This is a genomic window from Nocardia rhamnosiphila NBRC 108938 (assembly GCF_000720425.1).
In the GTDB taxonomy this organism is placed as follows: domain Bacteria; phylum Actinomycetota; class Actinomycetes; order Mycobacteriales; family Mycobacteriaceae; genus Nocardia; species Nocardia rhamnosiphila.
In genome coordinates this window covers 227,062-284,732 of sequence record NZ_JOAJ01000001.1, presented here as the reverse complement: position 1 = coordinate 284,732, position 57,671 = coordinate 227,062, and the positions used below count along the sequence as shown (strand labels likewise).

At 64.8% G+C, this 57,671-nt stretch carries 42 protein-coding genes, 1 tRNA gene and 2 pseudogenes (2 of these 45 only partly in view); 19 read left to right on the top strand and 26 right to left on the bottom strand.

The genetic code is table 11. The annotated features are described in order from the left end of the window. Nucleotides 1-420 carry the start of a flavin-containing monooxygenase gene (locus tag IG75_RS0101390; protein ID WP_030519277.1) on the bottom strand. Its footprint begins 1,113 nt before the window's first position, so only the first 420 of its 1,533 coding nucleotides appear in the window; its start codon is at nucleotides 418-420; the stop codon falls past the left edge of the window. A 332-nt stretch (nucleotides 421-752) separates the two neighbouring features. Here IG75_RS0101390 and IG75_RS0101385 point away from each other — a divergent pair, with 332 nt between their 5' ends. From IG75_RS0101385 to IG75_RS0101360, 6 genes are all read left to right on the top strand, one after another. Next, nucleotides 753-1,850, top strand: a complete 1,098-nt coding sequence (locus IG75_RS0101385; RefSeq protein ID WP_030519276.1) for an alcohol dehydrogenase catalytic domain-containing protein — start codon at nucleotides 753-755, stop codon at nucleotides 1,848-1,850. 182 nt (nucleotides 1,851-2,032) lie between these two features. Next, a complete protein-coding gene (locus IG75_RS0101380) occupies nucleotides 2,033-3,070 on the top strand; it encodes a dihydrodipicolinate reductase (RefSeq protein ID WP_081876565.1) in 1,038 nt (345 codons plus the stop codon). Further along, nucleotides 3,067-4,614, top strand: a complete 1,548-nt coding sequence (locus tag IG75_RS0101375) for an AMP-binding protein (RefSeq protein ID WP_030519274.1) — start codon at nucleotides 3,067-3,069, stop codon at nucleotides 4,612-4,614. Before IG75_RS0101380 ends, IG75_RS0101375 begins: the two co-directional genes overlap by 4 nt. A 43-nt stretch (nucleotides 4,615-4,657) precedes the next feature. Continuing rightward, nucleotides 4,658-6,094 carry a gamma-aminobutyraldehyde dehydrogenase gene (locus IG75_RS0101370; RefSeq protein WP_030519273.1) on the top strand — a complete coding sequence of 479 codons (1,437 nt, stop codon included), beginning with the start codon at nucleotides 4,658-4,660 and terminating at the stop codon, nucleotides 6,092-6,094. A gap of 36 nt (nucleotides 6,095-6,130) precedes the next feature. Continuing rightward, on the top strand, nucleotides 6,131-6,994 hold the full coding sequence (locus tag IG75_RS0101365) for a phytanoyl-CoA dioxygenase family protein (protein ID WP_030519272.1): 864 nt from the start codon (nucleotides 6,131-6,133) through the stop codon (nucleotides 6,992-6,994). A gap of 86 nt (nucleotides 6,995-7,080) precedes the next feature. Further along, the gene (locus IG75_RS0101360; RefSeq protein WP_373863729.1) at nucleotides 7,081-8,319 is read left to right on the top strand and encodes a PucR family transcriptional regulator; all 1,239 of its coding nucleotides are present in this window, start codon (nucleotides 7,081-7,083) and stop codon (nucleotides 8,317-8,319) included. Between the two features lie 16 nt (nucleotides 8,320-8,335). On the opposite strand, the gene IG75_RS0101355 is transcribed toward IG75_RS0101360, so the two are convergent. The 5 genes from IG75_RS0101355 to IG75_RS0101335 all read right to left on the bottom strand — a co-directional run bounded on the left by IG75_RS0101355 (nucleotide 8,336) and on the right by IG75_RS0101335 (nucleotide 16,738). Further along, a complete protein-coding gene (locus IG75_RS0101355) occupies nucleotides 8,336-9,700 on the bottom strand; it encodes an NAD(P)/FAD-dependent oxidoreductase (protein ID WP_030519270.1) in 1,365 nt (454 codons plus the stop codon). A 1,498-nt stretch (nucleotides 9,701-11,198) separates the two neighbouring features. Continuing rightward, complete coding sequence (locus IG75_RS0101350; RefSeq protein ID WP_036512043.1) at nucleotides 11,199-13,265, bottom strand: M3 family metallopeptidase; 2,067 nt, start codon at nucleotides 13,263-13,265, stop codon at nucleotides 11,199-11,201. Between the two features lie 168 nt (nucleotides 13,266-13,433). Continuing rightward, entirely contained in the window at nucleotides 13,434-14,672 is a 1,239-nt protein-coding gene (locus tag IG75_RS0101345) for an MFS transporter (protein WP_156058564.1), read from the bottom strand. A 9-nt stretch (nucleotides 14,673-14,681) separates the two neighbouring features. Next, nucleotides 14,682-15,131, bottom strand: a complete 450-nt coding sequence (locus IG75_RS38850) for a hypothetical protein (protein ID WP_156058562.1) — start codon at nucleotides 15,129-15,131, stop codon at nucleotides 14,682-14,684. A 680-nt stretch (nucleotides 15,132-15,811) separates the two neighbouring features. Further along, entirely contained in the window at nucleotides 15,812-16,738 is a 927-nt protein-coding gene (locus tag IG75_RS0101335; protein ID WP_030519267.1) for a DUF6615 family protein, read from the bottom strand. A 99-nt stretch (nucleotides 16,739-16,837) separates the two neighbouring features. Here IG75_RS0101335 and IG75_RS38845 point away from each other — a divergent pair, with 99 nt between their 5' ends. The 3 genes from IG75_RS38845 to IG75_RS37135 all read left to right on the top strand — a co-directional run bounded on the left by IG75_RS38845 (nucleotide 16,838) and on the right by IG75_RS37135 (nucleotide 19,589). After that, the gene (locus tag IG75_RS38845) at nucleotides 16,838-17,149 is read left to right on the top strand and encodes a hypothetical protein (RefSeq protein WP_156058560.1); all 312 of its coding nucleotides are present in this window, start codon (nucleotides 16,838-16,840) and stop codon (nucleotides 17,147-17,149) included. Between the two features lie 468 nt (nucleotides 17,150-17,617). Next, a complete protein-coding gene (locus IG75_RS0101320; RefSeq protein WP_030519266.1) occupies nucleotides 17,618-17,857 on the top strand; it encodes an ATP dependent DNA ligase in 240 nt (79 codons plus the stop codon). A gap of 49 nt (nucleotides 17,858-17,906) precedes the next feature. Next, nucleotides 17,907-19,589: a serine/threonine-protein kinase gene (locus IG75_RS37135; protein WP_081876563.1), complete on the top strand. Its 1,683-nt coding sequence runs from the start codon at nucleotides 17,907-17,909 to the stop codon at nucleotides 19,587-19,589. Between the two features lie 147 nt (nucleotides 19,590-19,736). On the opposite strand, the pseudogene IG75_RS35920 reads toward IG75_RS37135, so the two are convergent. From IG75_RS35920 to IG75_RS39505, 5 genes and pseudogenes are all read right to left on the bottom strand, one after another. Continuing rightward, nucleotides 19,737-20,904 (bottom strand): annotated as a pseudogene (locus IG75_RS35920) (IS3 family transposase). Nucleotides 20,905-21,492: 588 nt separating this feature from the next. Beyond that, on the bottom strand, nucleotides 21,493-22,515 hold the full coding sequence (locus tag IG75_RS0101295; RefSeq protein WP_051714083.1) for a tyrosine-type recombinase/integrase: 1,023 nt from the start codon (nucleotides 22,513-22,515) through the stop codon (nucleotides 21,493-21,495). Further along, on the bottom strand, nucleotides 22,512-22,973 hold the full coding sequence (locus IG75_RS37980) for an AbrB/MazE/SpoVT family DNA-binding domain-containing protein (RefSeq protein ID WP_156058559.1): 462 nt from the start codon (nucleotides 22,971-22,973) through the stop codon (nucleotides 22,512-22,514). The genes IG75_RS0101295 and IG75_RS37980 overlap by 4 nt, the downstream gene beginning before the upstream one ends. Before the next feature lie 1,691 nt (nucleotides 22,974-24,664). Further along, nucleotides 24,665-26,281 (bottom strand): pentapeptide repeat-containing protein, encoded by a 1,617-nt coding sequence (locus tag IG75_RS37125; RefSeq protein WP_162183760.1) that lies wholly within the window; start codon nucleotides 26,279-26,281, stop codon nucleotides 24,665-24,667. After that, nucleotides 26,281-27,018: an RNA polymerase sigma factor gene (locus tag IG75_RS39505; RefSeq protein WP_162183759.1), complete on the bottom strand. Its 738-nt coding sequence runs from the start codon at nucleotides 27,016-27,018 to the stop codon at nucleotides 26,281-26,283. The genes IG75_RS37125 and IG75_RS39505 overlap by 1 nt, the downstream gene beginning before the upstream one ends. Before the next feature lie 920 nt (nucleotides 27,019-27,938). Here IG75_RS39505 and IG75_RS0101270 point away from each other — a divergent pair. The 3 genes from IG75_RS0101270 (at nucleotide 27,939) to IG75_RS0101260 (ending at nucleotide 31,203) form a co-directional block, all read left to right on the top strand. Further along, nucleotides 27,939-29,309 (top strand): hypothetical protein, encoded by a 1,371-nt coding sequence (locus IG75_RS0101270; RefSeq protein ID WP_030519259.1) that lies wholly within the window; start codon nucleotides 27,939-27,941, stop codon nucleotides 29,307-29,309. 52 nt (nucleotides 29,310-29,361) lie between these two features. Next, nucleotides 29,362-29,943: a hypothetical protein gene (locus IG75_RS0101265; RefSeq protein WP_156058557.1), complete on the top strand. Its 582-nt coding sequence runs from the start codon at nucleotides 29,362-29,364 to the stop codon at nucleotides 29,941-29,943. Between the two features lie 237 nt (nucleotides 29,944-30,180). Then, nucleotides 30,181-31,203 carry a helix-turn-helix domain-containing protein gene (locus IG75_RS0101260; protein ID WP_156058555.1) on the top strand — a complete coding sequence of 341 codons (1,023 nt, stop codon included), beginning with the start codon at nucleotides 30,181-30,183 and terminating at the stop codon, nucleotides 31,201-31,203. Nucleotides 31,204-31,953: 750 nt separating this feature from the next. Here the strand turns inward: IG75_RS0101260 and IG75_RS38840 are convergent. Together IG75_RS38840 and IG75_RS35910 are read right to left on the bottom strand one after the other, a co-directional pair. Continuing rightward, nucleotides 31,954-32,235, bottom strand: coding sequence for a hypothetical protein (locus IG75_RS38840; protein ID WP_156058553.1), 282 nt, complete (start codon nucleotides 32,233-32,235; stop codon nucleotides 31,954-31,956). 223 nt (nucleotides 32,236-32,458) lie between these two features. Further along, nucleotides 32,459-33,007, bottom strand: coding sequence for an IS3 family transposase (locus tag IG75_RS35910; protein WP_051714078.1), 549 nt, complete (start codon nucleotides 33,005-33,007; stop codon nucleotides 32,459-32,461). 162 nt (nucleotides 33,008-33,169) lie between these two features. Between IG75_RS35910 and IG75_RS0101250 the strand changes: the two genes are divergently transcribed. Both IG75_RS0101250 and IG75_RS0101245 read left to right on the top strand, forming a co-directional pair. Then, the gene (locus IG75_RS0101250; protein WP_051714076.1) at nucleotides 33,170-34,129 is read left to right on the top strand and encodes an MFS transporter; all 960 of its coding nucleotides are present in this window, start codon (nucleotides 33,170-33,172) and stop codon (nucleotides 34,127-34,129) included. A gap of 540 nt (nucleotides 34,130-34,669) precedes the next feature. Then, complete coding sequence (locus IG75_RS0101245; protein WP_051714073.1) at nucleotides 34,670-35,905, top strand: IS110 family RNA-guided transposase; 1,236 nt, start codon at nucleotides 34,670-34,672, stop codon at nucleotides 35,903-35,905. Between the two features lie 21 nt (nucleotides 35,906-35,926). On the opposite strand, the gene IG75_RS0101240 is transcribed toward IG75_RS0101245, so the two are convergent. The 5 genes and pseudogenes from IG75_RS0101240 to IG75_RS0101215 form a co-directional block, all read right to left on the bottom strand. Continuing rightward, nucleotides 35,927-37,092, bottom strand: a protein-coding gene (locus tag IG75_RS0101240) for an IS3 family transposase (RefSeq protein WP_373863730.1) whose coding sequence is annotated in 2 segments (ribosomal slippage) — nucleotides 35,927-36,823 and nucleotides 36,826-37,092 — 1,164 coding nt in all. Because the reading frame shifts where the segments join, the coding sequence is not laid out codon by codon here. Nucleotides 37,093-37,140: 48 nt separating this feature from the next. Further along, the gene (locus IG75_RS0101230; RefSeq protein WP_051714072.1) at nucleotides 37,141-38,421 is read right to left on the bottom strand and encodes a Wadjet anti-phage system protein JetD domain-containing protein; all 1,281 of its coding nucleotides are present in this window, start codon (nucleotides 38,419-38,421) and stop codon (nucleotides 37,141-37,143) included. Beyond that, nucleotides 38,418-41,765, bottom strand: a complete 3,348-nt coding sequence (locus IG75_RS0101225) for an ATP-binding protein (protein ID WP_245713139.1) — start codon at nucleotides 41,763-41,765, stop codon at nucleotides 38,418-38,420. The genes IG75_RS0101230 and IG75_RS0101225 overlap by 4 nt, the downstream gene beginning before the upstream one ends. 2 nt (nucleotides 41,766-41,767) lie before the next feature. Further along, nucleotides 41,768-42,391: pseudogene (locus tag IG75_RS35905) on the bottom strand (DUF4194 domain-containing protein). Nucleotides 42,392-42,455: 64 nt separating this feature from the next. Beyond that, the gene (locus tag IG75_RS0101215; protein WP_036512408.1) at nucleotides 42,456-43,943 is read right to left on the bottom strand and encodes a DUF3375 domain-containing protein; all 1,488 of its coding nucleotides are present in this window, start codon (nucleotides 43,941-43,943) and stop codon (nucleotides 42,456-42,458) included. A 1,419-nt stretch (nucleotides 43,944-45,362) separates the two neighbouring features. Between IG75_RS0101215 and IG75_RS0101210 the strand changes: the two genes are divergently transcribed. Both IG75_RS0101210 and IG75_RS0101205 read left to right on the top strand, forming a co-directional pair. Next, a complete protein-coding gene (locus tag IG75_RS0101210; RefSeq protein WP_030519249.1) occupies nucleotides 45,363-47,246 on the top strand; it encodes a DUF2075 domain-containing protein in 1,884 nt (627 codons plus the stop codon). A gap of 408 nt (nucleotides 47,247-47,654) precedes the next feature. Beyond that, entirely contained in the window at nucleotides 47,655-48,998 is a 1,344-nt protein-coding gene (locus tag IG75_RS0101205) for an IS630 family transposase (RefSeq protein ID WP_210436750.1), read from the top strand. Nucleotides 48,999-49,182: 184 nt separating this feature from the next. Here the strand turns inward: IG75_RS0101205 and IG75_RS0101200 are convergent. Beyond that, nucleotides 49,183-49,267, bottom strand: a tRNA-Leu gene (locus tag IG75_RS0101200). 165 nt (nucleotides 49,268-49,432) lie between these two features. On the opposite strand from IG75_RS0101200, the gene IG75_RS0101195 reads away from it, so the two are divergent. Both IG75_RS0101195 and IG75_RS0101190 read left to right on the top strand, forming a co-directional pair. Continuing rightward, nucleotides 49,433-50,257: an SDR family oxidoreductase gene (locus IG75_RS0101195; protein ID WP_030519247.1), complete on the top strand. Its 825-nt coding sequence runs from the start codon at nucleotides 49,433-49,435 to the stop codon at nucleotides 50,255-50,257. Between the two features lie 108 nt (nucleotides 50,258-50,365). After that, nucleotides 50,366-51,292, top strand: coding sequence for a D-isomer specific 2-hydroxyacid dehydrogenase family protein (locus IG75_RS0101190; protein ID WP_030519246.1), 927 nt, complete (start codon nucleotides 50,366-50,368; stop codon nucleotides 51,290-51,292). Between the two features lie 33 nt (nucleotides 51,293-51,325). On the opposite strand, the gene IG75_RS0101185 is transcribed toward IG75_RS0101190, so the two are convergent. Next, nucleotides 51,326-52,294, bottom strand: coding sequence for an Acg family FMN-binding oxidoreductase (locus tag IG75_RS0101185; protein ID WP_030519245.1), 969 nt, complete (start codon nucleotides 52,292-52,294; stop codon nucleotides 51,326-51,328). A 473-nt stretch (nucleotides 52,295-52,767) separates the two neighbouring features. On the opposite strand from IG75_RS0101185, the gene IG75_RS0101180 reads away from it, so the two are divergent. After that, on the top strand, nucleotides 52,768-53,874 hold the full coding sequence (locus IG75_RS0101180; protein ID WP_247904476.1) for a DoxX family protein: 1,107 nt from the start codon (nucleotides 52,768-52,770) through the stop codon (nucleotides 53,872-53,874). Between the two features lie 52 nt (nucleotides 53,875-53,926). Here IG75_RS0101180 and IG75_RS0101175 read toward each other — a convergent pair whose 3' ends face one another. The 6 genes from IG75_RS0101175 to IG75_RS0101150 form a co-directional block, all read right to left on the bottom strand. Further along, nucleotides 53,927-55,243, bottom strand: coding sequence for a cryptochrome/photolyase family protein (locus IG75_RS0101175; protein WP_030519243.1), 1,317 nt, complete (start codon nucleotides 55,241-55,243; stop codon nucleotides 53,927-53,929). Beyond that, nucleotides 55,240-55,611, bottom strand: a complete 372-nt coding sequence (locus IG75_RS0101170; protein WP_030519242.1) for a VOC family protein — start codon at nucleotides 55,609-55,611, stop codon at nucleotides 55,240-55,242. Before IG75_RS0101170 ends, IG75_RS0101175 begins: the two co-directional genes overlap by 4 nt. A gap of 117 nt (nucleotides 55,612-55,728) precedes the next feature. After that, nucleotides 55,729-56,232, bottom strand: a complete 504-nt coding sequence (locus tag IG75_RS0101165; protein ID WP_030519241.1) for a hypothetical protein — start codon at nucleotides 56,230-56,232, stop codon at nucleotides 55,729-55,731. After that, nucleotides 56,226-56,873 carry a hypothetical protein gene (locus tag IG75_RS0101160; RefSeq protein ID WP_030519240.1) on the bottom strand — a complete coding sequence of 216 codons (648 nt, stop codon included), beginning with the start codon at nucleotides 56,871-56,873 and terminating at the stop codon, nucleotides 56,226-56,228. Before IG75_RS0101160 ends, IG75_RS0101165 begins: the two co-directional genes overlap by 7 nt. Continuing rightward, entirely contained in the window at nucleotides 56,866-57,489 is a 624-nt protein-coding gene (locus IG75_RS0101155; RefSeq protein WP_030519239.1) for a hypothetical protein, read from the bottom strand. Before IG75_RS0101155 ends, IG75_RS0101160 begins: the two co-directional genes overlap by 8 nt. Continuing rightward, a protein-coding gene (locus IG75_RS0101150; RefSeq protein WP_030519238.1) for an ABC transporter ATP-binding protein crosses the window boundary here: on the bottom strand, nucleotides 57,486-57,671 show its end. 570 nt of this gene lie beyond the right edge of the window; 186 of the gene's 756 nt are visible here — the last part of the coding sequence; its start codon lies off the right edge, out of view; the stop codon is at nucleotides 57,486-57,488. The genes IG75_RS0101155 and IG75_RS0101150 overlap by 4 nt, the downstream gene beginning before the upstream one ends.

Below are 57,671 nucleotides of genomic sequence, written 5' to 3'. Positions count from 1 at the left end.
GACGACCTCGCGGCGCACGGTGCCGTCGGCCTCCGTCACGTCGACGTTGAGCAGCCACTGGGCGTCATCGCTGGACCATGCGGCCGAGACCACCTTGTGCCGGTAACGCATGCGATCGGCGAGGCCGTACTCCTCGACGGTCTCCTCGAGGTAGTCGAGGATCAGCGGCGCGTCGGCGATCGCGTTCTCGTCCTTCCAGCTCTTGAACTCGTACGCGAAGGTGTGCAGGTCGGAGTCGGAGCGAATGCCGGGATACTTGAACAGGTCCCATGTGCCTCCGATGGAATCGCGACCTTCGAGGAGAGCCACCTTCTTGTTGGGGAACGCCTGGGTGATGTACGTCGCGGCGCCGATACCCGAGATTCCACCGCCGATGATGACGACGTCGAAGTACTCCGGGCCGGGTGCTGTGTTGCTCATCCTTCGCTTCCTTCCTGCGCCGAGCGTGTCCTGATGTATTCAGGCTGCCGGTCCGGATGTGGCGCACACCACAGCGAATCTCAGCGTCTTGTGAGGGGCGGTGGTGGAAATCTCACCCCTCCCGGCTCGCACCGCGCAGCGACGTGTGCGCGGAGTGCAATCTGCACCGCTTCTCCGGGCAAATGGTTGGAACATGCTGTGGCCGATGCGCCCACCGAACCGTCACAGTGAGATCCACGCCACATCGTTTCAGCAGTCGAGCCGCCGACCGCCCTACGGAACGTTTTGTGCGCGGTTCCGCCGATCACAGTGCCCAGCAAGGGAGTCGAGTCATGCGCGCCGCATTGTTCACCCACCAGGACGCGTCCGTCGAGATCGCGGACATCGAACTCGCAGCGCCCCGGCGCAACGAGGTCCGCGTCGAGATCGCGGCGGCGGGGGTGTGTCACTCGGAACTGCACCTAGTCCGAGGTGAGTGGGAGGTCCCCGCGCCCCTGGTGCCGGGTCACGAGGGCTCGGGTGTGATCACCGAAGTCGGCCCGGGTGTCACGCACCTCGCAGTGGGCGACCACGTCGTGCTGTCGTGGAACCCCTACTGCGGGGAGTGCCGCGCATGCCTCGCCGGACGGGAGACCCGCTGCCATCAGGTTGCGACGGTCATCAACGCGACCGGCAGCCTGCTCGACGGAACCAGCCGGCTCAGCCGTGGTGGACAGCGCGTCAACCATTACCTCGGAGTGTCCTCATGGGCCGAGGAGGTCGTCGTCCCCGCGACCGGCGCGATCAAGGTCCGCGACGACGCGCCACTCGACGCCATCGCGCTGGTGGGGTGCGCCGCCGCCACCGGCGTCGGTGCTGTCGTCAACACGGCCGAGGTGACGGCCGGATCCACCGTCGCGGTGATCGGCTGCGGCGGAGTCGGACTCAACATCGTCCAGGGCGCCCGCCTGCAGGGTGCGGAGCGGATCGTCGCCGTCGATCTCTCCCCCGAACGAGCCGCGCTCGCGAAGACCTTCGGCGCCACTGACGCGATCGGTCTCGACGGTGCGAACGCGGTCGACGCGTTGCGCGACCTGATGCCCGACGGGGTGGACTTCGCCTTCGACGCGATCGGGCACGTGACCACCACCGAGGCCGCGATCCGCGCGCTCGGTCTGGGCGGTGCGGCGGTGGTCGTCGGACTCCCGGCCGCGGGCGCCACGGCCTCCTTCGAGCCGCTCGCGCTCGCCGAGATGGACGCGCGGATCCTCGGTTCCAATTACGGCAGCATCCGGCCGCAGTTCGACATCCCGAAGCTCGTCGACCTGTACATGACCGGTGAACTTCTCCTCGACGAGCTGATCACCGCCCGCAGGCCGCTCGACGAGGCGGCGCAGGCCCTGTCGGATCTCGCCGGCGGTGCCCAGCTGCGCCAGCTGCTGATCCCCTGACCGCGGCCGTGCGGCAAACCATCCCATGAAGGAAGACATGACCATCAGGACCGACGAATCATCGTCCTGCTCGTCGGCTCCCTCGCCCTCGGACCCGTGATGGGACGACTCCGACCGACAGCGGGAACGCAGGAGTAGCCGCCGTCGACCCCGGCAACCATTCTCACTGAAGGACAAGACCTTTGACTCACACGATCGTCATGGTCGGCCTCGGCGCCACCGGGCTCGCCATGGCCGCATCCCTCCTGCGGCGCACCGACGTGCAGATCGTCGGCGCGGCCGACCGGAACACCGCCGTCGTCGGCGCCGACCTCGGTACCCTCGCCGGACTCGGCGCGAGCGGGGTCACCGTCATCGACGAACCCTCCCGTCTTCCCGCGGCCGACCTGGCCATCGTGGCCACGACCTCGGACCTGGGCCTGGTCGTGGACACCCTCGTGCCGTTGCTCGAACGGTCGTACAACGTGATGAGCATCTGCGAAGAATTGTCCTACCCGTGGTCCAGCCACCCGGATATCGCGCGCCGCCTGGACGAGACCGCGAAGGCCAACGGCGTCACCGTCCTCGGTACGGGCGCGAACCCCGGCGTCCTGATGGACACACTCCCGCTCCTGCTGACGACACTGACCCAGCGCGTCGAGCGGATCGTCATCCGCCGCCGAACGAACATGTCGCGCTACGGCGCGATCCTGTCCAAGTTCGGCCTCGGGCTCACGCCGGCGCGGTTCGACGGTGCGCAGGCGTCCGGAGCGGTCATCGGCCATTACGGCTTCGAGCAGGCCATCACCGCGCTCGCCGCCGGTCTCGGGTGGTCGCTCGACGCAATCGTCGTCGACCGGGTCTCCCCCAGCATGGTCAGCGACACCGTCCGGACCGGAGACCACGTCGTCATTCAGCCGGGTGAGATCGCCGCTGTCACCCACGCCGCGCGCGGCACGGTGGGCGGTCGAACGGTGATCGACCTCGAGATCATGTTCGGCTTCTTCGACGGCAGCGACCCGGTGAGCACGGGCGACGACTACCGCATCGAGGGGGCGGACCAGGTGATCGAGCTGTCCTCACCCGTCGGGTTCGAATCGTTCGTGAGCACGATCGCGGCAGCGGTGAACGTCGCGACCGCGGTCGTCGACGCCCCCCGCGGATTCCTCTCCATGGGCGACCTCCCGGTCGCGCGGATCGCGTCGAAGGGCACCCACCTGGCCGAGGCGGGGCCGCTGTGACACACGCGTTCTCCGCGCTGACTCCGGTGCGATTCCTCGACCGCGCAGCATCCGTCCACGGCGAGCGGACCGCTGTCGTCGACGGCCCGCGCACGCTCACCTACCGCGGGCTGCACGACCGCTGTCGCAGCCTCGCCGGCGCTCTCGTCGACCGCGGCGTCCAGCCGGGTGATCGGGTCGCGGTGCTCTCGCACAACACCCTCGAAATGCTCGAAGCCCACTACGGGGTCCCCTATGCCGCAGGCGTCCTGGTGCCGCTCAACGCCCGGCTCAGCGCGACGGAGATCGCCTTCATCCTCGATCACAGTGGGGCGCGGGTACTGATCGCGACCGACCCGTTGACCTCCCTCGCGCTCGAGGCTGTCGCGCTGGCCGGGAGTCCGATGACGGTGGTCGCCGGCGGTGAGGAGTACGAGGCGATCGTGTCCTCCGGTGCGCCGGTGGACGTCTCGTCGCACGACGAGCTCGCACCGATCGCCATCAACTACACCTCCGGGACCACCGGGAAGCCCAAGGGCGTGGTGTACACCCACCGCGGCGCCTACCTGCAGTCCGTGGCGATGGCCTTCCACTCGGGCATGGACCTCAACTCGGTCTACCTGTGGACTCTGCCCATGTTCCACTGCAACGGATGGTGCTTCACGTGGGCGGTGACCGCGGCGGGAGCGACCCACGTCTGCCTGCCCAGGGTCGAGGCGGACGCGATCTGGGAGGTGATCGACGACGCCGGGGTCACTCATATGTGTGCTGCCCCGACCGTTATCTCGACCATCACCTCAGCTCCTTCGGTGACGATCTCGCCCCGGAAGGTCTGGGTCGCCACCGGCGGCGCCCCACCGGCACCCGCACTCCTGGCGCGGGCCCGCACCCGCGGCCTGGATGTCACCCACCTGTACGGCATGACCGAGACCTACGGGCCCGCGGTGATCAACGAGTGGGACCGCGTGTGGGACGCGGCGCCGGAGGCCGAGCGCGATCGGCTCAACGCGCGCCAGGGCGTCGGCAACATCATCACCGGCGGTGTCCGCGTGGTGGACGAGGCCGGCGGTGACGTGCCCGCCGACGCGACGACGATCGGCGAGATCGTGCTGCGGGGGAACAACGTCACCGCCGAGTACTACCGCGACCCCGCGGCCACCGCGGCGGCGGTGCCCGACGGATGGTTCCGGAGCGGGGATCTCGCCGTTCGACATTCCGACGGGTACATCGAGATCCGCGATCGCGCGAAGGACCTCATCATCTCCGGCGGGGAGAACATCAGCTCCATCGAGATCGAGCGCGCGATCCTCGAGCACCCCGCGGTCCTCGAGGCCGCGGTGGTCGGTGTTCCCCACGAGCACTGGGGCGAGCGCCCCGCGGCGTTCGTCTCCCTCCGCCCGGGCGCGGAGCTCAGCAGCGGCGACCTGCGCGCCCACCTGCTCGATCGCCTCGCGAAGTTCAAGGTCCCCGACCGGATCGAGTTCGCGACGCTCCCCAAGACCGCCACGGGAAAGATCCAGAAGTTCCAGCTCGGGCAACAGCTGATCGCTCACCCGCCGGGCTGAGTTCCAGAACCACCTCCACCGCATCCGACAACAGGAGATCACCATGCTCGACCCCAGCGCCTACAGCGCGAAGAACCTCATCGACGGCGAACTCGTCGCCGCCGAATCCGGACGGCTGCTCGATGTCCTGGAACCCGCGACCGGCGAGGTCCTGGCCCGGGTTCCCGCCAGCGGAAGGGCGGACGTCGACGCGGCCGTGACCGCCGCCGCGCGAGCGTTCCGCTCGTTCCGGCGCACCACCCCGGGCGAGCGTGCGGAGATGCTCCTGACCCTGGCGTCCAAGATCGAGGAACACGCCGAGCACATCGCGTTGCTGGAGTCCCGCAACGTCGGCAAACCCCTCCCGGTCGCCCGCGACGAGGTGCCCTTCGCGGTGGACAACCTGCGATTCTTCGCGGGTGCGGCGCGGACGATGGAGGGACGCGCGGGCGGCGAGTACCTGCGCGGCTACGAGTCCTATGTGCGGCGCGAGCCGATCGGCGTCGTCGCCGGCATCGCGCCGTGGAACTACCCGCTGCTCATGGCGACCTGGAAGTTCGGTCCGGCCCTCGCGGCCGGGAACTGCAGCATCCTCAAGCCCTCCCGCCAGACCCCACTGACCGCCCTCTACATCGCCGCGCTCGCACAGGACGTCTTCCCAGCCGGTGTGTTCAACGTGTTGTCGGGGTCGGCGTCGGACATCGGCGACCACTTGGTCGCGGATCCCCGTATCGGCCTGGTCTCACTGACCGGCGACACCAGCACCGGACGGCACATCGCCGAGGTGGCCGCGGCCCACGTCGCGCAGACGCATCTCGAGCTGGGTGGTAAGGCGCCGGTCATCGTCCTCGACGATGCCGATCTCGACGCGGTCGTCGCGGGCATCGCCACCGCCGGGTTCGCCAACAGCGGCCAGGACTGCACCGCGGCGTGCCGGGTGATCGCCACCCCGGGGATCTACGATCGGCTGCTCGAGGCGCTGGTCCCCGCGGTCCAGGCGATCCGAGTCGGCGATCCGAATGCCGGCGGCGACATCGACATGGGTCCGCTCATCTCGGCCGCACACCGGCAGTCCATCCTCGACGTCCTCGCCGAGACCGATGGCACCATCGTGACCGGCGGCAAGGCCGTGCCCGGCGACGGCTTCTTCCTCGAGCCCACGGTGGTGGCAAACCCGAGCCAGGCGGACGTGCTCGTGCAGGCGGAGCAGTTCGGCCCCGTCGTCACTGTGCAGCGCGCGGCCGACATCGACCAGGCCTTCGAGTGGGCGAACGACGTGGAGTTCGGCCTGGCGTCGTCGATCTGGACCCAAAACCTCCATCACTCGGCACGCGCGGCACGCGACCTCGACTTCGGCTGCGTCTGGGTGAACGACCACATGCCCGTCCTCTCGGAGATGCCCCACGGCGGATTCAAGCAGTCCGGATACGGCAAGGACATGTCGATCTACGCACTCGAGGAATACACCCGTATCAAGCACGTGATGACCAAGACGAACTGAAAACCCCAGATCCTCACCAGCAGAAGGGAACACACCATGACATCAGTCGATGCGACTCTCCAGCGAGTCGGCAACACCACCGACATCGCCGAGATCCGAGAGATCGTCGATCGCGACGGCGGCGTCATCATCGAGGGCCTGCTCACCGCCGACCAGGTCGCGCGGTTCAACGCCCAGATCGAGGGACCCCTGGGCGCGCTCGCCCCCGGCGGGAAGCACGAGCTGGAGATCGTCAACGAGTTCCACGGCGCCAACACCAAGCGCCTGACCAACCTCGTCACCCACAGCCAGCTGTTCCGGGACGAGGTGATCGACAACGACCTGGTGCACGCGTTGTGCGAGGCGATCTTCCTCGAGGAGTCCGGTACGTTCTGGATGACCACCGCCCAGGTCATCGAGATCGGCCCCGGCAACCGCGCCCAGATGCTCCACCGCGACCTGGAGAACTGGTTCCCGTTCGTCGGGATGGGTCCCGCCGGCCCGGAGGTGACCCTCAACTTCCTCATCGCGCTGACCGACTTCACCGAGGACAACGGCGCCACCCGCGTAATCCCCGGCAGCAATCACTGGCCGGACTTCCAGGACCGCGGCACCCCGGATCAGACCATCCCGGCCACGATGAAGGCCGGCGACGCGCTGTTCTTCAGCGGCAAGACCGTCCACGGCGGCGGTGCCAATGTCACGACGGACCAGTACCGCCGCGGGCTCGCGTTCGCCTTCAACCCCGGCTACCTGGTCGGCGAGGAGGCGTACCCCTTCCTTGTGGACCGGGAAGTCGTAAAGACCCTGCCCGAGCGCGTGCAGCGCATCCTCGGCTTCCGGTCCCAGTACCCACTGGGGTCGCCCGGCCTCTGGCAGGTCGACTACCGCGAGCTCGGCGAGTACCTGGGTCTCGACTGACTCGTGAGCCTGCGCGCGCCGAGGAGATCGTCGGGGCGGGCGGCGGCGCATACTCGTTGTCACGGCGAGCGATGGAGGTTCGTGGAATGACCGTGGCATCCGACGAGCTGTGGCCCGTACCCTCCGACCGGGTACGCGAGCTCTTCCGCGGCGTCGCCGAGACCATGCTCGCCAGGCACACCGAGATTCTGGCCGACATGGAGGAGGCGACGCTCCGGGACCCCCGTTACCTGGCGATCTCACAGGACCCTGTGCTGGCCGAGTCCAGCGACCGCGTCGGCGTCTTCGCCCTCAAGAAGTGGCTGACGTCGAACATCGCCGCACCCGGCGTGCGGGTCCCGCCACCGGACAGTGAGGAGACGCGTACCTACGCGCGCAATGTCGTTCTCCGCGGCCTCACCACCGACGAGGTCACCTCGTGGCGGGCCGGACAGTACGTCGTGTGGCGGTGGTGGCTCGCCGAATGCTTCAGGGTGGCCGATGATCTCGACGAGCTCGAGTCGCTCGTAGCGGTCTCTGCCTGTTCACTGACCACCGCCGTCGACGACGCCATCGCGGCACTCGCACAACAGGTCGACGAGGTCCGCGAGGAGTTCGCGGGCGGCGCGCAACTTCAGCGCTACGCCACCGTCGAATTGCTGCTGCAGGGTGCCGATATCGCGCCGGCGAGGGCCGAGGCCCAGTTGGGATACGCGCTGACCGGCTCGCACATCGGCGCAGTCGTGTGGACGGATTCGGAGCGCGACGCGCACGCACTCGACGCCGCGAGCGAGCAGTTGATGCGGGCCTGTGGCGCGGGAGGTCGACTCACCGTGGTGGCGGGGACTTCTGCGCAGTGGCTGTGGATTCCGGCGAAGACCGTTCCGCCCGCGGCGGAGCTCGAGGAGTTGTTCAGTCGGCACCCCCGCGCTCGCGTGGCGCTCGGCCGCGCGGCGCCGGGTACCAACGGATTCCGGCGAACGCATCTGGATGCCGCGGCAGCGCAGCGCCTGCTGTCGCGGCTCCGCTCGAACCTCACCGTGATCCGTTACGAGGACGTGCAGATGATCGACCTGATGTCGGCCGATGTCGGCCAGCTCGATCAGTTCGTCACCGATGTCCTCGGCGACTTCGAGGCCGCGAGTCCGGTCCTGCATCAGACGGTGCTCACCTACGTCGAGGAAGGCCTCAACCGGTCGAGTACCGCGGAGCGGCTGTTCACCCACCGCAACACGATCGACCGGCGTCTCGTCCGCGTCGACGAACTCCTCCCCCGCCCCTTCGCCGACCGGCCGACCGAAGTCGCGACGGCGTTGACAGTCCTCCGGATCCGCGGCACGGCCTGACCCCGACGCCGCCTACTCAGCGCTTCGCGCGCCCTCGGCGACGCAGCTTCCGCCGCGCCAGCGTCCTGCTGCCGCTGAAGAAGTCGTTGATCCGGTCCACGCACCAGGTGAGCCGGATCATGAACGGGCTCAAGATCCATGCCATCGATGCCGGGTACTTCGGGACGTTCGACCAGATGCCTGCGAGATCCTCCGGCATCTCGTCGTCGACGATGTAATCAGCGATCATCTTGCCCACGTACGGCACCTGACAGAGGCCGTGGCCGTTGCAGGCCATCGAGTAGTAGACGTTGTCGCCTACCTGCCCGGCGACAGACAGCCAGTCGGCGCTGATGCCGATCCAACCGCCCCAGGCCCGCGCGATGGACACGTCGGACAGCGTCGGGAATCGGTCGGACAGGTCGGCCGCCATGTCCTTGACGAGGCCGGGGGACGGAACCCGATCCGGGAGCGGGTAACTCAGACCGCGCTCCGCCCGGCGGACCCCGCAGACGATGGTGTTGCGCTCGGTGAGCCGGTAGTGGGTCATGAGCTGGTGCTGGGTGATGATGCCCGACCGGCTGGTCCAGTCCAGCTCGGCGATCCGCTCGGGCGCGATGGGTTCGGTCTCGATCTCGATGACGTACAGCGGCACCGAGAGGTTCTTGGGCGTGATGTCCCATTCGCCGGAATAGGCGTTGGTCGCGAGCACCACCTTGTCGGCCCGCACCGTGCCGTTCGGTGTCGTGAGCTCGACGATGCCCCCTGTCCTCCGCACGTCGCTCACCGGCGACTCCTCGAAGAGTTCGACCGACGAGTCGAGAACGGCGCGCCGCACACCGCGAGCGAGCTTGCCCGGGTTCAGCATGCCGCCGATGGACTCTCGCATGCCGCCGACGAAACCGGCCGGAAGGCCGAGCTGTTCACTGGTGCCGACGGTCCCCTGCCCACCGGCGGCGCGCAGGATCGCCGCCTGCATGCGGACCCTGAGCATCATGATGGGAGAGACCGCACCCCACACCAGACCGTTCGCCACGTAGTCGCAGTCGATGTCATGAGTCTTCATGAGGTCTTCCACGTAGTGGCCCGCGTGTTCCGCCAGCTTGGCCATGACCGGCAGCTTGCTGCCGGAGAACAGCCCGAGCATTCTCAGGTCCCCACCCGGCGCCCCGGCGATCTGACCGCCGTTGCGCGAGGCCGCGCCATAGCCGCAGAACTCGGACTCCAGCAGGACCACGTCCTGGCCGCGCTCGGCGAGGCGCAGTGCGGTCGCCATTCCACCCATGCCGCCGCCGACGACGGCGATGTCGCAGGTGAGGTCGCCGTCCAAGGCGGGCCGTACATCGTCCGGTCGATCGATCCAGCCGGTGAAATTGCTGTACCTGGTGGTGTCGGTTCTCATGCTGTCCTGATCTCCCTCGAATAGTGGGTATGACGGTGCGGTGGAAGCCTCGCTGAGATCACGTAACCGGGTCCGTTGTCAGCGCACGAACTCTTCCTCCACTATCGCCATCCCTTCATAGGGTCACCATGGTGAGTCGTGGCATGTTGGCGAGGATCGCGGTGCGAATTGCACACGTATCCGGCTGCACGCGGCCATTCCCGCTGCCGCCCGCGCTGACGAACTCTCACTCGGTCCGGGAATACGCGCCGGATTCAGGACCAGTCCAGCCGATGTGATGGTCCGGTTCGACACAGACGATGGGGACAGAGCCCGACCCGGGGCGGCCAGCTCGGCCTTGCCGTGGTGGCGCGCGCTGCCGCCCAGGCGCGGCTGCCCCCGCCGACTCTGACAGGTACCGAATACACGCGGCAACTGGAACAACCGCGTTCGGTGTGGGTGTGCACTGAATGCCATCGTCGCCCCGATCCGGTCACGCTACGCCAGCAGTCCTGAGCGGTGCTGCCGGTCACCGGACTGCAACCGCCGGAGGACGCGTCCACCAGGCAAATTGAGAACCAAAGCGGGGGAAACGGGGGCGGGTACACAAGAAACGAGTCAGGCCCGTCATTGACCGGTCCTGACCTGCTATTTCTGTGGAGCTAAGGGGACTCGAACCCCTAACCCCACTCAGGCGGCATGCGACACCAGCGAGCACTCGGCTGAGCCGAAGGAGCACATCGAGTCACCTGCGAGCAGCATCTTCGATTGGTTCCGGCCCCGTGGCCAGCGACACGGCTTCGACCCGAACGCCGAGCACGGCCCCTGCTCGCGCTGGACGTGGGCGCCGCAGCCGCATGTCGTCCTGGCCCTGACGTGCCAGCGAGTGGGTTCGCCGATGAGACGCACAAGGGCGACACCGACTCCGGCGATGGGTTGCGGCGGTGTCCGGCGCCAGCGTTAAAACACAGTTGCCGACGCAGAAATGCTGCGAAAAGGTGCTCGGGTAGGACACAAACACCCTGTACGCTGCCCTGACGGGGATATACCCAACAAGATTCATAGAATCTGCATATAATTGTAGTTCAGATCGCCTGAAAAGCGTCCGGAGCGGGAATGGACCACTACGCCCACGCGCTCACACGGCAACATGTACGGCATATCATTAGCGGACAGAGACGCATGTAGCAACCGCGAATCAAGAGGCCCCTTCTCGGCATACTTTCTACGCTGAGGCGCATCCCGGAGCCCGCTGAGCCGCGCCGGACCACAATCGACGGCGCCGCTCAGCCCCGGTTGACCGCTCTGTAATGGCGCCGGTTCCCACCGGGGTCGCGTTTCAACGCTGGGCGAAACGATCCCATGACGGTACGTGACCGCCGTCGTTGAAATTCTCAACGGAGCTCACGTGCCGGCCGGCGAACCACTGGCCGGTGGCCGTGGCCACGCATCTGTTGAGATTCTTACCGAGCCTCGACACCTGGATTGGACGATTTCCCGATTGAGTGACTGGCCGAAATCAAACGGTCAGCCCCCGCCGGACCAGCAGGGGTTCGATCTCGGGTGCGCGGCCGCGGAACGCTTCGAAGGCTTCCAGTGGGTCCACCGACCCGCCTCGGGACAGCAGTGCGCGGCGGAAGAGCCGGCCCTTCTCCCGGATCGGTGCGTCGCCGTCGGTGAACCACCGCGCGGTATCGGCATCGAGCACCTCGCTCCAGATATACGAGTAGTAGCCGGCGTCGTAGCCACCCGAGAATATATGCGCGAAATATCCGGTGCGGTAGCGCGGGGGAATCGAGGCGACCACGATTCCCGCTTTCCGCAGCGCCGCATCCTCGAAAGCCTCGGCATAGGCACTGTCCGGGTCGAGACCCTTGGACCGCGGGTCGACGGCCGGGATACGATGCCATGCCCAGTCCAGCAGTGCCGCGGCAAGATATTCGACGGTGCGGAAGCCCTCACCGAAACTCTCGGTGGCGTCCATCCGCTCGACCAGTTCGGCGGGCATCGGTTCGCCGGTCTCGAAGTGCCGGGCGTAATTGGCCAGGATTTCCGGCCGCGACATCCACATCTCGTTCACCTGTGACGGGAATTCGACGAAATCGCGCGGCACTTCGGTACCGGAGAAGAAGGGGTAGCGCACCTTCGAGAACAGCCCGTGCAGAGCATGGCCGAACTCATGGAACAGTGTCCTGACGTTGTCCCAGCTCAGTAGGGCGGCTTCGCCCTCGGCCGGTTTCGCGATATTGAGATTGTTCACCACGACCGGCTGCTGATCCAACAGCGTGGATTGACTGACCAATTCGTTCATCCAGGCACCACCCCGTTTCGATGGGCGGGTGAAGAAATCGCCGAGGAAGAGCCCCCGGGGCTCGCCACCGGCGTCGAACACCTCGAAAACGCGGACCTCCGGGTGGTAACCGATCAGATCGCCGCGCTCCCAGACGGTGATCCCATAGACCTGCTCCGCTGCGTAGAACACCCCGTCCCACAGGACGCGTTCCAGCTCGAAGTACGGACGCAGCGCCTCGGCGTCCACCGAAACCCGCTCGGCGCGAACTTGTTCCGACCAGAACTGCCAATCCCACGAGCGCAGTTCGGAATCCTCGCTCGTGGCGGCCCGCATCGCCGCCTGGAGTTCGGCAGCCTCGCCCCGCGCCTTCGCGACAGCGGGCGGAACCAGCCGGTCGAACATTTCCTCGACCGCGGATACTGTCTTCGCGGTCTGATCCGCCACCGCGTATGCGGCATGATCCGAGTAACCGAGCAACACGGCCCGTTCGGCGCGCAGCGAAGCGATCCGTGCTGCCAGGGTGCTGTTGGCACCATCGGCACCGAACCCACGCCCCAGCGATGCCGCCATCACTCGTCGCCGCACCGCACGGTCGGTCAGTCCGGCGAGAACGGGTTGGTTCGAGACATTATCCAGGCTCAGCGCCCACTTTCCGGTATGCCCAAGCGAACGGGCATTCTCCGCCGCGGCAGCGAGCGCCCCCGAGTCCAGCCCGGCCAGTTCCGAGATATCGTCCAGGATCAACGTCGCCGCGTTACGAACCGACGAGTTGGCTTGACCGAATTCCGTTTCCGATGCGGCGAGTTCGATGTTGATCGCGCGCAACCGATCCTGCTGGTCGGTGTCCAGACCGGCGCCGGCCCGGACGAACCGGAGGCGGTACAGCTCGAGCAGTCTCGATTCCTCCGGGTCCAGACCGAGTTCGCCGCGACGTCCGTACAGCGTTTCGATCCGGCCGAAAAGCTCCGGATTCAGATGGATGGAATCCCGGTGCGCCGCGAGCCGCGGCGAGATCTCGGCTTCGATCGCATCGGACTGCGCGCTCGAATCCGAACCCGCAATATTGCCGAACACATTCGACACCCGCTTCAGCACCGCACCCGAACGCTCCAACGCCACGATGACATTGTCGAAGGTGGGCGCCTCCACCTCCGAGGTGATGGCATCGATCTCGGCCAGCTGCTCGGCCATCCCCCGCTCGAACGCGGGCAGATAATGCTCGTCACCGATCTTTGCGAATTCCGGCAACTCGTACGGAAGCGGGCTCCGGGCGAAGAACGGATTGCTCGTCATGATGGAAACCTATTCTGCCGCGCCTGAGCTGTCGCCTGCCATGGTGACGCGAACTGTCGCGGGCGTCGTGATGTGGTGATGCGGTGATGTCCAGGAGTCAGGTCGGGCGCCCGGGATCTGCCAACGATATGAACCTGGCGAGCCGGATCGCTACCTGCGCCTACCGATTCAACTCGGTACTTCCCGTACCCGGTGGTCCACCTGGTCTTCGGTGGCTGGCCTCGAGAGCAAGCCCAAAGACCACGGCCGGCACACCACGAGAGCTGCAATCGCAAGGCTTGCACTCGCCGCGAACACCGCCTTCTCCGTCACGACCGCAGACACGGCGCCGGCAATCAGCGCGCCCAGCGGTGCGGAGCCGATTCCGAGAAGCTGGAAGGACGCATTCACCCGGCCGGCCAGATCCGGGGTGATCATGCGCTGACGCATCGAGATCAGGTTTACGCCGAACAGCGGTGCGAGCAGACTACCGAGCACGGACACAATTCCCAGCTGGATCATGCTCGTCCCGATTACGGGCGAGACCAGGCCCAACGCGATGCCCAGCGCACCGATCATGACCGAAGCCCGGAATCCGAGACTCGCGGACCGACGCGCAGCGGTCAGACTGCCGACGCTGGAACCGACACCGACCGCGGACAACAGCATTCCGGTCTCGGCGGCCGATGCGCCCAGCGACCGGCTCGTGTATACGACGAGGACTGCCATCGTCGCCGATGACGCCAGGTTCATCACGCCAACCGCTACGGCGGTGCGCCCCAGCCAGGAGCTGTGAAGGATAGTCTTCAACCCGATCCCGGTGTCGGTCAGGATCGAACTGGACCGATGCTCTCGCGCCGGCCCCGCCCCAGGCACCGCATGGCCCTTAACGAGAAACACTGCGACCGAACTCACGATGCCCAGCGTGGACAGCGCCAGCCATGCCGGCGCCGCGACGAGCAGACCGCCGATCGCCGGGGCGGCCAGCACCCCGAGGACGGTCTGCACCGACGCCATCTTCCCGTAGGCAGCAGTGCGTGCTGATTCCTCGATAAGATCGGCCACCATACTCTGTGCGCAGATGTCGCCGACCATATCGACGGTGCCGATCACGACCGCCAGCCCCAGCAACACCGCCAGTTGACCGGGAAACAGGAAGGCGGCCGCCGCGGCGATGCCGAGACCGGCGGCTCGCGTCAGATTCACGGCGCGCAGAATCGCGAAACGGTCCCTGCGGTCGATCACCGCCCCGGCGAACAGGCTGCCAACCGCCCACGGAAGCAGTGCTGCGAAGAAGATCCAAGCGACCGCAGCCTGACTGGCCTCCCATGAGATGGCAAGCAGCGGAGAGTAAATCCGAGCACCACCGTCCACCGAATTGGTGATACCCGCCATCGCCAACAGTCGGCCGAATCTTCCTTGCAGCACGCCCGCTCCTCAGATCAGTTCAACATCTAGAATTCTGGACACTCGCTCGACCTCAGCGGTGTGAGCCTTCGAGAGTCCAGTCAGGGCCTTCCGCGTCGCCGCTCGGACGTCGGTCCCCTCGAGATGATCCTCGACCTGAACCATCAACCCGTCGAGTGCTTCCGCGTTCGGTGCGGAGGCCAGTACCGTCAGAGCAATCGCTTCGCGCGTACCAACTGTGGGCGATTTACGGAGGGTTTCCGAGATGTAATTGCTCGCATGATAGCGGCGCGCCGCATCAAGTATTTCCCATGACGCAGGACCTCCGCGATCCAGGAAAACTGGGATTAGATCCGCGTTCCGTTCTCGGAACAGGATATCCATCAGCTTGGCGAAGGTGAGCAGATTTTCGTTTGCGTCTTGTCTCGAAATCGTCCTGATGAAACACTCGCGAAAATCGTCCGGCTGAGCACGATCCAAATCGCCAATAATCCGTCATCACGGGGCCAGGGGGTCCCGGCCCAGTGGGTTACCCTAGCTCGCAGCGATGAAGAACATCGAATACAGTGCCAGCCTATTCCTGAAGAGCTATATAGTGCGTCTTGCAGGAATACGGTCCAACAATTCGCAGGCGTCGCTAAAAACTCATTTACGTGGCGGCCGGATGAACTTGCCCACTTTCGCGACATCAAACTCTTGCCCTCTAAGCTAACGTACGATTGGGCGTACGGCTGTGCAAGTACGCTGCATGCAGCGCGGCCTGATAATCCCAAATTCTCCTCGTCGCCAGGTGTGATCTGGAACTACGTGACATAAAGCAGTTTCAGGGAACATCGACTTTGATGGGTCACGCAAACCGGGGTGTGGGGCGGATACACCAGCGAGAGTTGTCCGCTCTGCTGTACCGGGGGGAAGTTCAGCGTGTCGGGTCAACTACCGCGCGCCCGGTTAAACCACTCCCTCATACGGGTCAGCGGCATGCTGCTGGATGACGGCCAGGCAGTCCGGGCGCAGCAGGCCGCCAGCTCCGGTCGGGGCTTCTCAGCATTTCTGACATAACTGCGGTTCGTCGCTCACGCGAAAGCCTATCGGCGCACACCGGCGCTACATCGTATCCACCTTGGGCGTATCTACCTCAAGCCAGGGGGCTGAGGCCGAGTTCACGGTAGCAGTCTCGCGATACGTTTCCTTGGCCTTCTGGGGCGTGGAAACGAGCTATCAATCGTCGCGACCACAACGACGTGGGCAGGCGGCGGAATGCGGTTCTCGCGAACTTCATCCAGCCCTGAAGTGGCCCGGCCGGCACGCACGGCCTCCGCGTACGGAGGAAGGCGGTCCCGGCGCCAACCTGCACGAAGGTCGTGGGGCGCTCCATCACCCGAGTAGGACTCAAATCCATCAACGGTGGTACGGATCAGGTGTTTTTCAACCAAGTCCAGCGGCGTTTCCAGCGTCGAGGTTGGTGCTCCGGTAACAAACAACGCCGACCATGGCATGGCGTGCTCCAAGTACATGGGTGCGTAGTTGCGCTTCGACCGTGAAGTCCTGGAGTGCAAGGCGGCCACCTGATAAGAGGACAAGGCCGCGCATCCCCAGTATTCCTTCGTCTCTTTGTAGCGCGCCCACCACCTGTTGCTCTGCCATGCCGCGACGTCTGCGGGCAAGCCTTTCGGCTTGAAGCGGCCGGGCTCCCATCCGTTATAGAAGACGTGGTAGGGAAACGCGCGATCCTTCCGGCACTCCCGGATCAACGTGTCGTACTGAAGTTCGTCCTCCCGCGCACCTTCGTGGCCGAGCATCCTGTATGTCCAGTGGTGGATCCGCTTCGCCTGGACTCGCAGGCAGAGCCACCCTTGATCATCGTTGCCGATCAACCACTCCCAGTCGGCTCCGACCTCGTTTTCCTTTGTCCGCGTGTACCTGTTGACGTGCAGATTCTCGGGGTGATCCCGCTGAAGCTCAAGCAGGACACGATCTGTGACAGATTCTTCGCCTGGTTCAAGACCGAGCCAGAAGCCATCCTGGTAGTCGAGCCATGTGGACCAGGCCAAACAATCCATGTCGCGGCGCAGTTCGTAGAGGTTCACTTGTCCCCCGGGATGTTTCCCGTAGGCGCCCGGCGCGCCCTAGTGTCGAACCATGCGGCATCGCGGACGATCGCTATGAACGCGAGGAGTCCGAGCAGCATGGCCAATTCTCCGTTTCTCATGCGGTTTCTCCGATCTCTGATGACCCGGCAAACAGAAATCGGATACTGCGACCAATACGGTACGGAAAGAAAACGTGACCTACCTCACTCTGCCTTAGGCTGCGCGCCCCGCGCGGTCTCCGTGGATCTCGTTGCCGATGCGGCGGACGAGGCAGTCGGCCGCCCATGGCGCAAACTCGCCTGCGATCCATTCGCCGTACCGCTCGTCGAGTCCGAGTCGGCAGCATGCGCACTGGAGGTCATCGCGCATCCGCGGGATGGCAGCATCGACCCGAGCGGCCAGACGTGACATGGTGGCACCGCTATTCGAGGGCCGGAGCGCAGATCGGCGCGCCGGGCGGGCCGATCAGGTTAGGTCCACTTGCGGCTGTCCGAGAGACAGCAAAGGCATAGTGGCAGTGATGTAGTTGCCAGGGCAAAACACGGTTACCGGGGCAGAAATGCTACGAAAAGGTGTCCTGAAAGGACATGAACCCCCGCCCGACAATCTGACCTGCGGATATGCCATGAAGGCAGTTATGTATTGTAAACATAATCGCAGGTCAAAGGGTCGAAAGGGTGTCCAGAGGGGGATACAGCGGCTATCCACAGAGATCGACCTGCGAAAGTAGGCAACCCGCATCTTGTTACGAGCCCTCTGGGGGTGGCCCTGTGGCCGACACACGTCCGTGTACAGCACTGAACGACGGCCCCATCGGTCGCAACGGCGGCCGCGTTGCTTTCGGCTCTCGGGCGAACTCAAGGAAGCGGCTCGCCGGTGTGCGTACGGTTCGCCAGTTGGCGGACCGCGCTGCAACGGGAACTGGATGGGCTCGCTGTCGAGGCACCGCCGGTCGCCGGCGAGGTGCCCCGCGGCGTCGCCGAGTCGGCCTCCTGGGTCTCCCCGAAATTGGTTGGTGACGTGACCTATCGCGAACGTACCTCGTCGGGGCTGAGACACCCTGTGTGGCGTGGACTACGCTTCGACCGCTCCGCCGCGGAAATCGAGATGCCCTAGGGCGCGCGACCTGGCCGCGCCCGAGAACGCGGCTAGCTATGCTTGGCCCATGCTCGCACGGGGGACAGTCTTTGCCGGATATCGGATAGAGCACATGCTCGGCTCCGGCGGCATGGGTGCGGTGTATCTGGCCCGCCATCCGCGACTACCACGCTGGGTCGCGTTGAAAATCCTCTACAACACGGCATTCGGTGGAGTCGAGTTCACGAAGCGGTTCGAACGTGAGGCCGAGCTTGTCGCACGTCTCGATCATCGCAACATCGTCGCGATCTACGACCGCGGCTTCGAACTGGACAACCCTTGGCTTTCGATGCAATACGTCGATGGCCAAGATCTGGCGAAGGTGATCGCGCAGGAACGTCCATCGGTGGCCAGAGCGGTGTACATCCTCGGTGAGGCTGCCCGCGGACTCGACTACGCGCACCGCGCCGGCCTGCTGCACCGTGACGTCAAGCCCGCCAATATTCTCGTCGCACCCGCCCATGACAACGAAGACGATGAAGAAAGGGTGCTGGTCACCGATTTCGGCATCGCTCGCGCCTTGGACGACTCCGCATCGCTCACCGCATCCGGATCCGTATTGGCGACACTGGCCTACGCCGCGCCCGAACAGCTCCAAGGAGGTGATATCGACCATCGAGTCGACGTGTACGCCCTGGGGGCCACCTTCTTCGAAATGCTCACCGGAGCGCCGCCGTACCCTCGGTCGACGCCGCTCGCCGTGATGCACGCACACCTGTCCGAGCCGACGCCGAAACCATCGACGATCAACCCCCGATTGTGGGCATTCGATGACGTGATCGCCAAGGCTATGGCCAAGGACCCAGCTGATCGATTCCAGACGTGCCGGGCGTTGGCGGATGCGACAACCCATGCGCTCGAGGGCGGGGCTTTGCCACGCACTCCCCTGGTAACCGGCATGACCGGGGGCATACCGGTCGAAAACCGCAATGCTGTGACAACCGTTGCGGCGCATTTCCACCGGGATTCACCCGTCGCCGCACAACCCCATGGTGCACACACCACAATATCGAACCGTCTGTTCTGGATCGGATCGACTGCAATTATCGGAGTCGTGGCACTTCTTGCGGGTATCGCATACTTCGGGGACCACTCGGCGCACCCGTCGACGGCAGCAATCTCGCCCCACAGCACAACGGCCATGACCACCGCACCGGTACCCCGCTCCACCGACATCACCGGCCTGTGCGGCCGGGTACCGTCGGCAACCCTACCTGCGAAGGTGCGCAACCTGACGCTCGACACAGAACGGAGCACGAGCGCATACCAGACGTGCACGTGGATAACACCGGGCACGAAAAGCTTCACCGCCACTGCGTTGTGGGACCTCGAAATCGAGGTACATGCAACCAACACGGCACAGACGATGTTCCTCGATCGCGAGAGGAGTATCGAGAACAACAGGAAGCTCACGGCGACTCCCCTGCCGGGCGTCGGTGACGAGGCTGTCAGCGGCGTCATTCCGGACTGGAAATATATCGCCGAACCGTCCGCCGATAACCGCAACAGGTTCTACCACGGTCGCGGTGCTGTTGTGCTTGTGCGAGTTCGCGACGCAGTGATCGAGGTCCGCTGGGTTGGAGCGGACTACGAGTCCGATGCCCATAGTGGTGGCGCCCTCGAGGTGTGGGGCGTCAGTCTGCCTGATGAGCAGGCCCACAGCGAGGCGGTAGCAGTAGCACAGGAAGTCGTCCGGCAACTGCCCGGATGACCTTGTCACCCCCTCAAGCCGGAGAGGCCGGGCAGGCGCAGGACTGCGAGCCGTTCGAGGGCGACCCGGCGGTCGAGGCTTCAGGCTTGCATGTCGCGGCGATAACCTGTGCCAATGACCAGTCCCCGATAGCGCGACCACCCGGTTTCAGAGTCGGTATGTCGTGATCGGTGTTCGGTTGATGTCGCAGCCCACCGGGTGGTGGGTGTGGGTGCAGGCCGAAGCGTACTCGGCCGGGGTGCGGTAGCCCAGTGCCGAATGCCGATGCCGATGGTTGTGCTCGTGCTTGAAATCCGCGATCACCACCCTCGCCTCGAGCAGGCTGGTCCAGTGATTGCGGTTCAGACACTCGACACGCAGGCGCCGGTTGAACGATTCGACGAACCCCTTGTTCCACGGGGTGCCCGGCGGAATATACGAGATCCCGACCCGGTCTTGGCAAAACGATTGCAGCGCTGCCGAAATCATGTCCGACCCGTTGTCCAAGCGCAGCACCTTCGGTGCACCGTGGACGGCGAATACCCGCCCGAGTTCGCGACCAGACGCTCGCCGGTGATCGAGCGCTCGACCAGATGCAGCAGTGATTCGCGGGTGTGCTCGTCGATCATCGACGCGATCTTCACCGCCCGCCCGTCAACGGTGGAATCGAACTGGAAATCCACCGCCCACACCACCTTCGGCGCATCCGCGGCGACCGCCGCCACCGACGAGGCACCGGCCCGTTTACGCGGGTGATGCGCCCGTACCTGCAAGCCTTCTTCCCGCCAGAGCCGGTGGCCTTTCTTGATGTTCATCCGGTGGCCTTCGTCGAACCGTAACCCCGCCCAGGCTCGGCGGAACCCGTGACACGGGTTCTTGGCCGCGTAGCTGCGCAGCCAGGCCCGCGTCCCGGCATCGGGGTCTTCCGGTGTCTGCGCGGCCGGCAACCGGCGATATGTTGACCGAGCAAGCGCAGCAACCTTGCACACGAACCGTTCCGACATGCCCATAACCTCCCCGAGCATGTCCACAGCGCGTCGCTTGGCCGCTGGGCCTAAAATTTTCCCTTCGAGATCTCGCGCAGCGCGTCTTTCTCCAGCTCCGCATCGGCCATCAGCCGCTTCAAACGGGTGTTCTGTTCCCGCAGCTCCTTGAGTTCTTTGGCGGCGTCGGTGTCCATACCGCCGTACTGGCGGCGCCAGTTATACAGTGTCGCCGCCGATACTCCCAGGTCAGCAGCGATCTGCTCGCCGGTCAAGCCTTCCGCGGCCAGTTCATCGGCGCGCCGCAGCTTGCGTACGATGTCCTCCGCGGAATGCCGTTTCCGTCCAGCCATGGTTCCTATCGTCCCTTCTGGCCCTCACCAGGGCCAACAGGACTCTAATTCCGGCTGGTCGCATCCACGGGGACCGGGTCACCAACGAGTTACCGCTCATACCAATGAGATCGCCGACACCCCGGCGTGCACATGAATCTTCGTCACACCGTGGTCAGAATCGGAGGCGAGATCGCCGCAGAACATCTGGGGATATGCGAACCGAGGTTCCCCTGGCAACATCCCCGATCCCCCGTGGGACGGCAAGAACGCGACGATCAGAGCCCGGCCAACCGATCGATTCCGGACGTAATCCAGACAGGTATCCGAGAGATGCACCGATGACCCGTGTCCGTGCCGGTGCAAAGACACGGTTGCTGGCGCAGAAGTGCCACAGAAATGGTGTCCGAGGAGAGCACTAACACCTACACAACGCCTTGACCTGCGAATATGTCAAGACCGATTCATAGAATCTGCATATAACCGCAGTTCAGATGGCATAAAAGGTGTCCGGGAGGGGGACCAGAACACTCGAATCGAGGCAGCTGCACCGAGGTTCGGTGTGCATGCAGCCAGAGTACACCGCTGTCCTAGTTGTTCCTGGTCAGGTCATGAACTCCTCGGGTTCGCAGGGCTGTTGCGGGCGAGGGGGTGCGGTTGCCCGGTCACGGCTGAGAGAGCTTCGGCGCATTCGGTCAGCGATGCTGTGGTGTAGATGGGTGTCGCCGATAAGCCTGGGTTCTTGTGGGCGGCGTAGCGGCGGGCGATGGCTTCGCCGAAGTGGCGTTCGACGTAGGTCAGAGTGGTGTGCCGCAGCCAATGCACGGTCACACCTTTGGCATCGGCCCAGGCGAGATGGTGATGGAATCGGCTGTGCAGGTTGTCGTAGCGGCGATCGGTGATCGGCTTGCCGTTGCGGGTACGCAGGAGCTGATGCCGGGCCGGTGCGAAGCCGGCGCCACGGTGAGCGACATGGTCGAGCAGACGGGACATGAGCAGCGGTGTGATGGGGTGCCAGGCATCGACGCCGCCCTTGTGATGCAGCAGGACGGTGGAATCGTCGGCACTGAGGTCATCGACCCGTAGCTTGAGTGCCGCCTCGCGGCGGCAGGCCGTTTCGATGTGCAGGCGCACGATCAGCGCGTCGAGTTCGGGATCGTTACCGGTTTCGACAGCGATGCGGCCGAGCTCGGCAACCTGATGCGGAGTGAGGGCATGCCGCGTGCTCTGCAGTTTCGGTGGCATCGGCACTTTCGCCGCGGGGTTGGCGGCAGGAGCGATGAGACCGTCGAGTTCGGCGAGCCGGTAGAGCCGCCGGATCCCGTGCAAGAGGTTGCGGGTTGCGGCGCTGCCACCGCGCCAGTTCGACCGGACCACGGCGCCGGCTTTGTATCGGTTCATCAGTTGCAGGATCTCGGTGGGCGTCGGGTCGGCCAGGCGCCGAGGACCCCATTCGGCGCGAAGTAGCCGCCAGTAGGCGCCGTAACACTGGCGTTGGGTCGCGGATTCGACGGCCAGGACGTGCGGGATGAATTCGTCGAACGTCGTTTCGGCCGGAGTTGATGTTCGGTGCGGACTCATCGCCTTGCGGGTGAGGGTTTTGCGTAACGCGGCGAGGGTGTTGTCCTTCATGACTCGCTCCGTCGCAGCTCAGGGCAGTTAGCTAGCAAGGCTGCGGCCAGGATCCGTGGAGGCAGGACGGCGAGTATCTCCACGCTGGGTGAGGCGACGACCAGGACCCGGTCACCGGGGTATAGGCCGCATCGGTTCCTGACCCGCGACGGCAGGACCACGAATCCGGAAGTCGGTAGCTGGCAGCCCTGGGGTGCGCGGCGGATCACGATCATACCCTGTTGCAGGGTCATCGATACTGTCTGTCCTGGCTGCCAGTTCAGTTGCCGGACCGTGGCGCGGGCGGCGAGCCGGCCCCGATTATCCATTGCTGTCACCGAGCAGTAGAGATCGGTGGGAACGTGATCGTCGAAGGTGTCCGGAAATGCGAACTCGGTGACGAGACTGTCCGACACCGGTGTTGGTGTGGGGGTGGTCTCGAGGTAGAGACCCTCGAAGAGTTCCTCCGCCATGCTCATATCGAACTCCCCGAACCGGATGGGAACGGGGTACAGGGGCTCGACAGCGGAAACCACCTGGTCACTGGGCCGATAAGCAGCTTCGTGTCTTTCCGCCGGTGTCTCGCCGCGAGATCACTACCGGGTCGGGCCGGCGGGCCACCGATCAAGGTTGCCCTGCTGTTTCGCGGTTCGAGTCGCGGGTCGGATCCGTCGCGGCGGGTTCGGTGGCACCGGCAATCATGGTGGCCGATGACGTGGATACCGGCCGGGATCAACCGCGCACGAAGGATCGCGGCCGTGGGTGGATGGGGCATAAGGCACCGCTTTCACGCCTGACAGCTGACGTCCCCGCTATTAGAATACCGGCTCCGCCGACGGCACGAAACCACCCCGAGACAGTGACCAGGCTCATCACTTTGCGTGGCTATCGAAGCCGAACCCAGCCGGCCGAGCGCGAATCTCGACCCGCCAACCGGCCCGACGACGGCGAGCTGCCCAGCGTTGTCGCTGGACCTACCCGGCGATAAGGTTCCACACCGATGAAACTGCCTTAGCATCACCGTGCAGCCCGACCCGCATCCAGCCCGAGCTGGGCGGTTCTCGGTCTGCGTGACGCCTCATTACCGCTACCTCCGGCGAGATGAGCAATGCCCGGATGCCAGAAGCGCCGCGGCGGCAACGGGCAGCGGGTCGTCAAATATCGCCGGGTGAGGCTCGCCCGACAACTGCCGCCCTTCCCGATCTCGGCCGCGATCGAGTCTGCACCCCGACGCGGCTCCGTGCACAAGGACGATCGGAAGGGCTGGGGATCCCCTGCGCCTGCGCCAGCGAATCCCCGTCCTGATGGTCCGTCCAGTCTCGACTGCCAGTTGCCAGCAGACAGCGCGGCCCAGCTGAGCTGAGAACTAACGTTTTAACGTCATGATGGCATTTTTACATCTACCGCTCCGGGATCACGAGAGTTGGAGGGTTCCGCACTGACTGCAATTTCCACAAACACACATTTGTGGCAAATTAAGAGTTCCAACAAATGCAGTTTTGCGGGAATGCGGGAATGCGGGAATGCGGGAATGTGGGAATGTGGGAATGTGGGAATGTGGGTCATGACCAGGAGGTTTGAGGGCTTAGACGCCAACCATCTGGCATACGTTTCCGCATCACAAAGCCGCGCTACCTGCGGTTTCTAAAATAATGCAATCAAGAAGCACGGAAAGGACTTATCAAAGGGTCCATAATTCGCTATGGTGACCACCAGAAGATATCTCCCATCCCCTGCAACCAGCGGCAGCCGACCGCTGCCCACACAACAGCAAAGGAGACCGGCATGACAAAACGCCACTGCCCACTCGGCCCAGAAGGCACCTGGAAGAGCGGCCAACGCGTCCCCGTCACAGGCCGCTACGTCGACCAGCACGGAACCGCCTCGGACCATGAGCAATACGACACCTTCCCGCCTTGTGTAAATAGGAGAGGTGAAGTCGCCTTCCGGCGATTGGTGAAGGTCACACAGCACGCGCTCTAACCATCGCGTTGTTACGCCTCTGGAGGGTTACGGGTCCAATCGTCCCTCCAGGGGCACAATTTTGCCACATCCCCATGCCGAACCGTCGCTTGCCCCGCTAGGGATTCCATGTCGGGTCGTCGAGTTGGCCCGACCTGCCACCGGCTTGAGTAAGCGCAGAGCTACCGCACGGTCAGGTGACCTTGCTTCAGCTGGGCGCTCCAGTCTGCACATTCAAGCCAGCCGAAGGATTGAGCACATACACTCCACCACCTTGATCGGCTGATCGAGCCTCGATGTACTTCGTGTCTCTGCCCCACCGTGTATCAATGGACCATGACATTGATTCAATCGAGTCGATGCTAGGCAGTACCGTACCGGTCAGATTCGCACCGGTCAGATTAGCGAAGTTCAGGTTCGCATCGGCTAGGTCGGCTGCGGTGAGGTCGGCGACTGCGCAGTCTGCGTCCCTAAGCTTCGCTCCACGAAGTCTCGTGCCGATAAGCTTCGCGCCGGTCAGATCCACGCCAGTCAGATTCGCACCGGTCAGATCCGCACCGGTCAGATTTACGAAGGTCATGCGCGCGCCAGCTAGGTCCGCGCCGGTGAGGTTCGCATCGGATAGGTCCGCACAAGTCAGGTCCGGGCGAATAAGGACCGTACGCGTCAGGTCTGCGCGAATTAGGTTCGCGCGGGTGAGGTTCGTACGGGTCACGTTCGCGATATGCAGGTTCGTGCGGGTCAGGTCGGCATCAGTCAAGACCGCGTCGCTCAGCCTGGCGTGATAGAGGTTTGCATCTGTCAAGTCTGCCCCAGTGAGGTTTGCTTCTCGCAGATTAGCGAAGCTCAGATCTGCGCCGGTCAAGTTAGCGCCTGTTAGGTTCGCGTGTGCCAAGCTTGCTTCGGTTAGGTTCGCGCCAGTCAGGTCGACACAGGTCAGACTCACAGCACGCAGACTGGCACGGCTAAGGTTTGCATGTCGCAGATCCCGACCAGTCAGCTCCGTGTTCGGATCGACTACCAGCGCAGAGGTGTCCTGATTGTCCCGCTCGCTGATTCGGCCACGAGGCTCCGTGGCCGACGAGCCAGCATGATCGGTAGCTTTCGGTATCGGAACAGCCATCCCGGTCGCTGTGAAGAAGCTTAGCTGCGGCGGAAGCGAATCCAGAGTCCTCGTCTGCCTCACCATAATCGAATCGCGCGCCAGGTCACCGAATTCGGCAGCCGAGCCGTAAACCCTGATCGCAGGAGGATTCGCTGTTGCTGTGGCCTTAGCAAAGGCGACCTCGTCAGACGCGAAGCGGTACACCAACACCATGAACGGCCGATCCGGGTCAAGCTCGCGCTGCAGGGCGGCTATCAGTGCCAGGCAAATTCTGCGCACGACCCCGTCGATATCGACGTTCAGGTGGGGGCCCAGGCGCGCTCGGCAATAACGCTGCAGCAGCGGCCTGATCGTGCCGGTGATCGAGGGAAATGCCGTGAGGTCGCCGCTGGCCGCAGCGGCCACCAATATGTCGAATTGGCCAGCGTGACCCGCGGATACCGGAGTCGAATCGGAGTCAACGCGCCCGCAGGGCTCACCAGCGGCGCTTGAGCCGGCGGGCACATCTGGGCATTCCGCGGCGGCCTCAAGGGAGCGCCTCATGGCGAGCGCGAGGACAGCATCGACGTGCTGCTGTGGGACGTGCGTCTGCAACACGCGTTCGTCGGGCTCGCTTAGCGAGGAGCGATCAAGTAGCTCGTTCATCCGGCGCACGAGTTCGTTCTCGTTGGCGGGTGCCTGTTCAGGCTCATATGGCGGGCGGTGTGTATCTCGGCTCATCACAGATCCTCCGCAAGACGAGCGATCCACGGATGCTGATTCCGCAACCGTGACCACCGATGTTCGACCACCTTCGCCGAGGCGAGGTCGAGTTGTGCGGCGATCTCGGCGTGGGTGTACCGAGATGCTTTCAACCATATAAGACATCGGTCAGGTTCAGGGAATTCTCTAAGCAGGGCGGCCAAGACTTCGTGGTTGGTCACCTGTTGTGCGATATCGGGCACCGCTGCGGTGACCATGACCTCGAGCCCAACCCGGTCTTCGCGGCGGTGCACGCCGAACTCTCCGTCGTTGCGACGCCTGCGGAACTCCTCGACGAAGGTCAGCACGCATCCCCCGATGAAGAACGCCGCCAAGCTGGCCCCTCCATCTCGACGCCACCCGCTGCCCGCGATTGACTTGTCCTGGAAGCGCCGCAACGCGTCGGCCACCGCAATTTTAGCCATGTCGTCACTGGCCCACACGGAAGCCGCGGTCTCGCGTTCGGTCGCTGTCGGATTCAGATACAGATGCTTCTGGGCCGCCACGGCGAAGATTCGGCCCGAGCGGATCCACGGCACCAGCACCGCCAACCCGTAGCGAGCCAACCGTTCTGCCAGCGTCAACCACACTGGGCCTTGGAACCCCACTTGGGCGGCGAGGTCGAAAATCTCGACTTCCACCGCATCCGACGACGAATCTGCTGGCCACACACCCGATTCAAGAGAGGATTGCGCCTCTCGATCATCCCCGTGCACGGCACCATCCTTCGTAGTTGCCCGACCTGTGCCCAAGTTATAGGGCGATCCGAGCCGGATCCCCCATCCCTCGACTATTTTCCGCAGCCTCGGGGCTCCACCGCGCTGAGCCTCTATTACATCCTCGAACACGCCGAGAGAGGATGCACACCGCAGATGACAGCGGACACCACGCTCCACCGCGATTGCGGGCCCAGCGACAACAGAACCGCGCCGGATCGCCGCGCAGACAATGACAGCCAGCGAGGGCACATCGGCCATCGGAGGAGGACCTGGGTGCGGTCCATCGGGGTCACAGTGGTCACGGCCGTACTGACAGGCGCCGGAACCGGACTGGGGCAGCTGATCATCGACCGGATTTTCGGCTGAACAGGTCAGCGCCTTCATGCCGCAGAGTACCGCTTCCGGCCACTGCCCAAGTCACGGCGCCATGACGACCCGGCCGAAGCCTTGCACCCCGGACCCGACCACAAACATCGATCTCGGTTCGATTCGGATCGAGGCCACCCTGGCCGCGTTCGGCGGCCCGGCGACCTGGTTCGCGACCGCAGCCGCGTTTGCTACCTACAACGGCACCGCCCCTGTTGTGCTGTGGTCATGCCTCTCTTCGGCAACCTCACTCTTCCGGCTGCCCACTGGCAGCGATACCGGTCCGGCGCCGAGGCGACACCGCACTTTGCGGCCGGCGAATCCACCGCTGTCATCACGCCGGTCGAGGTGGACCCGATGCTGGTGGATACTAGTGAACCGTTCAGGCGTGACTTCCGAACGTGCACAAGTTAAGCTCTCGATTGGTCGAGCAGCCTCGTCGGTAACGAGGCCAGCAACCGCGATTCCATTCTTTGACCGTGGCGCGTCGTCGGTAGCGACGTGCGTGAGGTCTTTCCTTTTATTCGAGCCTTCGAGCTTCAGGAGTCCTCATGACATTCGAGTACCCGGCCACGGCGCCGGCGTTTTACGTGCAGACCAACCCTGGCAAGGCAAAGCTGCTCATCGGTGAATTCGGCACCCAGTCCAGACGTCTCACGCCGATCACAACTGTGAGTATCGGCAGTGATGAAGAAGCGGATCGGTTGGTCACCGCGTTGGAAAACGCAGCCTGGCGCGGGGATCGGGGTGCCTGGGACGCTCTCGCGGCGGGGCTCCCCAGCGCCGTGGTCTTGGCCTGCAATCAGACGCTGTCGACGCTTCCTCAACCTGCCTCACTCGCCATCGGGAGTGACGGACGGCCTCTATCGGTAGTGGCGACATCGTATTTTTCCACCATGAGTGTGGATCTGCGGCGGCAGGCTTCTGCTTCCTACGACCTGAGCATCATGGCTCTCATCGACAACTACCGCCCGGAAGATGAGCTCGATGTCGGATATCGCCTGCGCCTGTTGAATGGCGAGATCGAGCTCCCGGTAGGCGCGGGCAGCTCGGCCTGGCCCGCCGGGGGGCAAGAGCCAGCCGAACGTCGGTTGATCGGCCCGAACGAACCCGACGAGGTCCTGACCGATGCACGGTGGCGGAGCCATCGTGCCCGGGCATATTGGTTTTGGCGTGTCGAATGTGACGAGGACGGGGAAGTAGACACAGGCGAGGCGACCTGGGTCGTAGAGTTCTTCGATGAGCCTGTGCCGGACGATCCAGAGCCGGACACCCCTCAGGAGTACGACAGTTTCGTTGTCGGCGAGTGGAACCCGTGGCCGATGACTTCAAGGACGCGGTTCGTGCTGTGGCAGTCGATGATCTGCCTGACCACACTGCTCGAGTTGGAACTGTCGGTGTGGGACGAGAACGAAGCAGAGCCGGATGTTCCAGAGCTGATCGAGGACTTCCCGTGGTCGGTGCACTCTCAGCCGCGCGCCTGGTGGGTGGAGGTGCTTCGATCTGGACAGCGGCTCATCGGTGCGCTGCGCACCGGCGAGTCATGGAATCCTCATACTCCCGCCGAAGAAGCGCTCATCTATCTGTGCTGCACGGGGGGCTGGATTGATGCTGGACATGACGTGGTAAACGAACGTGGGGTCTTGCGACGACAGTTCCGGGATCTTGCCGAGGGTGCGGAGTGGGATGCCGATGCCGATTCGCCCGAGGGTGGGCCCGACTTCGATTGGGATGAGGTACCGGCGGCGCTTGCCGGTGATGAGGACATTGCGCTCCTCTGGCGCCCCGATCTGGACGGGCTAGGCGATCCGAACGTCAACGAAAACGTGACCTTGGGAATCGGAGATTACACGCCCAGTTCCTGGCATGTTCGCTTCGACCGGTACCGAAACAATCCGAATCCGGCTTCGGCCCTCTATTGACTTTGCTTTCGCGAGCTGAGGCTGCCTGGGGAAGATCCTCACCATTGAGGCAGTGGGTCAGTCGATGAATGCCGTGCCCTGGAATGACGCGAACACTGGTGCCACCTCTCGTGACCGAACATTCATGGACGCGGCCGCCACCCGCATCATCGCCAGCGGGCACCCCGACCACAGAGCCTTCAAGGTCACCGAACCAGACGACACCTTCCTCTACCCCTTCCCGGGGGCGGACAACCCGATGCTGGAATACCTCATCCGCAAGGCGAAGGAGTACGAAAACGAAGAAGGCCAACTCCGCCATACCATGGCTGGCGGTCCACGCCCGATACAAAGGAGCGCTCCAGACCCTGGCCCTGAGGTTCCCCAATCGAATCTCAGGACGGCCGACGCCCATCTGCTGGCAACCCACCTACGGGTATGGCCCACCCGCGAAGCCAATTCCTGGATAAGACATCCGCTGGTACTCAGCGCCGCACTCGGACTGCCCTTCGGTTCTTTCCACACCCAACGAATCGAGATACAACCCAGCGCAAGTCTGTTCCGTACAAGCCAAGGACGGCCAATGCAGGTCTCGAACACCGTGGACCATTCCGCGCGCCTGACCTGGACGCTCGGTGCGGTCCGCAGCCAATAGGGTGGGCCCGCCCAGCGATAGGCACCGAGATGAGGCGAGTGACGACGGGTGGTCCAGGCACGGGTTCCATTGTGGACCCGTCCGCGCTCCACAGTAATACGCCGTTCCATCGAAGGACCGGCCCTGACCCGCCCAGGCGCTGCCAGACCGAGTGTCCGGTTACGCGATGCGGGGGTAACCGGTGCCTGCTGGGCATTCAGCGGCCTCCGTACAGAATAGGCACTATGCTCAGCCTACATGGGTGCAGCTGTGAATGAAACCAACTGGGATGACGAGGATCTCAGGTGGCGCGACGAGCGAGCGAATTGCGAACCGACGAAGTCGATGCTGGCACAAGTCGGGATCAGCTGCGGGAAAAACTGTGAGAGGTGCTACGGAGGATGCCCGCCGGAGCTGCGCGATGGAGATAGCTATCGGCGTCAGCCAAGCGACTACATCAGACCGGCTGAAATGGCCGAATTATGTTGCATCGTTTCCGGTGATGCAGGCGTGAGTATCAGGGCGGTAGGTACCCACTACCGTCAGCAGTTTCTCCAGCGCCTGCCACCGCAGGCACACTTTGAAGCCGAGATCGTGCCGGAACCTGGCCATTGGTACGACCCGCAGGCCGTGTGCGTAGACGTCAACGGCGACAAGGTGGGCTACCTCGGCAGACAATCAGCGGGCATGTGGCACGACATCGTCAAGGCCGTGAACGCAGAGGGCTATCGCGTTGTCACGGAGGCGATCGTCGAAACATACACAGACAGAGACGATCAAGTTCAAATTGGATTGACGCTGCGGTTGCCAAGTTTCGACGGTTGGATGGAGTTGCACCGGCTTCTCGGCTTCGAGGACGAGTACCAGGCGTTACTTACCGACCTCCCAGCAGATCTGCAAACAATGCTCAAAGAATTCGATCAGGAAGTCTGGAATGACCCAGACGTCATGTTTGCTCTGTTCGACCGGCGATCTCTGATGCCCCGGCTGGAGTGGGACCGCCTGCTCTCCGCAACTCACTCGGCTTTTCTGCCCGGCCGGTTGAAGACCCGGTTCGAGCAGGAGCCGATGATCCCGTGGAAACAGCGGCAGCTTTGGCGTACGGAGTTTCGGGGTCGACGAGAGACCTTTCGCACTCTGGAGCGGGGGCAGGCCGTTCAACTGCGCGACCGCGGTCACACGCTCAAGAGCGTGGCCGAACAACTTGGATGTTCAAGCAGCAAGGTCAGCAAACTCTTGAAAGAAGCCGCTGGAGGCGCGCCAGTATGGCGGCTGCCCTGAGCTTCATCGGACGGCAGTCTCGCAATCATCTGTGATTGTCTGGCCCGGTGGTCAGCCACCGTCGACTGACAAGCCTCGGCGCAGATCCGGGACAGCGATGGCAACGGCAGCGATTTCCGCGCGCGAGGTATCGCAACTTCGCTTGAGGTATTCCGGACGAGAGCTTCGTAGAAAGACGATTTCGGCAGCGAAATCGCCTCAAGGTGAGCGTGGTGTGCCGCAACCAGCGCACGGTGATACCCTTGGCGTCGGCCCAAGCGAGATGCCGCGGAAACGGTGATGCAGGTTATCGTAGCGACGATCGGTGATCGGCTCGCCGCGACGAGTCGCAGCACTTCATGCCTGACCGCTGCGGAGGCGGCGCCGCGGTGGGCCACGTGGTCGAGCAGCCGGGACATGAGCAGGGGCGTGATGGGATGCCAGGCATCGACGCCGCCCTGTGATGCAGCAACACGGTGGAATCGTCGGTGTTGAGATCGTCGACGCGAAGTGTGAGCGCAGCTTCACGTCGGCAGGCAGTTTCGATGTGCAGGCGCACGATCAGGGCATCGAGTTCGGGATCGTTACCGGATCGGCAGCGATGCGGCCGAGATCGGCAACCTGGTGTGGAGCGAGGGTGTGGCGGGTGCTTTCCGGTCTCGCTGGCACAGGCACCTTGGCCGCAGCATTGGCGGCGGGGCGATCAGGCCCTCGAGTTCGGCCAGCCGGTAGAGGCGCCGGATCCCGTGCAAAAGGTTGCGGGTTGCAGCGCTACCACCGCGCCAGTTCGACCGGACCACGGCACCGGCTTTGTACCGGTTCATCAAATGCAGGATCTCGATAGGTGTCGGGTCGCCCAGGCGCCGCGGACCCCCATTCAGTGAGCAGTAGCCTCCAATAGGCGCCGTAACACTCCTGCTGGCCGGTGGATTCAGTGGCAAGTATGCGCGGAATGAATTCGTCGAACGTCGTCTCGGCGGCAGGCGTGCCCTGCGAGCTCGGCGCCTCGCGCATGACGGCTTTACGGCGCGCAGTGACCGTGGCGTCCTTCATGACCCGCTCCCCCGCAACTCAGGGCAGCGAGATTGTAATGCCGCGGCCAGAACCCGCGGCGGCAAGACCCCCAGCATCTCCGCACTAGGCGAGGCGACGATTAGGACCCGATCACCCGGGTAGAGACCGCAACGATTCCTGACCCGCGCCGGCAAGAGCACGAACCCCGAAGCCGGCAACCGATGTCCTTGTGACCAGTCCCCGATAACGCGACCACCCGGTTTCAGAGTCGGTATGTCGTGATCGGTGTTCGGTTGATGTCGCAGCCCACCGGGTGGTGGGTGTGGGTGCAGGCCGCAGCGTGCTCGGCCGGTGTGCGGTAGCCCAGCGCCGAATGCCGGTGCTGGTGGTTGTGCTCGTGCTTGAAATCGGCAATTGCCACCCTGGCTTCGAGCAAGGAAGTACAGTGGTTGCGGTTCAGGCACTCGACCCGCAGGCGCCGGTTGAACGATTCGACGTAACCGTTGTTCCACGGCGTCCCCGGCGGGATATACGAAATCCCGACCCGGTCTCGGCAAAACGATTGCAGCGCCGCCGAAATCATCTCCGGTCCGTTGTCCAGGCGCAGCACCTTCGGCGCTCCGTGAACGGCGAAGACCCGCTGCAGCTCAGCCACCAGCCGCTCACCGGCAATCGACCGTTCAACCAGATGCAGTAGCGACTCGCGGGTGTGCTCGTCGATCATCGATGGGATCACCACGACCCGCCCATCAGCGGTGGAGTCGAACTGGAAATCCAGCGCCCACACAATCTTCGGTGCATCCGCATCCACTACCGGTACCGATGAGATCCCGGCGCGTTTACGCGGGTGATGCGCGGTGCACTCGTTTGATATTCACCCGATGCCCTTCGTCGAACCGCAGCGCTGCCCAGGCCCGTCGGAACCCGTGACACGGGTTCTTGCCGGCATAGCCACGGCGAATGGGGCGGAGCGGTGCTACTGGTCAGCGAGCACGGCAGCGCCGACCGTCGCGGCCTGTGGGCCAGCTTTCCGCAGGCCGCAGTCCCGGCGGGCAATATCCTCGCGACCGCGGTGATGGCCGTGCTGGCCGCCACCACCACCGAGGACCAGTTCCTGGCGTGGGGCTGGCGCATAGCCTTCCTCGCCTCGGCCGCACTGGTACTGCTCGGCTACTACATCCGCCGCAGCATCGACGACGCCCCGGTCTTCAAAGCGGCCATGGCGCAGGCCGCGCTGGCGGAGAGCAAGCCCTCGCCGCTGCGCGAGGTGCTGCGCAGGCATCCGCGGGAGCTGATCACGACGATGGGCATGCGCTTCGGCGAGAACACCACCTATTACATGGCCGCATCGTTCACCCTCACCTACCTGAAAGTCGCCGTCGGCGTCGACACCTCCACCGTCCTGGGGATCATGCTGCTCGCCCACATGGTGCACCTGGTCTGGGTCCCGTTCTGCGGCTACCTCTCGGATGTGGTGGGACGCAAGCCGGTCGTCGGCGCGGGTGTCGCCCTGGCCGCAGTGTGGGCCGTCGCGGTGTTCCCGATGTACGACACCGGTGACCCCTGGATGATTTTCGGCGCGCTGGTCCTCGGCCTGATCGCGCAGGGGCTGATGTACGGTCCGCAGGCCGCCTACTTCTCCGAGATGTTCCCGACCCGGATGCGTTACACCGGCATCTCGGTCAGTGCCCAGGTGACCTCGATATTCGCCGGGGCAGCCGCGCCGATCATCGCCGGTTCGCTGCTGGCCGCCTACGACATGGCACTGCCCATCATCGCGTACCTGCTCGTCGTCCTGGCCGTGACAGCGGTCGCGGTCCTCGCGGCCCGGGAAACCCGGGGCATCGACTACTTCGCCATTGACCGAAGTGAGAGCGACATCATGCCCGAACCGCAGCCAGCTCCCGCGCAGACCACAGGCACCCGCGTCTGACCCGGCGGTCGGCGCCGCAGAACGCGACGCCTGCCATCGAGGGCCGGCTCACCACGGACCCGAGGCGAACGACCTCGGCGACACCGGAGCCGCCCCGCGCCGGCGATGACCCCGCGGTTTCTCGGCTTGGCGCAGGTTCAGCTCTGGTCCATGTGGACCGGACCCGCCGAACAGGCCCGCTTGCACGTCGGTGGGCGATGTCGCATAGCGATCCCGCTACACCCGCGATCCGGCGTCGACGCCCGACAGGGGGATAGCTACGTACGTCCGGCTGATCGCAGCGGCCGGGGCTGCTGCACGGATAGGTGACGTTGATGATGGAAGGGTCCTCGTCGTTCGGCGGGTGTGACCCTGCAGGTGACTGACGGCTCCGGCTTGTCTTGAATCTGATCCGTCCACGCGCCGACGGCGAGGACATCCCTCCGATGCATGTCGGCCAGAGACGAGCATGACTTCATATGAGCCTGGTCAGCCCCATCAACGTCTTGTCTGCCCGGCCTCTGGCCGATGTGCCCCAGTGCAGAAGGGCACGGATCCATCATGACAGCAACCACGTCGGCAGCCACGGTGGGTCTCGAGACTCGCGCGATCGTCGCCGGTGTCGACACACACGCGAGCACCCATCACGTCGGGGTGTGTTCACTGACCGGAACGAGACTGGGAGACATCGAGATTCCCGCGAGTCCGGCCGGATATCGAGCGCTCGTCGACTTCGTCGCCACCTTCGGGGTGGTGCAGATGATCGGCGTCGAGGGCACCAGCTCCTACGGCGCCGGACTCGCCCGGTTCCTGACGACAGAAGCCATCGAATTCCGCGAAGTCATCCGGCCACGGCGGACACAGCGCCGCCAGGGCAAATCCGACCCGCTCGACGCCTACGCAGCCGCAGAACAGGTCCTGGCCGACCCCGACGGCTTACCCATCGCCAAGTCAGGTGACGGAATTGTCGAGCAGATCCGAGTACTGCTCACGGTCCGCCGCAGCGCGATCAAGGCGCGAGTAGCCGCAATCCGTCAAATCAAGTCGCTGCTGATCACCGCCCCGGAGCCGCTCAAACAACGCTGGGCACACTTGCCGGACCGGGAACTGCTCGCCTCATTGGCAGCAACGCGCCCCCGAGTTGCAACCGATTCCGTCGCGGCCGCCACCGCCCGAACACTTCGCCGGCTCGCCCGTCGTCACCACTACCTGGGCATGGAAATCGCCGAACTCGACGATGACCTACGCGCGCTGGTCAACACCGCGGCTCCCGCCATGATCGCTACCAAGGGCTACGGCGTGATCACCACCGCGACACTGCTGGTGACCGCCGGCGCGAACCCGCATCGGCTGCGTTCAGAAGCGTCGTTCGCCGCTCTCTGCGGAACCTCGCCGATCCCAGCATCATCGGGCAAAACCCGCCGCTATCGGCTCAACCGCGGTGGCGACCGCCAAGCGAACTGGGCGCTGCATCAGATCGCGCTCGTCCGTCTGTCCAACGATCCCCGCACCCGCGACTACGCCGACCGGCTGCGCGCGACAGGAAAATCGAAGAAGGACGTCCTGCGGTGTCTGAAGAGAGCGATCGCGAGAGAGGCGTTCCACCTCATCGCGCACCCGCAACAGGTCCCCGACACAACCGATCTCAGGGCTCTGCGACATCAACGCGGGGCGACCCTCGTCCATGCCGCTATGAGTATCGGCGCTGAGCCCGCCAGGCTCAGTGAACTCGAGCGAGGCAAACGGCCCGACGCCCTCCTCACGGCACGCTATCGCCGCTGGCTCACCGCCGGTTGACACGAATAGGAGCATCAGTGGTTACGCGGCCTGAGTGACCGCTGGGGTCATGATCGTCTCGTATTCGATCGGGGTCAATCGGCCGAGCCGGGTTTGCCGGCGTCGGCGGTGGTAGGTCCGTTCGATCCAGGTCACGATCGCGATCCGTAGTTGTTCGCGGGTGTCCCACCGCTGCCGGTCGAGCACGTTGCGTTGCAGGAGGCTGAAGAAGCTTTCCATCGCGGCGTTGTCGCCGGCCGCGCCGACCCGGCCCATGGACCCGGCCATGCGGTGCCGGTTCAGGGCGTGAACGAAACGCCTGGAACGAAATTGCGACCCGCGGTCGGTATGGACGATGCAGCCGGCGACCTCACCGCGGCGGGCGACAGCATTGTTCAACGCGGTGACCGCGAGGCGGGACTTCATCCTCGAGTCGATCGAATAGCCCACGATCCGGTTGGAGAAGACGTCCTTGATCGCGCAAATATAGAGTTTGCCCTCTCCGGTTTGATGTTCGCTGATGTCGGCCAGCCACAACCGATTCCGATCTTTCGCGGTGAACACGCGTCGGACCAGATCACCGTGGACCGGTGGTCCGGGGCGGCCGGATCTCCCGCGGCGGCGTTCACCGAACCTGCTCCACCAGCGATTCTGCGAGCAGATCCGCCAGGCGGTCCGCTCCGCCATCGACTCACCCGCGACGCCGGCCTCGTCGGCGAGGAACCGATATCCGAATTCCGGGTCATCGTGGTGGGCGTCGAACAACGCATTCGCCCGATACGCCTCGACGAGTTCGGCGTCGGTGACCGAACGGTTCAACCAGCGGTAATAAGTCTGTCGAGCAAGCTGCAACACCCGGCACGTCACCACGACGGGAATCCCGTCGGCGGCGAGCTCGCTCACGAGCGGGTAGAGCCTTTTCCCGGAAGATTCGCCTGCGACAGATACGCTGCCGCACGGCGCAACACCTCGTTCTCCTGCTCGAGCAGACAGTTACGGCGCCGCAATTCCCGCAGTTCAGCGGACTCGCCGGTGCTGGTGCCCGGCTCCGTGCCGTCGTCGACGTCGGCTTGACGCATCCATTTCGACAACGTCACCGGATGCACCCCGAAATCGGCCGCGATCTGGTCCAACGTCACGCCGTCCTCGCGGTTACGAGCGACCCGGACCACATCGTCACGGAACTCCTGGGGATATGGCTTGGGCACAGTGACATCCTTCCAGGCCGGCCGCTCGGCCAGCCAGATCGATGTCACCTATCCGTGCAGCAGCCCCGGATCTTGTGGGCTGCTGTGGTCGCCGGCTGTACCGGTCAACGACTGCAGTTGCGCCGCGGCATGTAGCAGGGGGATGCGCTCTTGCTCGATTCGTCGGAATAAGGCCGGACCTGCCGTGGCGATGGCATCGTAGGCTGCTGCCTCGCCGGGGGTGAGGTGGGCAAAGTCTGTCGATGACGGTTGGATCGGGCGGCCGGTTTTGTCGTGGTTCACGCCGTGGTGGGCGTGATTGTGGAGGTCTGTGGCGTCCATGAGGATGGATTGGACCGATTTGGCGGGCAGGCCGTTGGGTGTGGGAGTGCTCATTTCGGCTCGGAGCCGGTCGAGGATGGCGTAGCCGTCGGCGTCGATATCACCCCAGTAAATGACATGTTCGGCGAGGCGTATCCAGGTGATGTTGGCGACTAGGGATGCGGCGGCTTTGCCGTTTCCTTCGACGACGATTGTGTTTCTGGCTGGCGGGAACCAGAGGCGGCAGTCGCGGTTTTCGACGATGAGGACATTGCGCGGTTGGTAGGCGAGTTCATGCACGTCCCCGGTTGTCCAGGCGTCGTGCCTGCGTCGGCCCGAGGCTGCATAGTCGGGATCGACATAGGTCAGGTGCACGACAGCCGGTCGTGGCCGGAGTTCGGCGCGCACATCGCGTCCTGCCACAGCGCGTAGAAGCCCATCGTGGGTTTCGAGCCACTTGGAGTGCATACCGGCGACGGGGAGTTGTCGGGCAGTCCAGGCGCTTACGTCGGGGTGCTCGTGCAGCCACCTGACTGCCGCGAGTAGGACCGTGGTGTCTGGTTCGGAGAGTCGGTAGGTTGCTTTCAGCGTGGTCGTGGTGAGAGTCGCGCCGGCAGCCTGGAGTGAGGTGGCGACGGCTCGGGCGCGCGCGATATCGACTGTCACAGGTTCGTTGTGAGCGTGGGATACGAGGGCGACGGCGGCGGTCAAGTCTGTGGATATGAGGGTGGCCGGGTAGACGTCGGTCACGCGCTGGATGGTCAATGGTTTGCGGATGACCCTGACACCGTGGGTGTTGCTGATGTATTGCTCGTCGAATGCCCGCCAGGCTGCGTGCCAGTCGTACCAGCGGCGGTATCCGATCTGCTCGACTGCTGTCCCGGTGGTGAGTCCGGGGCGGAGCGGAACCGAAAAGGTCACGGCGTCGCCTATGCCGTGTTCTGCGCAGACGGCCTCTGCCCATTTGTGGCGGATTTTGCGATGGATCGAGTCGGCGGCCTCTGCGGGGGTGACGAGCCTTGCGGTCATTCAGGGTCTCCGGGGACGCCGATGATGGGTTTGGCCCATGAGCGGTTCTGGTTGTTCTTGAGCACCAGGTATTCGGCGTCGACGTGTGGTTCGATGGCGCTGTTCTTGTCGTTGGGTGCGCCGATGATGAGCTGGAATCCGAGTCCGCGCCAGGCGCCGATGGCGCGCCCGGTGTAGCGTGCGTCGGCTTTGATGAGTGCTTCGTCGAGGAAGACGGGGGCGTAGCGGGGGCGTTCGGCGCCCGCGTCGCCCAGTTGGTACCGCAGGGCCGAGCCGACGATGAAGGCGACGAGTTCTTGGGATTCGCCGCCTGATTTTTCGCCGATGTGGTCGTAGAGGGCGACATGTTCGTTGGCGGCGTTGCGTTTTTCGGCGCTGATGCGGATGTGATTGCGCACGTCGATCAGTTCGGCGAAGTCGGGGGCGTTACGTCGGATGCGGTCGATAACTTTGGCCATCCGGCGGTAGGCGCGTTCCCGGTCGTTGTCGGTGCCCGCCTGGTCGATCAGCCGGCGGACATCGCGCAGTTCCTTGCGGAAACGGGCGCGGACTGTCGAGTGGCTTTCCTGTGGGTCGATCTGGAGCCGATGGTCGTCGTCGGCGAAAGGCAGATCAGCGAGGATACGGTTGACCGGTTCGATCCTGTCGCGGATCTCCCGGATCGCGGAGGCGAGTTCGCTGTCGAGGCTGGTGAGGTCGTTGCCGGATAGCTTCAACAGACTGTCGCGCCACTGGCTTTCCAGCTCGTGCAGACGGCTGGTCTCCAGTTCGGTGAGCAGGCGTTCGAAATCGCTGTAGGAATTGTCGGGGTCGGTGCCGAGGTTGGGGTTCGGCCAGCGTTCGACGAATGTGGCGAACGTTGCCGACAGTGCGTTTCTGGCACTACCGATCGCATTGTGCGCTGCGCGGCGGTCGGTGGCGAGCCGGTCGGCGACCCCCTGGGTGGTGGCGTCGAACAGATCGAGGGCTTTGGCGGAGGGGATTTCGCCGGTGTCTTCGTTGCCGAACAGGCTCGTGAGATAGTCACGGTGTTCGAGGGTGACCTCGTGGCCGGCGCCGCGGGCACTGTCGAGCTTCTGTTGGGCGTCGTCGGCCTCAGTGGTGGTGTGTTGCCAGGCTTTGTCGAGGCTTTCCTTCTCGACCTTGGCTCGGATGGCTTTCTCGGTGAGCTTTTCGACCTTGACCTGCAGGGCATCTACCTGCTTCTGGAGATTGTCGATCTCGGGATTGCCGGAGTGGACCTCGTCGACAGTCTTATTCCACTCGTCCCGCTCGGCCACGACGGAAGCTACGTCGACCTGGTCCCAGGTCAATTCGGTCAGGGTCCGGTAGGCGCTGCGGCGATCCTCGAAAGAGTCCAGCGCGGCCTGTCTTGTCCCGACGAGCACGTCAGCAGTTAATTTGCGTTCCGTGATCGCGCGGATCTCTTCGTCGAGGCGTGCCAGCAGTCGATCATTGGTGTAGCCGAGGACGTTGGCCCTGCCCTGGCCGCCGTGCGCACCGCGGGCGCCGTCGGAGGTTTGGCCGGTGATGGTGAGCGCCCTGGTGTACTGGGGCAGCAGGCGTGCCGTCTCGACGCAGACGTAATCGAACCGGTTCACAAGTTCTGTTTTCAGCCAGGCGGTGAACGGCGAGGGCCGGTATTCGAGGCGGCCGGGAAGTCTGCGATCGTCGAGCCCGATATCGTCCCGCAGACCGGTTCGTACGCCTTCGAATTGGATGCGCCGCGGCGTGCGCACAGTGTTGATCGTTTCGCGGAACCTGCTCAGGTGCGCGATATCGATGAGCATTTTGGTGGCGAACCCGCCCAGGGCGAGGTTGAATGCTTCTCGCCACGGCTCGAACCCTGTTCGCACCTCGACCAGTTCGCCGACGAAAGGGAGCTGCTCCGGAGTGAGACCGGATGCCTCGGCAAGGATCGCGCGCGCCCGATGCAAGTCGGTGGGGATATTTCCCCGACGGGCGGCAACAGCCTCACGCTCAGTACGCAGCTCCTCGAGTTCACCCGCTACTCTGGCCTGGTGCGCCTTTGCTTCGGCAAAGTCGTTCTGCGCGGTCAGCCTGGCCTGCTTGTCGCCGAGGAGCCGATGTGCCTGTGTGACCAGCGCAGCGAAATCCTCCTCGCCGGCGACCACGGCACCGATAACCTCCAGCACCGTCTCGAGCCGGCCCCACGCCCGCTCGACCTCGACGAGCCGCTTTTCCACATCGAGAAGCGCCGCGCGAGCCTTCTCCAGACGGGCGCCACCAGATACCCGCAGGGTCTCTTCAATCCCTTTGAGCTCGGCCTCTGCTCCCTTGGCCACCGTAGTCGCTGCAGCGACGGCTATCTTGGCTTGCTCTCGTCGTTGCCGCAGGTCGTCCTCGGCCGCTCGCAGCAACTCGACGCGCCGCTCATGTCGCCACAACCCCGCCGGCGACGAAGAGTCGGTGAGCGAACCGAGGCTCTCAATCATCTCCACACACTCGATCGCATCGATGATGGTGCGGTGATGCTCCCGGATCGGAGCCAGTGTCCTGACCTGTTGGCGGGCGGTAGTCATCTGTGTGCGTGTGCTGGACAGTTCGTCGAACTGCTTGACCACCTCGTCCGCAGTGGCCAGTGTGGGCGGTTCTTCGAGCACCATCGTCTTATACAGCGCATCGACCGTGGTGATCTGCTGGCCGGCCTGTATCCGGCCCAGCAACGCGACTGCCTTGGAACCGTCACCTGCGGCGCCGATTCCGAGAGCGGTGTGCAACCGTGCCGTGTACTCGGTGTCGGTGGTATAAGGCGTCAGGCCGACCGATTTCACTGCGCTGTCGGCGAGCCGCTGGTTCACCGGCCCAGCGAGCGTGCGCAGATCGAATGGCCCGTCACAGGTGGCCCGGACCTTGACCAGATCATCGAGAGTGCGGGCCGCGGACGGCACATACCACGCCCTCACCGCCGTGAACATCACACCGGACTGATCGGCCCAGGTCATAGCGATCGCCGACCAGGTATCGCGGCCATCGCCGCGCAGAACTCGGGCTTTCGTCTCACCCCCTGTGCGGGATTCATCGAGCTTGCCCCGCGCATAGGACAGGATGTTGCGTTGATCCTTGCCGCGCGGCCGGCCGACGACGCCCCCGTTGGAGGCTCCGTTGAACGGCATCGTATGCGGCATGATCAATGCGATGTAGGAGTCCATCAGAGTCGATTTGCCCGACCCTGACTCACCACACAGCAGGGTCGCTCCCGGCGCGAAACGTACCCGATGGTGCCCGTCGTACCCGCCCCAGTTGACCAGCTGCAGATCCAGTGCCACCCATTGCTGCCCTCTCGACGCCTCCGGGATCAGACCGAACAGCGTATCGATCATGCTCACGGCGCGACTCCCTCTGGGCCATGGCCTGTGCTGTCATTGCGTTCACGCAACCATCGGCTCAGCTCGGTGAGCTTCTCCGTACTCATCACGACCTCCACGAGCGGCGTGATCCGATACCGGCCTGCAGTCTCCTCCTCCATCAGCCCCTCTTTCGACAACCGTGTCACCGCACTGCGGATCTCCTGCTGCCCCTTGGCCATATTGGTGTCGTCAGGATCGAAGTAGGTCAACACCGTCTGCTCGAGTTCTTCGATATCGACCCGCGCCGATATCTCACCGGCGACCCGTTCCTGCTAGAACACCGTGCGCAGATGCACCAAAACCAGCGTCTCGGCACGGTTGTAGGGATCATCCTTCAACAGAATCGGCACATCCAGTTCCGTTGAACGCACCTGCTGTTTGTAGGCGACACCGCGGTCGTGATCGACCACCAGCCGGACGAACAGGTCATGCAGCCGGGACTCGATGATCTGCTGGTTTTCCAACAGCGTTCGCCACTGCGCCGGATATCTATCGGCCAGCAGAAACCTGCGCTGCAACAACCGCACCAACACCCGCCGCACATCCGCGTCCAGCGTGCCCGCATCACCAGCGAACAGTTCGGTAGGGTCTTCCTCCATCGAGACCGGGTCGATGAACCCGGAGTCCTCGGCTCCCGGCCACACCTCGTCGTCGAGCACCGACTCACTCACCTGCTACCTCGTCCTTCGTATTCACGATCACACCGCGGAAAGCGAACCGCCGCCGAGTGCGATCGGGCCGGACAGCTTCGACGGTGACGACGGTCTCGGTATCGGTCATGCCCGAGCGATGCCCCAGCTCGAGCAGGCCGAGCAGATCCACCGGACGGCGTATCTCCTCAGGGGCCGCACTGAAAACAGCCGCGATATCGATCGCGTCCGCGTCGGCTGCGAAGTGCGCCAGATGCTCCTCCAGCGCCGCATAATTCGGTCCACCCCAGGCCCGGGTATCGGTGTCCGGCATCATGTCCTCGTCCCACTCGGCCAACGGTGCCGGCGGCTGAGGTGGGCGGGGATCGCTCAACGACTGACGCAGGTGCTCGATACCCGCGGCCGGTAAACGGCGCAACGGCTCGACCGGCTCCTTGTGCTTCGAATGAGGCATCCACCGATGCAAACCGGTCATCACCTCACGCAGCAACTCGTCGACCTGCCGGTCCCGCATCGGATCGTGATTACGCACCTGAGTCGTAATCACATGCGAGGCCTGACGCTGAGCAGTCAGGACTTCCTTGACACCCCGCTCGATCCGGCGCGCGATATCGAGGAACTCCCGCCGCTGCGGCTCGCTCAATAGCTCAGTGAACCGATGCCGCAATACCGTACGCAACCGACCCGACAAGTCATCGATCTGCTCAGGGTCACCGATCAACCGCAGCGCCCCGGCGAATGCCCGCCCTTCCGGCGTCGCATCCATGATCTGCTGCCCCCGCTCCAGATACTCACCCAGCACCTCCCCCGTCGGCCGCGCATCCTGCCTGAGCTCAGTGACAACGTCGCGTTGAATAGCCTTGATCGACTCGGCGACCCGGGCGAAATCTGCTGGCAGTTCACGCACCAGATGCAGGACGTTCTCCGCCTGCTCCAGCAATTGCTCATCATCGACAGCGTCCAGCACACCACCGCGCTCGAGCCGCTCTAGCTCCTGCTCGCGCTGCCTGATCTCCACTTCCAGACGGGCAATCCGAGCCATCACATCCGGATCGGCATCCTGCGCAAGCCGCTCCACCGCTTCCAACAAGGTCCGCACTCGCGACTCCGACACCCGCGTCCGGGAACCACCGACACGGCCCGCCACCTCCAACGCACCCACCCCATGCGCCGACAACCGATACACCTCGACCTCGTTGTCCAACACCTGACGCACGAGCCATCCGGCATTCACCCACTGACGACACAGATCGCGGGCACTACCCGACGGCAACGGCATTTGCCCCTCCTCCCCATACCCCGCCGCACGCAGCTGGTTCAGAGCACCACCGATCTCCGCATGCGCATCCGCCACCGCAACCGCCGAACGCTCAGCGGTGAACACCATCGCCAACACGGTCACGACAAACGGCGCATACGTCTGGTGCAGCAAATCGAGCATCGGCGTCTTGAACGCCCGAAGAGCCCCCTGATACGCACCCTCTACCCCTCGAATACTCATCGACGCCCAGCGTACGTCGACCACCCGACAACCAAGCCGCGTCACAGACCATCGAAATCGGTACAGTGAATCGCCTCGACAACATCGGAAGAATTCGATTGATCGCAGGAACTCAACTCCCTCACACGAACCGAATGAAAACCAGCACACCATCTCAGATCAGACCAGGTCAGGAAGTGTCGGCCCCGCGCCCGCGGGGATGGTCCGGGTGCCGGCGTCTCGACGGTTCTCGTCCGTCGAATTCCCATCGGCGAGCACGCGCTGCGGCCGCTGCACTACAGCGAGCGCTCGATGCCACCAGCGGCCACGCGCGGTCCACTGAGCAGCCGCGCCTTGAACCTCGGTCGTGCTTTCGATAAGGCGCTGACGAAGCGCACGGCCTGAGCACAGACACAATCCGGAGAATGACCAACGAGGACACACTCCACGCGTACCGTTCCGCCGCCAGATCCGAATCACGGACGAAGCCGTCAGCACGGACATGCGCCCGATCGAGTGAGGAGCGACCCAAACCCATGCGCTCACACATTGTGCACAAGAAGCCAGGTCAAAACGAAATACCGCCCTGAACTGGCGATTCTATGGTTGCCCCGGCTGGGATCGAACCAGCAAACTTGGGCGCGTCAGGCGGAAGCCGCTTGCCGTTGCCCCCTTCCGCGCCGGGGGGCCAATCGCGGTCAACGGCTCCGGTTGGCCACAGACGACCACGATTCGACCCGACTACGGAGCCGCAGCCCGCTGGACGTGGGCGCCGCAGCCGCATGTCGTCCTGGCTCCGACTTGCCAGCGAGCGGGTTTGCCGATGGGACGCACAACGCGATGCCGACTCCGGCGATAGGCCGCGGCGGTGTCGGCGCCGGTGCAAGACACGCTTGCTGGCGCAGAAATGCCACAGAAATGGTGTCCGAGGAGAGCACTAACACCTACATAATGCCTTGACCTGCGAATATGTCGAAATCAATTCATAGAATCTGCATATAATCGCAGTTCAGAAGGTTTAATAAGTGTCCGGAGGGGGATCAGACCCAAAACCCCACGCTGATACACCACACAGCACTGCGCCTACCGTAGATCCGAGCCGCTTCTCCCGCCGCATGGACCAGGCGCGAGAACTGAGACTCGCGCCGCTCGCTTGTGGGCCCGCCGTTCCCCCGCGGGACCGCAAACTGTGCGGTCCCGCCCCCTTCAGGATGGGGCCATTCTCGACGGCGGACCTTGACCGGCCGGGCCGCACTGCGCTGGCTACCAGCGAGAAGGATTCCACGGGATCATGTTGGCCTCTCGCTCGCGAGCTCGCCGGCGCCAGCCACGACCGGGCATTTCTCGTCTGGATGGACACAGCTTCAAGCGCTCATCGCAGGTCCAGTATGTTGAACGCTGTTTCTGTGCATAGCAACGAATCAGAGATTGGGGGCGGCCATGACGCTGAGAGCGTTTCACGCAACTGCCCTTGAGATCCTGAACCTGTCCCGCGAAGGAAACCTTGCCGTCGTTGTCGCCGAAAGGGCAGGCAGGAACGGCAACACTGCCGAACGGCGGTCATGGGAGTCCAGCCTTCCTGCACTTGCCCAAGCACTCGTCGAGGCCGACCTACAGGGCGTGAGCATGCTGATCGAGTGTTCGGTCCCGAGTTCGACCAAACGCGTCGACGCGGTGCTCGCCGGGGTCCATCCGGCTACTGGTGACCACAATTACGTCGTAGTCGAGCTAAAGCAATGGACGGACGCAGGCCTGGGGTGGAACAGCAACCGGATCGTATGGACACTGCATACGCGGGGCGATCAACTCCACCCTGTCGAACAGGTCCGAGGATACTGCCGCTACCTTCAGCGTGACCTCGTGGTGCTACACAACCATCCCGAAGCCCTCCATGGCGTTGCCTACCTGCACAACGCACTGAGAAAATCAGTCGAGCCACTCTTCCATCTCCCACCCGACAATCTTGGTCGACTATTCACCGGAGGCCATCCAAACGAACGCAACGAATTCATCCACTACCTGAAGACCCAGTTCACGTCCGCATCCGGACATCCGGCCGGTGTCCACCTCCTCAACAGTGAAACGCGCCGGCGGCGGACGCTCCTCAGCTCCACCACAATTGCGCGCATGACCACAGAGCACACTCTCATCGAGAACCAGAGACTTGCCTTCGAGGCCGTGCGGAACCGTGTCAGCCAGGCTCACGACGCCAGGAACCAGAGCGTGGTAATCGTTACCGGTGGCCCCGGCAGCGGAACGACACTGATCGCGCTGTCGCTACTACAGCATCTCCGCAAGGACGGCCGCCGAGTCCTGTACGCGACGGGATCACAAGCCATCACAAAGACGTACCGACGGATCTACGGCCGCCAGGATCGCGGATTAGAAAAGCAATTTACCTACTACAGGAGCCTGGCATCTCTTGACCGCGGGCGGCTTGATGTCGTTATCTGCGATGAGGCCCATGGCATTCTGCGAGAATCCACAGATCGTTTTACCCGTACCATTGCCTTCACCAAACGTCCGCAGGTCGATGAGATCATGGCCGCGGCTCGCGTGCCGGTGTTCTTATTGGACGACCATCAGGTCGTCCACCCTAATCAGGTCGGCACGGTCGAGTATATTCGAAATCATGCTGCCCGAGCGGGCTTTTCAGTGTTTCAGGTAGATCTGGACGGTCAGTTCCGCTGTGGCGGCAGTGCAGCTTTTGACGAGTGGGTCCTTAACCTTCTAAGCCTCAATGCAACCGGACCCATCCCGTGGAAAGCCGACGGCATTTACAATGTCTACAGCGCCCGCTCGCCGAAACAGATGGAGGACTATCTCCGGTCGAAGATCACCCCCACATGCACGGCGAGAATCACCGCTGGATACTGCTGGGATTGGTCAATTAATCCCGACAGCAACGGAGCTCTCGTACCGGATGTCACGATCGGAAATTGGTCGAGACCCTGGCACAAGGCAGGGGAAGCAATGGGCACGCCGAACGATCCTCCACCCAGCTGGCTTTGGGCCACCGACCCCCGCGGATTCGACCAAGTCGGCACCATCCACTCCACCCAAGGTTTCGAGTTCGACTGGACTGGAGTCATCTTGGGTCCCGAGATTGTCGCTGAGAACGGGCGCCTAGTTGTGCGGCGCGAAGCAAACAAGGACAGAAGGTTTAAGCGCAAGGACCTTTTCGACGAGGAAGTCGATATCCTCATCCGGAACACATATAAGGTCCTACTGACCCGCGGCATGCGAGGATTGGTCATCTATTCTGCCGATCCCGACACCCAGGAGTTCATCGCAGGCTTGGCGGACTCTATCCCCCAGGCGTAACGTGTCAGAAAATTCTTGATAGCTTGGCCGCAACTTCTCGACCCGTTGGCTGGAGCACTGCGCTTGGACGATGCGGAGAGGCTTCATTTGCAGAACTTGTCCTGCAGACCGGCCGGGCCGACTTCCCAACGGCGGTCACCCCAGCGGTGCGTGCCGTGCACTCCGAAGCGTCGCTCCCAAATCCCTCCTCGTATCCGCAGCGACATCCGTCGTGTGGACCCCATGTTCCGCAGCCGAAACACCCCAGCGTTGAGCAGGCCAATACCTGCCTTAGATCCGCAACTCCGACGATCTCGACTATGTCGCTCCCGATCGCCTCGTCAGAGCCAACGGCATCCAGTATCCACGCACCGACAGAGCTAGTGATCTGAGTCGTTGTTCAGCGCCGTAAGTTGCTAGGGTTGGTTAGTGGCGCGAACGGGGCGGCCGAAGGCTGGGTTGACACTGTCCGATGTTGAGGGCGAGGTGCTTGTCCGCTGGGCGCGTGGGGATTCCCGGCTGGGTTTGCGGGCGCGGATCGTGTTGGCGTGCGCAGAGCCGGATGCGGCGAGTACGCAGGTCGCTGCGGATTTGGGAGTGACAACTGCGACGGTCGGAAAGTGGCGTCGGCGCTTTGTCGAGTCGCGACTGGACGGATTGACCGATAGTCCGCGCTCGGGGCGATCGAAAGTCGAACTGGTGCTGTCCGAGGAAGAACGAGAGGCGTTGCAGCGGTGGGCAAGGCGACCGAAAACAGCACAGGCTTTGGCTTTTCGAGCCCGAATCGTGTTGGCGTGCGCGGCGGGAGCGACCAACAAGGATGTAGCCGTGACGCTGGGGACACGGGAGCAGACCGTGGCCCGATGGCGGGGCCGGTTCGTGCGGGATCGCCTGCAGGGCTTGGTGGACGAGCCGCGACCCGGTGCGCCGCGCACGATCATCGATGACCAGGTCGAGAAGGTCATCGTGAAGACGCTGGAGCAGACTCCGGCAGGTGGGGATACCCACTGGTCGACACGGGGTATGGCCAAGGCAGCCGGCTTGTCCCAGTCATCGATTTCGCGGATCTGGCGAGCGTTCGGGCTCAAACCGCATCTCGTGGACACCTGGAAGTTGTCGACCGATCCGCAGTTCGTCGACAAGGTCCGTGACGTGGTCGGCTTATACCTGGATCCGCCGGCTGCGGCATTGGTGTTGTGCGTGGACGAGAAATCTCAGATGCAAGCACTGGATCGCTCGCAACCGGTGTTGCCGATGATGCCCGGTATGCCCGAACGCCGCACTCACGACTATGTCCGCCATGGCACCACCAGCCTGTTCGCCGCGCTCGACGTGGCCACCGGCAAGGTCATCGGCCAACACCACCGCCGACACCGCCACCAGGAGTTCTTGCGATTCCTCAGAACCATCGACGCCAACACCCCCGCCGAGCTGGATCTCCATCTGATCTGCGATAACTATGGCACCCACAAAACACCCGCCATCAACAGATGGCTGGCAGCCCACCCACGATTCCACCTGCATTTCACCCCCACCAGCAGTTCTTGGTTGAACCTCGTCGAACGCTGGTTCGCCGAGCTCACCAACCGCAAACTCCGCCGATCGGCCCACCGCAGCGTCGCCGAACTCGAAGCCGACGTCCAGGCCTGGATCAACGCCTGGAACGAAGACCCGAAACCGTTCGTATGGACCAAATCTGCCGACCAGATCCTCGACAGCCTCGCCCACTACTGTCAGAAACTTACGGCGCTGAACAACGACTCAGATCACTAGGGCCGGGCGATTACCGAGTGCGACCGTGTCCGAGCCGGTGCGTAGACACAGTTGCCGCCGCAGAAATGCTACGGAAAAGGTGTCCGAGGAGGACACGAACACCTACACACTGTCTTGACCTGTGGATATATCAAAAAAGATTCATAGACTCTGAGTATAAACTCAGGTCAGATAGTCGATTTTGTGTCCGGAGGGGGACTTGAACCCCCACGCCCGATAAAGGGCACTAGCACCTCAAGCTAGCGCGTCTGCCATTCCGCCACCCGGACCGGTGTGCTCAGCAAGAGTATCGGATCGCGCCACCGGGGCAAAATCGCGGGTACCACCTGGGGTTTTCCGCTTCATTGTCAGCGGGTGACGAATTCCGCTCCGGCGGCCGCGGCGCGTGGGTAGATTGTGGTGCGCAGCGGAGCAGTCGCGGTGAGGAGCGCCAGGTGGGACAGGATGTCGCGGTCGTTATCGGGGTCGGAGGTATGGGGCGGGCGATCGCACGCCGGGTGGGGGGTGGCCGGCGGCTGCTGATCGCCGATTTCGACAAGGACAATCTGGGCGCGGTGGTCGAGGTGCTGGCCGGTGAGGGGCATGAGGTTCGCGGGCAGTATGTCGATGTTTCGGATGCCGGGTCCGTGGCGGCGTTGGCCGCGGCGGCCGGTGAGGCGGGGCGGGTCACGCATATCGCGCACACTGCGGGGGTGTCGCCGACCCAGGCGGTGACGAAGGCGGTGCTGGAGGTGGATCTGCTGGGGACGGCGCTGATCCTGGATGCTTTCGAGAGTGTGGTCGCCGAGGGCGGGGCGGGGGTGGTGATCGCGAGTATGTCGGCGTATATGGCGCCGCTGCCCGACGATCAGGTCGCGGCGCTCGCGCATACGCCGGCGGCGGAGTTGCTGGCGTTGCCGTTCTTGGACCACGAGGCGCATCCGGGTATCGCCTACGCGGTGGCGAAACGGGGCAATGTGGCGCGGGTACAGGCCGCGGCGGTCGCGTGGGGGCGGCGGGGTGCGCGGCTCAATTCGATCAGTCCGGGGGTGATCTCGACGCCGATGGGGCGGCAGGAGCTGGACGGCGAGTCGGGTGCGGCGATGCGGGCGATGGTCAACGCGTCGGCGACCGGGCGGTTGGGGACCCCGGACGATATCGCGCATGCGGCGGCTTTCCTGCTGGACCCGTCGTCGAGTTTCATCTCGGGGGTCGATCTGCTGGTCGACGGCGGGACCGTGGCCGGGGTGCGGGCGCTGGCGGCCGGAAACCTCTCCTAGCGGCCGGGCCGCGTCCAGCGTCTCGGTCCGGGTGAGAGGAATTGTTGACGACGCCCGCGCCGGCGGATGATGATGCGGCCATCAGTCCCGACGTCCCGGAAGTGAACTGTGCCGCATACCAGAGTTCCCGCCATCCACCTGGGTCCGGAATACGACCCCGCCCTCGCCCGGGGAATCGAGGCGGGTGGTGGCCGGCTGGTGTCGTTGGGCGATGCCGAGGCGGTGGTGTGGAAGGGCGGACCGGATTCCTTTCCCGAGCGGTTACCGGATGCGGTGCGGTGGGTGCAGTTGCCGAGTGCGGGGATCGAGCGGTGGTTCGCGGCGGGCCTCATCGACAACGACCGCGTCTGGACCTCGGCGGCCGGTGCCTATGCGCCGAGTGTGGCCGAGCATGCGGTGTTGCTGCTCTTGGCGGGCGTACGCGGGCTGGGCGAACAGACGCGTGCGACTTCGTGGCGTAAGGCCGAGTTCGAGACGCGGGTGGGGAGGCTGCACGGGGCCACTGTCGCCATTATCGGCTGCGGGGGTATCGGCCGGGCGATGATCCCGCTGTTCCACGCGTTCGGGGCACAGGTGCTGGCCTCCACCCGGTCCGGGACGCCGGTACCGGGGGCGGTCGAGACGGTGGACGCGAGCAGGAACGCCGAACTCTTCTCGCGCGCGGACCATATCGTGATCGCGGCACCGGCGACGGCCGATACCGCGCATCTCGTCGACGCCGACGCGTTGGCCCGGATGAAACCGGCGGCCTGGATCGTGAACATCGCGCGGGGATCGCTGATCGATACCGATGCGCTGGTGCGGGCGCTGCGCGAGGAGACCATCGGGGGCGCGGCACTGGATGTCACCGATCCGGAACCGCTGCCCGACGGGCATCCGCTGTGGTCGCTGCCCAATGCGGTGATCACACCGCATCTGGCGAATCCGTCCGGCGGTCTGCCGGGCCTGCTGGCCGAGCATGTGCGAGCGAATGTGGAACGGTTCGCGGCGGGCGAACCGCTGCTGGCTCTCGTCGATACCGAACGCGGTTACTGACGGGGCGGCGAAAGCCCGCCCGGTCGCGGTCGATCAGACCTCGAGTATCTCGTCGATCGGGCGCCGCGGGGTATCGGCCAGCGGCGCGGAACCGCGGGAACTCCAGCCGACCCGCACCATGGACTGGGGGTACGCGCAGTCGTGGAGTAGGCCGGTCCGGATTTCCTGCCGTGCGTCCGGCACGCCGAGAGGTTCGGTCTGCACGCTGGTGGCCAGGCCCAGTTCGGTCGCGGTCAGCAGCAGCGCGCTCGTCGCCTCCCCTGCCCGCAGTTGGGCCCGCCGGTCGTCGCGGGCGGTGCCGACGACGAGCCATTGCGCGGCGTCCGGCTGGTTCGCCGGATCGAGCAGGCCGGGGTCGGCGAAGGTACGTACCGGGATCTCGCCGTCCGGGCGCGCCGCGGGGGCGTTCCGGGACGGCACACCGTCGGTGAGCCGGTCACGTCCACTCCAGTGGGCGATCTCCTCTTGGTACAGCCGGTCGGTGGCGTGCGCGGCGACCGCGTGCTGCATGGGCGTCGCCAGCCGTGGTAGCAGGGTGTCGGGGACCTGCCGGACGGCGGCTCCGCGCGCCGAGACCTGCGTTGCCAGGGACCGCAGATAACGGGCCGGAATCGGCTCGGGCAGGTAGTGGCGGCGATCGGTCCGGCGCAGCAGGATGGCGGCGGCCATTTCGATCTCGGCGTCGGTGGGCGGCCGGCGAGTGGTGTGGATCGTGGCGAGATGGTCGGGGTCGCCGGGGTCCGGGCAGTAGTCCACGGCGGAGGCCCAGCCGAGCGCGGCCAGGGCGGCGCGCATATGGTGCAGCGCGGCACCACAGCTGACGATGAGGGAGCGCAGCGAGGGATCGGTGACGATCAGCTGCCGGCCGGTATCGGCGAAGAGCTGGATACCGGAGTCGGCGGACCGCCAGCGCCAGGGTTGGGTGTTGTGCACGGACGGCGCTCGGACCGCCAGGCCGAGTGCGAGATCGGTGGCCTCACGATCCGGGATCGTGGCGGACATTGTATTGCGTCCTTCCGATGACAGGCGATGTGCAGATTTTCCGGCTCGTACAACTGCCGGTGGTCACGGAGAATGCGACCCCGGCACCGCGGCTCCGCCGACCGGGGCGCCGGGCGCCTGCGGTGCGGATGCCCTGAATCCGAGAATAGGCACTGCCCACCACAGCGGCATAGCACCCGGCGACATTTGCCGGACGATACCCAGGACGGCGGCGCGGCACGGCGGCATATCGCGCACAGGACGCGATGTTCGATGCCTTACCTGGTGCAGGTCATGCATCCGATCGGATTATATGACCCTGGTCACAGGGATGTCGGATTACCGGATATTCGCCACCCGACCCGGATGCCGGTTCGGGCGGACACGAAGCGGCCGGTTCTGTTTCCCGGCCCGGAAGCCGGGTAGATCGGCAGTACTCTGGCCTACTACCCCTGGTGACCAGCTGTGACAGATGCGAAACACCGAAGAAAGGGATGCACATCATGCTGCTACGCCGGTTCGCCCGCCCCCTGCTGGCGAGTGCGTTCGTCGTCAACGGAGTCGAAACACTGATGCATCCGGAATCACGGGTGAAAGAGGCGTCGACTCTGGTCCACAAGGGGAAGGAATCGCTGCCGTCCGATATCGCGGGCAACCTGCCCGCCGACCCCAGCACCCTGGTGCGGGTGACCGCGGCCGTGCAGATCGCCGGCGGCGCCCTGCTGGCGCTGGGCAAGGCGCCGCGCCCGGCGGCGCTGGCGCTGGCGGCGACGGTGGTTCCGGCGACGGTCACCGAGCAGAACTTCTGGGCCGAGAACGATCCGGAGCGCCGCGCGGCGAAACGGACGGCATTCCTCAAGGACGTGAGCCTGCTGGGGGGCCTGATGATCGCGGCGTCGGATACCGCGGGTAAGCCCTCGCTGGGCTGGCGGGGACGCCGCGCCGCCCGGCGGGCCGCCGCCACCGTCGGCGGTGCGCTGCCGGTGGGGTCGTCGGCCCGTAGCGGCACCGGCGACGCGGTCCGGCAGCAACTGCACCAGGCCGCCGACCGAGGCCGGGATCTGGCGGGTTCCGCGGCCGACCGCGGGGCGGAGCTGGCCGAGATCGCCCAGCAGCGGGGTCCGGTGTGGGCGGACACCGCCAAGAAGCGGGGCGCCGACTGGGCCGATATCGCGAAGCATCGCGGTGCCGAGCTGGCCGAAACCGCCCAGACCCGCGGTCCCGAATGGGCCGCGGTGGCGAAGAGCCGGGCCGCCGAGCTGGCGGACTACACCAAGCACCGCGGCGGCGAACTCGCCGAAACGGCGCAGCACCGGGGTCCGGAGTGGGCGGAAGCGGCCAAGAACCGCGCGGCCGAACTCGCCGACTACACCAAGCACCGCGGCGGCGAACTCGCCGAAACCGCCCAGCATCGCGGCCCCGAATGGGCGGAAGCGGCCAAGAACCGCGCGGCCGAACTCGCCGACTACACCAAGCACCGCGGCGGCGAACTCGGCGCCTCGGCGAAGGCACAGCGCGCCCAGCTGGCCAAGGCGAAGGCGAAGGCCGACAAAGCGAAGGCGAAGGCCAAGAAGAAGGCCGCGAAGTCCAAACTCCGCTGATCAGGCGGCGGATTCGACGATGCCCGGGCCGTGCGGTCCGGGCATCGTCGCGTCACATCCCGGGGAATTCGAGGATCGGCGCCGGATAGTCCGTGTCGAGCCGCCACGGCCGGTGGATCGCCCGGCCTTCGATATCGGCGAGTTCCGGCACCCAGCGCCGCACGTAGTCGCCCTGCGGGTCGTAGCGGTCGGCTTGGCGCAGCGGATTGAGCACCCGGTTCGGGCGGGTGTCGTTTCCGGTTCCGGCGACCCATTGCCAGTTGAGCTGATTGTTCGCCAGGTCCGCGTCGACCAGCCAGTACAGGAAGTGTCGAGCGCCGGCCCGCCAGTCCACCCGCAGCGATTTGGCGAGGAAGCTCGCGGTGATCAGGCGGGCGCGATTGTGCATCCAGCCCTGTGCGCGCAATTGCCGCATCCCGGCATCGACGATCGGAATGCCGGTGTGTCCCTCGCGCCAGGCCTCGAGCGCCTGCTCGTCGTCGCGCCAGCGGATATCCCGCGCGCGATAGTCGGCCCATGCCGCGCCGGGCCGGGCGGCCAGTACCTGGTGGTGGAAGTCGCGCCAGGCCACCTGCCGGACGAACGCGGCGGCGCCCTCGGTGGAATCCCCGGCGCGGCGCACTACCTCCCCCGGCGAGAGACAACCGAAATGCAGGTACGGGGAAAGCCGTGAAGTGGTGTCGGCGGCCATATCGTCGCCGCCGGACGCGTAGCCGTCGAGGTTGCGGGAAAGCCAGTCCCGCAGGATTTTGCGGCCCGTGGTCTCGCCGCCGACCGACAGTTCGGGTGAGGGTTCTCCCGCACCGAGCTCGCCCGGCTCCGGGAGCGACCCGGCGGCGATCTCCGGCAGCTCGAGGCGGCGCGGCGCGCGCAGCGCCGCCCGGTGCCGGTCGCTGGTCCAGCGCCGCAGATAGGGCGTGAACACGGCGAAGTGATCATTGCCGGCGGGCACCAGATCGCCGGGCGGCACAACGGTCAGCGAGGCAGTGTGGACCCGCAGTTCGCGACCGTCACGGGCCAGGCGATCACGCAGCCGCCGCTCCCGGAGGCGGCTGTAGGCACTGACATCGGCGGCGATATGGACGACCGGCGCGGCCGCCGTCTCCGCCACCCGCGCTACCTCTTCGGCGACATCTCCGGCGCGGACGACGAGCCGGCCGCCGAGCGCACGGAGTTCGTCGTCGAGTTCGCGCAGGGCGGCCGCCAGGAAATGCGCCCGATTGGGCGGGCAGGAACGACCGGACAGGATGGCCTCGTCGAGCACGAAGAGCGGGACCACCGTCGAGGCCTCCCGGTGCGCCGCGGTGAGCACGGGGTTGTCCCACACCCGCAGATCGCGGGTGAACAGGGCGACCGCGGCTGCGGTCATGTGAACCAGACCAGGCAGAACGTGTGCCCGACCGGGTCCGTGTAGACCCGGAATGTCTCTTCCGCGTGGACGAAGGTGGCGCCGAGCGCCAGGACTGCCGGTTCGGCGACCTCCACATCGCTGACCAGCACATCGAAGTGGACCTGCTGCGAACCGGCCGGATCCGGGAAGCGGGGCGGCCGATACTCCGGCGACAACTGGAACGCCAGCCGCCGGCCCTGCGGGTCGACCATGGCGACCCAGGTGTCGTCGCTTTCCGCGCTCACCACTTCCCCACCGAGCAATCCGAGATAGAACTCGGACAGCTTCCACGGATCCGGGCAGTCCAGTACTACCGTCCGCAATCCCTCTACTCCGTCGGCCGTCATGGTCCGGCCCTCCTTCCGCACGTGATACCGATCGCGTACCCGGGCCCCCGTCGGGAAAACCGGCACGCACTGCGCGCCGAGTGTAGGGCGGGGGCCCGGTGCGGGAGGGGATGCGCGTCAGCGCGTCGGGAGCGGCACCTCTTCGTAGACCTCGCCCACGGCGCCGGCGAGCAGCCGGTCGGTCATCTCCTGCTTCAACACGGTCAGCCGGGCGTTGTCGGCCGCGTCGCGGTCGCGACGCGCGCCGAGTTCGATGAATTCGGCGGTGACGAATCCCGCGTCCCGTAACCGCAGCAGCACGGTCCGGTCGCGGTAGGTGAATTCCCAGACGTAGCGGGCGAGGACGGGCCCGCGCTCGGTGGCCGCGAGTTCGGGGACGACGGTGAAACGATCGCCGGTGACCGCGCGCAGCGCCATCTCGATCGCGTCGCGGCCGCCCGGGCCGGGGAAGGCGGTGCGGACGGTCACTTCCCGCCGTTCGACGGTGCCGAACAGTGAAACGGCGTGCCGCACAGCGCAGTACGCGTGCGCGACACCACCGGGGAACTCGGTGCCGTGATACTTCATCAGATCGGCGAACGAGAACTCGATCGGCGTCCCGGATTCCAGAACTGTCAGCATGTCTTCTCCCTCTTCCTGGTGGCCCAGTGCAGTGCCGAATAGAGCAGTTGCGTCGCTCCCGGCATGAATCCGGAGCCGTGGTGGTACACCGGGTCCATCGTGGTGACGAGCAGTCGTCCCGCGGCGGAACTCTCGTCGATATAGAGGACGGAGCCGTCGCGGACACCGTCCTCGGTGTGCAGGTCGACCAGGCTCACCGCGCCCGGTGGTGGTTCCAGCACCCCGTGGTAGTGCCAGATCACCGCGCGGTCGGCGAAGAACTCCCAGGCGGGATGGCCGGGAGCCTGTTTCCGGAGCCGGTGGTCCTCGCCGGTGCGCCACCACCAGAACACGGTGGGCCGGGGTTCTTCCCGCAGGCCGGGCAACCACTGTCCGGCGTGGTTCTCACCGAAGACGAGCACGGTCGCGCCCCGGTCGAGCCCGGCGACGACGGTATCGGTCCACCGTCGCAGCAGATCCGGGCGGAGGCGGTCGGCGACCACGATCACCTCCGCCTCGCCGATTTCCGCCAGGGCACCGGTGCGCACATGCACCGGACGGATCCGGTAGGGCGCCAGGGCGGGATCGGCGAGGGTGGCCAGCTGGGCGTGGCTGCCGCCGTGCAGGAAGGCGATACCGGTGCGGGGCTCGGGGTCAGTCATCGTCGCCTTCCAGCCAGCGCAGGAGTTGCGGGCGCAGCCGCGCGGTACCGCGGTCGGCGGTGGCGAACTGCAGCAGGTCGTTGCCGCCGTGGACCAGGACCCGCCCCGCACCGAGCGGATAGTCGTAATCGATCGGTGCCCGGGTGCGGCCGATGGTGTGGACTACGCGGGCGTGCTCGGGCAGGTCCGGATAGCAACCGCGCCCGTAGAATCCGGCGACACCGATACGTTCCAGTTCCGCGAACGGGACGGCTCCGCGGGTCCCGGTGTTGTAGAGGAACGCCTTCGGGTCGGTGCCGGCCCACACCGGATGTTCGGTCACCCGCGTCAACGCGAGGTCGCGCGGGTTACGGAACTCCAGCTTGCGCCATCTCGTCAATCCGTCGAGGAAAAGCCGCTGCACATGCCCGTTCACGACGATTCGTCCGCCGCGGGCGACGAACGAATCGAGCAGCGGACGCTGCTCGGTCAGGTATTCCTGATCCACGTCGCCGGTCAGGTAGAGACCGGTGATCGCATCGGTGCACTCCCCCGGCAGATCGTAGACATCGATGTCACGGAAGCCGCCGGCGTACTCGCCGCGAGCCGGGGCCATCACGGCTTTCAGTACCGTCACGAGATCCCCCGCCCGAAATCCGGCACGGTGAGCCGACGGACCGCGCTGGGTGTCTCGATATCGGCGGTCACGATCGGCACGCCGTACATCTCCGACAGCAGGGCGCCGGTGAGCAGGTCGCGGGTCGGGCCGTGGCGCTGATCGTCGGCGGCGACCATCAGCATGGACCGTTCGGCCACGTG

Excerpts from the sequence above, each read along its gene's own strand:
- IG75_RS0101160 (WP_030519240.1), bottom strand. The coding sequence starts at position 56,873 with ATGACTGACCCCGAGCCCCGCACCGGTATCGCCTTCCTGCACGGCGGC.
- IG75_RS0101260 (WP_156058555.1), top strand. The coding sequence starts at position 30,181 with ATGGGTGCAGCTGTGAATGAAACCAACTGGGATGACGAGGATCTCAGG.
- IG75_RS0101175 (WP_030519243.1), bottom strand. The coding sequence starts at position 55,243 with ATGACCGCAGCCGCGGTCGCCCTGTTCACCCGCGATCTGCGGGTGTGG.
- IG75_RS0101365 (WP_030519272.1), top strand. The coding sequence starts at position 6,131 with ATGACATCAGTCGATGCGACTCTCCAGCGAGTCGGCAACACCACCGAC.
- IG75_RS0101170 (WP_030519242.1), bottom strand. The coding sequence starts at position 55,611 with ATGACGGCCGACGGAGTAGAGGGATTGCGGACGGTAGTACTGGACTGC.
- IG75_RS0101225 (WP_245713139.1), bottom strand. The coding sequence starts at position 41,765 with ATGATCGATACGCTGTTCGGTCTGATCCCGGAGGCGTCGAGAGGGCAG.
- IG75_RS38840 (WP_156058553.1), bottom strand. The coding sequence starts at position 32,235 with ATGAAGGACGCCACGGTCACTGCGCGCCGTAAAGCCGTCATGCGCGAG.
- IG75_RS0101385 (WP_030519276.1), top strand. The coding sequence starts at position 753 with ATGCGCGCCGCATTGTTCACCCACCAGGACGCGTCCGTCGAGATCGCG.
- IG75_RS0101360 (WP_373863729.1), top strand. The coding sequence starts at position 7,081 with ATGACCGTGGCATCCGACGAGCTGTGGCCCGTACCCTCCGACCGGGTA.
- IG75_RS0101295 (WP_051714083.1), bottom strand. The coding sequence starts at position 22,515 with ATGAAGGACAACACCCTCGCCGCGTTACGCAAAACCCTCACCCGCAAG.
- IG75_RS37980 (WP_156058559.1), bottom strand. The coding sequence starts at position 22,973 with ATGAGCATGGCGGAGGAACTCTTCGAGGGTCTCTACCTCGAGACCACC.
- IG75_RS0101270 (WP_030519259.1), top strand. The coding sequence starts at position 27,939 with ATGACATTCGAGTACCCGGCCACGGCGCCGGCGTTTTACGTGCAGACC.
- IG75_RS38845 (WP_156058560.1), top strand. The coding sequence starts at position 16,838 with ATGGCCAATTCTCCGTTTCTCATGCGGTTTCTCCGATCTCTGATGACC.
- IG75_RS37135 (WP_081876563.1), top strand. The coding sequence starts at position 17,907 with ATGCTCGCACGGGGGACAGTCTTTGCCGGATATCGGATAGAGCACATG.
- IG75_RS0101245 (WP_051714073.1), top strand. The coding sequence starts at position 34,670 with ATGACAGCAACCACGTCGGCAGCCACGGTGGGTCTCGAGACTCGCGCG.
- IG75_RS0101180 (WP_247904476.1), top strand. The coding sequence starts at position 52,768 with ATGCACATCATGCTGCTACGCCGGTTCGCCCGCCCCCTGCTGGCGAGT.
- IG75_RS0101350 (WP_036512043.1), bottom strand. The coding sequence starts at position 13,265 with ATGACGAGCAATCCGTTCTTCGCCCGGAGCCCGCTTCCGTACGAGTTG.
- IG75_RS0101210 (WP_030519249.1), top strand. The coding sequence starts at position 45,363 with ATGACGCTGAGAGCGTTTCACGCAACTGCCCTTGAGATCCTGAACCTG.
- IG75_RS0101215 (WP_036512408.1), bottom strand. The coding sequence starts at position 43,943 with ATGAGTATTCGAGGGGTAGAGGGTGCGTATCAGGGGGCTCTTCGGGCG.
- IG75_RS0101230 (WP_051714072.1), bottom strand. The coding sequence starts at position 38,421 with ATGACCGCAAGGCTCGTCACCCCCGCAGAGGCCGCCGACTCGATCCAT.
- IG75_RS0101355 (WP_030519270.1), bottom strand. The coding sequence starts at position 9,700 with ATGAGAACCGACACCACCAGGTACAGCAATTTCACCGGCTGGATCGAT.
- IG75_RS37125 (WP_162183760.1), bottom strand. The coding sequence starts at position 26,281 with ATGAGCCGAGATACACACCGCCCGCCATATGAGCCTGAACAGGCACCC.
- IG75_RS0101370 (WP_030519273.1), top strand. The coding sequence starts at position 4,658 with ATGCTCGACCCCAGCGCCTACAGCGCGAAGAACCTCATCGACGGCGAA.
- IG75_RS0101165 (WP_030519241.1), bottom strand. The coding sequence starts at position 56,232 with ATGCTGACAGTTCTGGAATCCGGGACGCCGATCGAGTTCTCGTTCGCC.
- IG75_RS0101185 (WP_030519245.1), bottom strand. The coding sequence starts at position 52,294 with ATGTCCGCCACGATCCCGGATCGTGAGGCCACCGATCTCGCACTCGGC.